This window comes from Pseudomonas sp. WSY_20, assembly GCF_043104335.1.
In the GTDB taxonomy this organism is placed as follows: domain Bacteria; phylum Pseudomonadota; class Gammaproteobacteria; order Pseudomonadales; family Pseudomonadaceae; genus Aquipseudomonas; species Aquipseudomonas parafulva_B.
On the sequence record NZ_JBICKP010000080.1, the window covers coordinates 1 to 56,423 of the forward strand.

At 61.8% G+C, this 56,423-nt stretch carries 48 protein-coding genes, 4 tRNA genes and 2 pseudogenes; 33 read left to right on the forward strand and 21 right to left on the reverse strand.

The features are described 5' to 3' along the window. The first annotated feature begins 160 nt into the window (after positions 1–160). Genes ACF8E5_RS18790 through ACF8E5_RS18800 form a run of 3 tightly spaced genes read left to right on the forward strand, consistent with a single transcriptional unit; the run spans position 161 to position 3,723 of the window. Positions 161–820, forward strand: a complete 660-nt coding sequence (locus ACF8E5_RS18790; protein WP_196125945.1) for a paraquat-inducible protein A — start codon at positions 161–163, stop codon at positions 818–820. Further along, positions 807–1,430 (forward strand): paraquat-inducible protein A, encoded by a 624-nt coding sequence (locus ACF8E5_RS18795; protein WP_058603173.1) that lies wholly within the window; start codon positions 807–809, stop codon positions 1,428–1,430. The genes ACF8E5_RS18790 and ACF8E5_RS18795 overlap by 14 nt, the downstream gene beginning before the upstream one ends. Continuing rightward, positions 1,423–3,723: a PqiB family protein gene (locus ACF8E5_RS18800; RefSeq protein WP_058638658.1), complete on the forward strand. Its 2,301-nt coding sequence runs from the start codon at positions 1,423–1,425 to the stop codon at positions 3,721–3,723. The genes ACF8E5_RS18795 and ACF8E5_RS18800 overlap by 8 nt, the downstream gene beginning before the upstream one ends. Positions 3,724–3,851: 128 nt before the next feature. On the opposite strand, the gene rpsT is transcribed toward ACF8E5_RS18800, so the two are convergent. Further along, complete coding sequence (gene rpsT, locus ACF8E5_RS18805) at positions 3,852–4,130, reverse strand: 30S ribosomal protein S20 (protein WP_023533220.1); 279 nt, start codon at positions 4,128–4,130, stop codon at positions 3,852–3,854. 250 nt (positions 4,131–4,380) lie between these two features. Between rpsT and murJ the strand changes: the two genes are divergently transcribed. The 6 genes from murJ (at position 4,381) to ispH (ending at position 11,716) form a co-directional block, all read left to right on the forward strand. Further along, entirely contained in the window at positions 4,381–5,919 is a 1,539-nt protein-coding gene (gene murJ, locus ACF8E5_RS18810; RefSeq protein WP_196186685.1) for a murein biosynthesis integral membrane protein MurJ, read from the forward strand. Between the two features lie 118 nt (positions 5,920–6,037). After that, complete coding sequence (gene ribF / locus ACF8E5_RS18815) at positions 6,038–6,988, forward strand: bifunctional riboflavin kinase/FAD synthetase (RefSeq protein WP_392475656.1); 951 nt, start codon at positions 6,038–6,040, stop codon at positions 6,986–6,988. Next, entirely contained in the window at positions 6,985–9,816 is a 2,832-nt protein-coding gene (ileS, locus tag ACF8E5_RS18820) for an isoleucine--tRNA ligase (protein ID WP_058603170.1), read from the forward strand. The genes ribF and ileS overlap by 4 nt, the downstream gene beginning before the upstream one ends. Beyond that, complete coding sequence (lspA, locus tag ACF8E5_RS18825; protein WP_058638649.1) at positions 9,809–10,324, forward strand: signal peptidase II; 516 nt, start codon at positions 9,809–9,811, stop codon at positions 10,322–10,324. Before ileS ends, lspA begins: the two co-directional genes overlap by 8 nt. Next, positions 10,317–10,754, forward strand: coding sequence for an FKBP-type peptidyl-prolyl cis-trans isomerase (fkpB, locus tag ACF8E5_RS18830; RefSeq protein WP_058603168.1), 438 nt, complete (start codon positions 10,317–10,319; stop codon positions 10,752–10,754). Before lspA ends, fkpB begins: the two co-directional genes overlap by 8 nt. 14 nt (positions 10,755–10,768) lie before the next feature. Further along, positions 10,769–11,716, forward strand: coding sequence for a 4-hydroxy-3-methylbut-2-enyl diphosphate reductase (ispH, locus tag ACF8E5_RS18835; RefSeq protein ID WP_058603167.1), 948 nt, complete (start codon positions 10,769–10,771; stop codon positions 11,714–11,716). Between the two features lie 36 nt (positions 11,717–11,752). On the opposite strand, the gene ACF8E5_RS18840 is transcribed toward ispH, so the two are convergent. Continuing rightward, positions 11,753–12,250, reverse strand: a complete 498-nt coding sequence (locus tag ACF8E5_RS18840) for a GspH/FimT family pseudopilin (protein WP_078479151.1) — start codon at positions 12,248–12,250, stop codon at positions 11,753–11,755. Between the two features lie 109 nt (positions 12,251–12,359). On the opposite strand from ACF8E5_RS18840, the gene ACF8E5_RS18845 reads away from it, so the two are divergent. From ACF8E5_RS18845 to thiO, 5 genes are read left to right on the forward strand one after another with little or no spacing between them, the layout of a single operon-like run. Next, a complete protein-coding gene (locus ACF8E5_RS18845; RefSeq protein ID WP_058638647.1) occupies positions 12,360–12,542 on the forward strand; it encodes a prepilin-type N-terminal cleavage/methylation domain-containing protein in 183 nt (60 codons plus the stop codon). Continuing rightward, complete coding sequence (locus tag ACF8E5_RS18850) at positions 12,539–13,177, forward strand: PilW family protein (RefSeq protein ID WP_058603164.1); 639 nt, start codon at positions 12,539–12,541, stop codon at positions 13,175–13,177. The genes ACF8E5_RS18845 and ACF8E5_RS18850 overlap by 4 nt, the downstream gene beginning before the upstream one ends. Next, positions 13,174–13,638, forward strand: a complete 465-nt coding sequence (locus ACF8E5_RS18855) for a hypothetical protein (RefSeq protein WP_196186687.1) — start codon at positions 13,174–13,176, stop codon at positions 13,636–13,638. Before ACF8E5_RS18850 ends, ACF8E5_RS18855 begins: the two co-directional genes overlap by 4 nt. A gap of 1 nt (position 13,639) precedes the next feature. Continuing rightward, positions 13,640–14,026 carry a type IV pilin protein gene (locus tag ACF8E5_RS18860; protein ID WP_196186688.1) on the forward strand — a complete coding sequence of 129 codons (387 nt, stop codon included), beginning with the start codon at positions 13,640–13,642 and terminating at the stop codon, positions 14,024–14,026. A 56-nt stretch (positions 14,027–14,082) separates the two neighbouring features. After that, on the forward strand, positions 14,083–15,180 hold the full coding sequence (gene thiO, locus ACF8E5_RS18865; protein ID WP_392475657.1) for a glycine oxidase ThiO: 1,098 nt from the start codon (positions 14,083–14,085) through the stop codon (positions 15,178–15,180). An 8-nt stretch (positions 15,181–15,188) separates the two neighbouring features. Here the strand turns inward: thiO and ACF8E5_RS18870 are convergent, their stop codons facing one another. Together ACF8E5_RS18870 and ACF8E5_RS18875 are read right to left on the reverse strand one after the other, a co-directional pair. Next, entirely contained in the window at positions 15,189–15,419 is a 231-nt protein-coding gene (locus ACF8E5_RS18870) for a PP0621 family protein (protein ID WP_023533255.1), read from the reverse strand. 94 nt (positions 15,420–15,513) lie between these two features. Continuing rightward, positions 15,514–16,533: an outer membrane protein assembly factor BamD gene (locus ACF8E5_RS18875; protein WP_058638642.1), complete on the reverse strand. Its 1,020-nt coding sequence runs from the start codon at positions 16,531–16,533 to the stop codon at positions 15,514–15,516. Positions 16,534–16,680: 147 nt separating this feature from the next. Here ACF8E5_RS18875 and rluD point away from each other — a divergent pair, with 147 nt between their 5' ends. The 7 genes from rluD to ACF8E5_RS18910 all read left to right on the forward strand — a co-directional run bounded on the left by rluD (position 16,681) and on the right by ACF8E5_RS18910 (position 23,006). After that, positions 16,681–17,643 carry a 23S rRNA pseudouridine(1911/1915/1917) synthase RluD gene (rluD, locus tag ACF8E5_RS18880; RefSeq protein ID WP_023533229.1) on the forward strand — a complete coding sequence of 321 codons (963 nt, stop codon included), beginning with the start codon at positions 16,681–16,683 and terminating at the stop codon, positions 17,641–17,643. Then, positions 17,640–18,380, forward strand: coding sequence for a peptidoglycan editing factor PgeF (gene pgeF, locus ACF8E5_RS18885; RefSeq protein WP_058638641.1), 741 nt, complete (start codon positions 17,640–17,642; stop codon positions 18,378–18,380). The genes rluD and pgeF overlap by 4 nt, the downstream gene beginning before the upstream one ends. Positions 18,381–18,553: 173 nt before the next feature. Next, positions 18,554–21,118 (forward strand): ATP-dependent chaperone ClpB, encoded by a 2,565-nt coding sequence (clpB, locus tag ACF8E5_RS18890; RefSeq protein ID WP_392475658.1) that lies wholly within the window; start codon positions 18,554–18,556, stop codon positions 21,116–21,118. 480 nt (positions 21,119–21,598) lie between these two features. Then, positions 21,599–21,674: transfer RNA gene (locus ACF8E5_RS18895), tRNA-Asn, on the forward strand. A gap of 4 nt (positions 21,675–21,678) precedes the next feature. Continuing rightward, a tRNA-Pro gene (locus tag ACF8E5_RS18900) sits at positions 21,679–21,755 on the forward strand. A 6-nt stretch (positions 21,756–21,761) separates the two neighbouring features. Continuing rightward, positions 21,762–21,837: transfer RNA gene (locus ACF8E5_RS18905), tRNA-Lys, on the forward strand. 122 nt (positions 21,838–21,959) lie between these two features. Then, positions 21,960–23,006 (forward strand): FAD-binding oxidoreductase, encoded by a 1,047-nt coding sequence (locus ACF8E5_RS18910; RefSeq protein WP_268977718.1) that lies wholly within the window; start codon positions 21,960–21,962, stop codon positions 23,004–23,006. Between the two features lie 36 nt (positions 23,007–23,042). Here ACF8E5_RS18910 and ACF8E5_RS18915 read toward each other — a convergent pair whose 3' ends face one another. Next, positions 23,043–24,338 (reverse strand): NAD(P)/FAD-dependent oxidoreductase, encoded by a 1,296-nt coding sequence (locus tag ACF8E5_RS18915; RefSeq protein WP_392475659.1) that lies wholly within the window; start codon positions 24,336–24,338, stop codon positions 23,043–23,045. A 350-nt stretch (positions 24,339–24,688) separates the two neighbouring features. Further along, on the reverse strand, positions 24,689–25,318 hold the full coding sequence (locus ACF8E5_RS18920) for a DUF1780 domain-containing protein (protein ID WP_023533234.1): 630 nt from the start codon (positions 25,316–25,318) through the stop codon (positions 24,689–24,691). Positions 25,319–25,468: 150 nt separating this feature from the next. Here ACF8E5_RS18920 and ACF8E5_RS18925 point away from each other — a divergent pair, with 150 nt between their 5' ends. Then, positions 25,469–26,152, forward strand: a complete 684-nt coding sequence (locus ACF8E5_RS18925) for an energy-coupling factor ABC transporter permease (protein ID WP_392475660.1) — start codon at positions 25,469–25,471, stop codon at positions 26,150–26,152. A 49-nt stretch (positions 26,153–26,201) separates the two neighbouring features. Here ACF8E5_RS18925 and yacG read toward each other — a convergent pair whose 3' ends face one another. The 4 genes from yacG to ACF8E5_RS18945 are packed head-to-tail and all read right to left on the reverse strand — an operon-like array spanning position 26,202 to position 29,098. Then, the gene (yacG, locus tag ACF8E5_RS18930) at positions 26,202–26,402 is read right to left on the reverse strand and encodes a DNA gyrase inhibitor YacG (protein WP_392475661.1); all 201 of its coding nucleotides are present in this window, start codon (positions 26,400–26,402) and stop codon (positions 26,202–26,204) included. Then, positions 26,399–27,022 (reverse strand): dephospho-CoA kinase, encoded by a 624-nt coding sequence (gene coaE / locus ACF8E5_RS18935; protein WP_058638637.1) that lies wholly within the window; start codon positions 27,020–27,022, stop codon positions 26,399–26,401. Before coaE ends, yacG begins: the two co-directional genes overlap by 4 nt. After that, on the reverse strand, positions 27,019–27,888 hold the full coding sequence (locus ACF8E5_RS18940; RefSeq protein WP_145256845.1) for an A24 family peptidase: 870 nt from the start codon (positions 27,886–27,888) through the stop codon (positions 27,019–27,021). Before ACF8E5_RS18940 ends, coaE begins: the two co-directional genes overlap by 4 nt. A 1-nt stretch (position 27,889) precedes the next feature. After that, entirely contained in the window at positions 27,890–29,098 is a 1,209-nt protein-coding gene (locus tag ACF8E5_RS18945) for a type II secretion system F family protein (RefSeq protein WP_196125955.1), read from the reverse strand. A 214-nt stretch (positions 29,099–29,312) separates the two neighbouring features. On the opposite strand from ACF8E5_RS18945, the gene ACF8E5_RS18950 reads away from it, so the two are divergent. Further along, positions 29,313–29,723 carry a pilin gene (locus ACF8E5_RS18950; protein ID WP_058638634.1) on the forward strand — a complete coding sequence of 137 codons (411 nt, stop codon included), beginning with the start codon at positions 29,313–29,315 and terminating at the stop codon, positions 29,721–29,723. Positions 29,724–29,793: 70 nt separating this feature from the next. Next, positions 29,794–29,869, forward strand: a tRNA-Thr gene (locus tag ACF8E5_RS18955). Between the two features lie 194 nt (positions 29,870–30,063). Here ACF8E5_RS18955 and ACF8E5_RS18960 read toward each other — a convergent pair. Next, positions 30,064–30,402, reverse strand: a complete 339-nt coding sequence (locus ACF8E5_RS18960) for a hypothetical protein (protein ID WP_392475662.1) — start codon at positions 30,400–30,402, stop codon at positions 30,064–30,066. A gap of 5 nt (positions 30,403–30,407) precedes the next feature. Then, complete coding sequence (locus tag ACF8E5_RS18965; protein ID WP_392475663.1) at positions 30,408–31,265, reverse strand: PD-(D/E)XK nuclease family protein; 858 nt, start codon at positions 31,263–31,265, stop codon at positions 30,408–30,410. Between the two features lie 513 nt (positions 31,266–31,778). Between ACF8E5_RS18965 and ACF8E5_RS18970 the strand changes: the two genes are divergently transcribed. Further along, positions 31,779–32,300, forward strand: a complete 522-nt coding sequence (locus ACF8E5_RS18970) for an AAA family ATPase (protein WP_392475664.1) — start codon at positions 31,779–31,781, stop codon at positions 32,298–32,300. Between the two features lie 27 nt (positions 32,301–32,327). Here ACF8E5_RS18970 and ACF8E5_RS18975 read toward each other — a convergent pair whose 3' ends face one another. Further along, positions 32,328–34,283: an ATP-binding protein gene (locus tag ACF8E5_RS18975; protein ID WP_392475665.1), complete on the reverse strand. Its 1,956-nt coding sequence runs from the start codon at positions 34,281–34,283 to the stop codon at positions 32,328–32,330. A 211-nt stretch (positions 34,284–34,494) separates the two neighbouring features. Here ACF8E5_RS18975 and ACF8E5_RS18980 point away from each other — a divergent pair, with 211 nt between their 5' ends. The 3 genes and pseudogenes from ACF8E5_RS18980 to ACF8E5_RS18990 form a co-directional block, all read left to right on the forward strand. Further along, positions 34,495–36,270 carry an EAL domain-containing protein gene (locus ACF8E5_RS18980; protein WP_392475666.1) on the forward strand — a complete coding sequence of 592 codons (1,776 nt, stop codon included), beginning with the start codon at positions 34,495–34,497 and terminating at the stop codon, positions 36,268–36,270. Positions 36,271–36,446: 176 nt separating this feature from the next. Next, positions 36,447–37,133: pseudogene (locus ACF8E5_RS18985) on the forward strand (PAS domain-containing protein); the annotation flags it as partial. A 102-nt stretch (positions 37,134–37,235) separates the two neighbouring features. Then, positions 37,236–37,685 (forward strand): annotated as a pseudogene (locus ACF8E5_RS18990) (methyl-accepting chemotaxis protein); the annotation flags it as partial. A 70-nt stretch (positions 37,686–37,755) separates the two neighbouring features. On the opposite strand, the gene ACF8E5_RS18995 reads toward ACF8E5_RS18990, so the two are convergent. Then, the gene (locus ACF8E5_RS18995) at positions 37,756–38,577 is read right to left on the reverse strand and encodes an amino acid ABC transporter permease (RefSeq protein ID WP_058638627.1); all 822 of its coding nucleotides are present in this window, start codon (positions 38,575–38,577) and stop codon (positions 37,756–37,758) included. Next, positions 38,574–39,395, reverse strand: a complete 822-nt coding sequence (locus tag ACF8E5_RS19000) for an ABC transporter substrate-binding protein (RefSeq protein ID WP_058638626.1) — start codon at positions 39,393–39,395, stop codon at positions 38,574–38,576. Before ACF8E5_RS19000 ends, ACF8E5_RS18995 begins: the two co-directional genes overlap by 4 nt. A 118-nt stretch (positions 39,396–39,513) precedes the next feature. Here ACF8E5_RS19000 and ACF8E5_RS19005 point away from each other — a divergent pair, with 118 nt between their 5' ends. After that, a complete protein-coding gene (locus ACF8E5_RS19005) occupies positions 39,514–40,398 on the forward strand; it encodes a homocysteine S-methyltransferase family protein (RefSeq protein ID WP_178102749.1) in 885 nt (294 codons plus the stop codon). A gap of 164 nt (positions 40,399–40,562) precedes the next feature. Continuing rightward, on the forward strand, positions 40,563–42,536 hold the full coding sequence (locus tag ACF8E5_RS19010; RefSeq protein WP_058638625.1) for a choline BCCT transporter BetT: 1,974 nt from the start codon (positions 40,563–40,565) through the stop codon (positions 42,534–42,536). 6 nt (positions 42,537–42,542) lie between these two features. Here the strand turns inward: ACF8E5_RS19010 and ACF8E5_RS19015 are convergent, their stop codons facing one another. The 3 genes from ACF8E5_RS19015 to ACF8E5_RS19025 all read right to left on the reverse strand — a co-directional run bounded on the left by ACF8E5_RS19015 (position 42,543) and on the right by ACF8E5_RS19025 (position 49,248). After that, a complete protein-coding gene (locus tag ACF8E5_RS19015) occupies positions 42,543–43,499 on the reverse strand; it encodes an arsenic resistance protein (RefSeq protein ID WP_196186348.1) in 957 nt (318 codons plus the stop codon). A gap of 375 nt (positions 43,500–43,874) precedes the next feature. After that, positions 43,875–45,128, reverse strand: coding sequence for a serine hydroxymethyltransferase (gene glyA, locus ACF8E5_RS19020; RefSeq protein ID WP_326383406.1), 1,254 nt, complete (start codon positions 45,126–45,128; stop codon positions 43,875–43,877). 250 nt (positions 45,129–45,378) lie between these two features. Further along, positions 45,379–49,248, reverse strand: coding sequence for a bifunctional diguanylate cyclase/phosphodiesterase (locus ACF8E5_RS19025; protein WP_196125967.1), 3,870 nt, complete (start codon positions 49,246–49,248; stop codon positions 45,379–45,381). 199 nt (positions 49,249–49,447) lie between these two features. Between ACF8E5_RS19025 and ACF8E5_RS19030 the strand changes: the two genes are divergently transcribed. The 3 genes from ACF8E5_RS19030 to gdhA all read left to right on the forward strand — a co-directional run bounded on the left by ACF8E5_RS19030 (position 49,448) and on the right by gdhA (position 53,404). After that, positions 49,448–49,846, forward strand: a complete 399-nt coding sequence (locus ACF8E5_RS19030; RefSeq protein WP_078479116.1) for a hypothetical protein — start codon at positions 49,448–49,450, stop codon at positions 49,844–49,846. A gap of 252 nt (positions 49,847–50,098) precedes the next feature. Then, on the forward strand, positions 50,099–51,766 hold the full coding sequence (ettA, locus tag ACF8E5_RS19035; protein WP_023533201.1) for an energy-dependent translational throttle protein EttA: 1,668 nt from the start codon (positions 50,099–50,101) through the stop codon (positions 51,764–51,766). A 297-nt stretch (positions 51,767–52,063) separates the two neighbouring features. After that, on the forward strand, positions 52,064–53,404 hold the full coding sequence (gene gdhA / locus ACF8E5_RS19040) for an NADP-specific glutamate dehydrogenase (protein WP_145256796.1): 1,341 nt from the start codon (positions 52,064–52,066) through the stop codon (positions 53,402–53,404). Between the two features lie 72 nt (positions 53,405–53,476). On the opposite strand, the gene ACF8E5_RS19045 is transcribed toward gdhA, so the two are convergent. From ACF8E5_RS19045 to ACF8E5_RS19055, 3 genes are all read right to left on the reverse strand, one after another. Beyond that, positions 53,477–53,977, reverse strand: a complete 501-nt coding sequence (locus ACF8E5_RS19045; RefSeq protein ID WP_058638615.1) for a GreA/GreB family elongation factor — start codon at positions 53,975–53,977, stop codon at positions 53,477–53,479. 70 nt (positions 53,978–54,047) lie between these two features. After that, entirely contained in the window at positions 54,048–54,398 is a 351-nt protein-coding gene (locus ACF8E5_RS19050; protein WP_145256793.1) for a hypothetical protein, read from the reverse strand. A gap of 142 nt (positions 54,399–54,540) precedes the next feature. Then, positions 54,541–56,394 (reverse strand): DUF4105 domain-containing protein, encoded by a 1,854-nt coding sequence (locus ACF8E5_RS19055; protein WP_392475667.1) that lies wholly within the window; start codon positions 56,392–56,394, stop codon positions 54,541–54,543. Positions 56,395–56,423: the final 29 nt, after the last annotated feature.

Sequence of the window (56,423 nt, forward strand, 5' to 3'; positions counted from 1 at the left end):
TCCAAAAAATTTTCCAAGCCTGCCTGTCGCTCAGGCACCCCTCCCTGATCGGCAAGAATCCAAATTTAGATCGCCTGGCCATTCGAAGCTGTATCTCCAGCCTATGCCGTCCTCCATAAGATCACTAGAATAACCCCACGCACTTACTCAGAAGCGTCCTATGTCCAACCCCGTCGAGCCAGAAACGCTGGCTGATCTGTCACTCGAAGACTTGGTCGCATGCCATGAATGCGATCTACTCTTACGCAAACCTGTGATCCACCCCGGTGAAAAAGCGCTTTGCCCACGCTGCGGCTACGAGCTCTATGCGCACCGGCATAATGTGGTCAATCGCAGCCTGGCGTTGGTGCTGACGGCGCTGGCGCTGTTCATCCCAGCCAATTTCCTGCCGATCATGCAGTTGCATCTGCTAGGTCAGACATCGGACGACACCGTCTGGAGTGGCGTACTGGGATTGTACGATTCGGGCATGCAGGGGGTGGCCATCGTGGTTTTCCTGTGCAGCATGGCGATACCGTTGGCAAAACTGATGTGTCAGCTGGTCGTTTTGCTGGCGATTCGGCTTAACACAGGGCGCAGGCTAGGGTTGTTGCTGTACAGGACCTATCACCACTTGCGTGACTGGGGCATGCTCGAGGTCTACTTCATGGGCGTGCTCGTGGCTATCGTCAAATTGGTGGACCTGGCGGAACTTACCGTAGGGGTTGGGCTGTTCTGCTTCATCAGTCTGCTGTTGATTCAGGTCTGGCTGGAGGTCGTAATGTCACCGCATCAGGTCTGGAGTGCATTATCGGGGGAGGACCCGCATGCGGGCGATTGATGCAGGTATCGTTGTCTGCAACGAGTGTCATGAACTGAACAGGCAAGCCACAGGCGACGCATCCCAAACCTGCACGCGGTGCGGTGCCAGGGTGCATCCGCGACGACCGAACAGCATCATGCGCACCTGGGCGCTGCTCATCGCTGCCTCCATTCTTTATATTCCGGCCAACGTGCTGCCGATCATGACCGTCAGCTCATTCGGTCAAGGCACGCCCGACACCATCATGTCGGGCGTCATTGCCCTGCTCAAGCACGGCATGGTACCGATTGCGGCCGTGGTATTTACGGCCAGTATCCTGGTGCCTACGTTCAAGCTGGTGGGGATCGGCCTGCTGTTGTATTCCGTGCAGCGCAGGCAGCCCCTGTCGGCGCGTCAACGGATCTGGATGTACCGTTTCATCGAATTCATAGGACGTTGGTCCATGCTCGACATATTCGTCATCGCCATTCTGGTGGCAGTGGTGAATTTCGGCAGGATAGCCAATGTCGAAGCCAATCTGGGCGCTGTCGCCTTCGCAACTGTGGTGATCCTGACAATGCTTGCTGCTTTGACTTTCGATCCCCGACTGATTTGGGATAACACGGAGTCGGATGACGACCATGAGTGACCTGCCAACGGCTAAAACCCGCCCTGCCTCCAATTGGTCGGCCATCTGGATCCTGCCCCTGATCGCACTGATGATCGGAGGCTGGCTCGCATGGCAGGCCTACCGTGAGGCTGGCGTGCAGATCGAGGTGCGTTTCGAGTCGGGCGAAGGCATCGTCGCCAACAAGACCGAAGTCATCTACAAAGGCATGCCGGTCGGCAAGGTCAAGAGCCTGGTGCTGGATGCAGAGGGCGAGAATCAGGGTGTCATCGCTACCATCGAGATGAACCAGGCGGCCGAAGGGCATCTGAACAAGGGCACGCGTTTCTGGCTGGTCAAGCCGAGCGTCAGCCTGGCAGGTATATCCGGCCTCGAGACGTTGGTGTCTGGTAACTACATTGCCGTCAGCCCTGGAGAAGGGGAGCCCACCAAGCGGTTCACCGCGCTCAAGGTGGCACCCCCACTGTCGGATTCCGAGCCTGGTTTGCACCTTACCCTCAAGGCCGAGCGCCTGGGGTCGCTCAATAAAGACAGCCCGATCTTCTACAAGCAAATCCAGGTCGGCCGCGTGAAGAGTTACCGGCTTTCCGAAGACCAGAGCACGGTCGAGGTGAAGATTTTCATTGAGCCGGCCTATGCGAGTCTGGTGCGCAAGCACACGCGCTTCTGGAACGCCAGCGGCGTCAGCATCGATGCCTCTCTGTCGGGGGTCAAGGTGCGCAGTGAGTCGCTGTCGAGCATCGTCGCCGGCGGTATCGCCTTTGCCACGCCAGAGCACCGCAAGGACAGCCCGCCCACTGACCCAAGCCTGCCATTTCGCCTGTACGAGGACTTCGATGCAGCTCAGGCCGGTATTCGAGTAAAGGTAAAGCTGAGCGACTACGAGGGCTTGCAGGCAGGCCGTACGCCCGTCATGTACAAAGGTATCCAGGTGGGCTCTCTCAAGACCCTGAAAATGGAAGACAACCTATCCAGCGCCACCGCCGAGCTGACGCTGGACCCATTGACCGAAGACTATCTGGTTGATGGCACCCAGTTCTGGGTGGTCAAGCCTTCCATTTCCCTGGCGGGCATCACGGGCCTGGAAGCGCTGGTCAAGGGTAACTACATTGCCATCCGCCCTGGCGAGAAAGGCGCTCGCCCTGAGCGCGAGTTCGAAGCGCGCGCCAAAGCGCCGCCGTTGGACCTGAAGGCGCCGGGCCTGCACATGGTGCTGTTCGCAGATACCCTGGGCTCCCTGGAAGTAGGTAGCCCCGTAACCTTCAAGCAGGTGAAGGTAGGTAGCGTGCAAAGCTATCAGTTCGCCCGTGACAGCAACCGCATTCTGATCGGTGTTCACATCGAGAAAGAATACGAAAAACTAGTAAACGGCTCGACACGGTTCTGGAACGCCAGTGGTATTACCCTCACCGGTGGCCTGTCCGGCATCAAGATCAAGAGTGAATCCCTGCAGACCTTGATGGCAGGCGGCATTGCCTTCGACACGCCACGGCCCAATGTGCCGCTAAAGCGCCATATCCCGCGTTTCCGCTTGCATGAGAGCCAGGAGGCAGCCAATCGTGCCGGTACCCTTATCACCATCCGCGTAGAGCGTGCCGATGGGCTCAAGCCAGGCACCGCCATCCGCTTCCGGGGGCTGGATGTGGGCAGTGTAGAAAGTGTGGACCTTACCAAGGACATGCAGGCAGTGCTGTTGAAGGCGCGTATTACCGAAGCGGCAGAGCGCATAGCTCGTGCCGGCACTCAGTTTTGGGTGGTCAAGCCATCCTTCGGCCTGGTGCGCACCGAAAACCTCGACACGCTGGTAGGCGGGCAGTACCTGGAGGTACAGCCTGCGGTCAAGGACAGGGGTCCTCAGCGTGACTTCATCGCACTGGCCGAAGCGCCCGAGGTTGCGGGGCCCGAAGTGGGTTTGCCAGTGACCCTCAGCGCACCTCGGCTAGGCTCCATCAAGCCCGGTGTGCCCGTGACATTCCGCGAGGTGGCGGTGGGCAAGGTGACCGATGTCGAGCTGGGGCAGAGTGCCGACAGGGTGTTGATCCACATTCTGATCGAGCCACGTTATGCCAGCCTGGTACGTAGCGGCAGCCGCTTCTGGAACAGCAGCGGCTTTGGCTTCGATTGGGGCTTGTTCAAGGGCGCCACCGTGCGCACGGAGTCGCTGGAAACATTGATCGATGGCGGTATCGCCTTCGCGACGCCCGAGGGTGAACGCATGGGCACCCCGGCTCGGCCAAGGCAAACCTTCCCGCTGTTCGAAAAAGCCGAAGACGAATGGCTGCAGTGGGCACCCAAGATCCAGATCGCCAAGTGATACAGGGCAGGGCCGCCATGCGGCCCTGCAACTATTCAGAGCGTGCGTTGAGCCACGAACCGGGAAACTGACAAAACGCAGGCATAAAAAAACCGACCCTGAGGTCGGTTTTTTGACTAGCGCGTCGCTTAGGCAGCTGCAGCTTCTTTCAGCGCCTTGATGTGGCCATTCAGACGGCCTTTGTGACGAGCAGCCTTGTTCTTGTGGATGATACCTTTGTCGGCCATACGGTCGATTACAGGTACAGCCAGAACGTAAGCGGCTTGCGCTTTTTCGGCGTCTTTTGCGTCAATGGCTTTAACTACATTCTTGATGTAGGTGCGGACCATGGAACGCAGGCTGGCGTTGTGGCTGCGACGCTTCTCAGCCTGTTTTGCACGTTTCTTGGCGGAAGGTGAGTTGGCCACCGTCGAGCTCCTCGAAAGACTTTAGGTAAATAGCAAACAAAATAGGCCGCGAATCATGCCGATCAGTCGGACGGATGTCAAGGCCACTTGCAAGGTTCCGCCGAGCGGTGCGCCAACAAGCGGGAAAGATTCCTTTCTGCTGCGCGACCTGTACACTCGGGAATTTTTGGCTCCCCTGCGAAGGCGCGGGAGTATCGCACATTCGGGCGCGCTCTGGCAGCGTCCTCTGTCATTGGCGTGAATCTTTTCGATGAACCTGCTCAAATCCCTGGCTGCGGTAAGCTCGATCACCATGATTTCGCGGGTGCTGGGCTTTGTCCGCGACACCATTCTGGCGCGTATTTTCGGCGCCGGCGTTGCCACCGATGCCTTCTTTATTGCATTCAAGCTACCCAACCTGCTGCGCCGCATCTTTGCCGAAGGGGCGTTCTCCCAAGCATTCGTGCCCATTCTTGCCGAATACAAAAGCCAGCAGGGCGAAGAGGCCACGCGTACTTTCGTGGCCTACGTCAGCGGCTTGCTGACGCTGGTGCTGGCCGTTGTGACCGGCATCGGCATACTGGCCGCACCCTGGGTGGTGTGGGCCACGGCGCCTGGTTTCGTCGACAACGCCGAGAAATACCAGCTCACCACCGATCTGCTGCGGGTCACCTTTCCTTATATATTGCTGATCTCGCTGTCATCGCTGGTGGGCGCCATCCTCAACACCTGGAACCGCTTCAGCGTGCCGGCCTTCACGCCGACCTTGCTCAACGTGGCGATGATCGTGTTCGCCGTATTGCTCACGCCGTATTTCAATCCGCCGATCATGGCGCTGGCCTGGGGCGTGCTGGCCGGTGGCCTGGCGCAACTGCTCTACCAGCTGCCGGCCCTGAAAAGGATCGGCATGCTGGTGTTGCCGCGGCTGAACCTGAAAGATGCAGGCGTGTGGCGGGTGCTCAAGCAGATGATCCCTGCCATCCTCGGCGTCTCGGTGAGCCAGATATCGCTGATCATCAATACTATTTTCGCCTCGTTCCTGGTGGCAGGTTCTGTCTCCTGGATGTATTACGCAGACCGGCTTATGGAACTGCCGTCTGGTGTCCTGGGCGTCGCTTTGGGCACCATCTTGCTACCGACCCTGGCCAAGACCTACGCCAACAAGGACCGGGAAGAGTACTCGCGCATCCTCGACTGGGGCCTGCGCTTGTGCTTTTTGCTGGTGCTGCCGTGTACGCTGGGGCTGGCGATCCTTGCCGAGCCGCTGACCGTGGCCCTGTTCCAGTACGGCAAATTCAGCGCGACCGATGCGGCCATGACCCAGCAGGCGCTGATCGCCTATTCCGTTGGCCTGCTGGCAATCATCATGGTCAAGGTGCTGGCGCCGGGCTTCTATGCGCAGCAGAATATTCGCACGCCAGTGAAGATTGCCGTCTTCACCCTGGTCTGCACGCAACTGTTCAACCTTGTGCTCATCGGCCCGCTGGCGCATGCCGGACTGGCCCTGGCCATCAGCCTTGGCGCCTGTCTCAACGCCGGCCTGCTGTTCTGGAAACTGCGCACCCAGCAGCTGTTCCAGCCGCAACCGGGCTGGGCCGTGTTTCTGCTCAAGCTGGTGTTGGCGGCAGGCCTGATGTCCGGTGTCCTGTTGGCCGGCATGCACTACCTGCCGGCCTGGGTCGAGGGAAACATGCTTGAACGACTGATGCGGTTGATGGCGCTGATCATGGCGGGCGTCGTCACCTACTTTGGTTGCCTGTACCTGTGCGGTTTCCGGCCTCGGCAGTTCGCCCGCAAAGCCTTGCACTGAGGCGGCGGGCGCGTCAGGCGTCGGTTTTTCGCAATCCACGCCGCCCTTGGGCGCTGCTGCCTGTCACCGGCGCCCGGGTGTGGTTATAATCGGCCACTTTATGAGCAAGAAGCGCGTTATGCAGCTGGTTCGAGGTCTTCACAACCTGCGCCCCGAACACCGGGGGTGTGTCGCCACCATTGGCAACTTCGACGGGGTACATCGTGGCCACCAGGCAATCCTGGCGCGCCTGCGCGAGCGCGGCCAGGCCCTGGGCCTGCCGACCTGCGTGGTAATCTTCGAACCGCAGCCGCGTGAGTACTTCACGCCCGACACCGCGCCGGCCCGCCTGGCCCGGCTGCGCGACAAGGTCGCGTTGCTGGCCGGGGAGGGCATCGACCGCGTGTTGTGCCTGGCCTTCAACCAGCGCCTGGGTGAGCTCGACGCCGACGACTTCGTCAGTACCATCCTGGTCGATGGCCTGGGCGTGCAGCATCTTGAAGTGGGTGACGACTTCCGCTTTGGCTGTGACCGCAAAGGCGACTTCGCCTTCCTGGTCCAGGCAGGCGCGCAGTATGGTTTTACCGTAGAAGCCGCCAACACCGTGATCCAGGACGGCCTGCGGGTCAGCAGTACCGAGGTGCGCAAGGCGCTGTCGCAAGGCAACTTCGAGCTGGCCGAGCACCTGCTGGGCCGCCCGTACAGCATCACCGGCCGCGTGTTGCATGGCCAGAAGCTGGCCCGCCAGCTCGGCACACCCACCGCCAACATCCAACTCAAGCGCCGTCGTGTACCGTTGGCCGGGGTCTACCTGGCCAGTATCGAGATCGATGGCAAGGCCTGGGCGGGTGTCGGCAACATTGGCGTGCGTCCTACCGTTGCCGGTGACGGACGCCCGCACCTGGAAATCCATCTTCTGGACTATGCCGGTGACCTTTATGGCCGCCGCCTGACGGTGGTGTTCCACCACAAGCTGCGTGAAGAGCAGCGATTCGCCTCCCTGGAGGCGCTGAAGTCGGCGATCGATGCGGATATCGCCGCCGCACGTGCACATTGGCACGCTCAACCGCTAACCAAGAGCCTGAAATGACCGACTACAAAGCCACGCTAAACCTTCCGGACACCGCCTTCCCCATGAAGGCCGGCCTGCCTCAGCGCGAACCGCAGATTCTGCAGCGCTGGGACAGCATTGGCCTGTACCAGAAGCTGCGCGAGATTGGCAAGGATCGTCCCAAGTTCGTCCTGCACGACGGCCCGCCCTACGCCAACGGCAAGATCCACATCGGTCATGCGCTGAACAAGATCCTCAAGGACATGATCGTCCGTTCCAAGACCCTGGCCGGCTTCGATGCGCCGTACGTGCCGGGCTGGGACTGCCATGGGCTGCCGATCGAACACAAGGTCGAAGTCACCCATGGCAAGCACCTGACCGCCGACCGTACCCGCGAGCTGTGCCGCGAGTACGCTGCCGAACAGATCGAAGGGCAGAAGACCGAGTTCATTCGCCTGGGCGTGCTGGGCGATTGGGACAACCCCTACAAGACCATGAACTTTGCCAACGAGGCCGGTGAAATCCGCGCCCTGGCCGAGATGGTCAAGCAGGGCTACGTGTTCAAGGGCCTCAAGCCGGTGAACTGGTGCTTCGATTGCGGCTCGGCACTGGCCGAGGCCGAAGTCGAATACGCCGACAAGAAGTCGCAGACCATCGACGTGGCGTTCCCTGTCGCCGATGACGCCAAGCTGGCCGCAGCCTTCGGTTTGGCGGCACTCGAAAAGCCGGCCGCCATCGTGATCTGGACCACCACCCCGTGGACCATCCCTGCCAACCAGGCACTGAACGTTCACCCCGAATTCCAGTACGCTTTGGTCGATATCGGCGAGCGCCTGCTGGTCTTGGCCGAAGAGCTGGTCGAGTCCTGCCTCAAGCGCTTTGAGCTGGAAGGTTCGGTAATCGCCACTGCTCCAGGCTCGGCCCTTGAACTGGTCAACTTCCGTCACCCGTTCTACGACCGCCTCTCGCCGGTCTACCTGGCCGAGTACGTCGAACTCGGCGCAGGCACTGGCGTGGTGCATTCCGCGCCGGCCTACGGTGAAGACGACTTCGTGACCTGCAAGCGCTACGGCATGGTCAACGATGACATCCTCACGCCCGTGCAGAGCAACGGGGTGTACGTCGAATCGCTGCCGTTCTTCGGCGGGCAGTTCATCTGGAAGGCCAACCCGGCCATCGTAGAGAAACTGGGCGAAGTCGGTGCGCTGATGCACACCGAGACCATCAGCCACAGCTACATGCACTGCTGGCGTCACAAGTCGCCGCTGATCTACCGTGCCACCGCACAGTGGTTCGTGGGCATGGACAAACAGCCACGCGACGGTGAACCGCTGCGCGAGCGTGCCCTCAAGGCCATCGAGGACACCAAGTTCGTCCCGGCGTGGGGCCAGGCACGCCTGCACTCGATGATCGCCAACCGGCCTGACTGGTGCATCTCGCGCCAGCGCAACTGGGGGGTGCCTATCCCGTTCTTCCTGAACAAGCAGACGGGTGAGCTGCACCCACGCACCGTCGAGTTGATGGAAGAGGTTGCCAAGCGCGTCGAGCAACAGGGCATCGAGGCCTGGTTCAAGCTCGACGCCGCCGAGTTGCTGGGCGCCGAAGCCGAGCAGTACGACAAGATCGCCGACACCCTGGACGTATGGTTCGACTCTGGCACCACGCACTGGCATGTACTGCGCGGCTCCCACGACATCGGCCATGCCACCGGCCCCCGCGCCGATTTGTACCTGGAGGGTTCCGACCAACACCGCGGCTGGTTCCACTCGTCGCTGTTGACCGGCTGCGCCATCGACGGCCACGCCCCGTACCGCGAGCTGCTGACCCACGGCTTCACGGTGGACGAGAACGGCCGCAAGATGTCCAAGTCGCTGGGCAACACCATCGAGCCCGAGAAGGTCAACAACACCCTGGGTGCCGATATCCTGCGCCTGTGGGTAGCTGCCACCGACTACTCCGGCGAAATGGCAGTGTCCGAGCAGATCCTGCAGCGCAGCGCCGATGCCTACCGGCGTATTCGCAACACCGCACGCTTCCTGCTCTCCAACCTGACCGGCTTCGACCCGGCCCGCGACCTGCTCGCGCCGCAGGACATGCTGGCCCTGGACCGTTGGGCGGTGGACCGCACCCTGTTGCTGCAACGCGAGCTGGAAGAGCACTACGGCGAGTACCGCTTCTGGAACGTCTACTCCAAGGTGCACAACTTCTGTGTGCAGGAGCTGGGTGGTTTCTACCTCGACATCATCAAGGATCGCCAGTACACCACCGGTGCCAACAGCGTCGCCCGTCGCTCCTGCCAGACCGCGCTGTACCACATCAGCGAGGCGCTGGTGCGCTGGATCGCGCCGATCCTGGCCTTCACCGCCGACGAAATCTGGCAGTACCTGCCGGGTGAGCGTAACGAGTCGGTCATGCTCAATGGCTGGTATGAGGGCCTGAGCGAGCTGCCGGAAGGCACCGAACTCGATCGCGCCTATTGGGATCGGGTGATGGCGGTCAAGGCTTCGGTCAACAAGGAACTGGAAAACCAGCGGACCGCCAAGGTCATCGGCGGCAACCTGCAGGCCGAAGTCACCTTGTATGCGGACGAGGGCCTGAGCGCCGACCTGAACAAGCTGGGCGACGAGCTGCGCTTCGTGCTCATCACCTCGGCTGCCAGCGTTGTGCCGTTCGCGCAGGCGCCTGCCGAGGCGGTGGCGACCGAAGTGGAAGGCCTCAAGCTGAAAGTGGTCAAGTCCGGCTACACCAAGTGCGGCCGTTGCTGGCACTTCCGTGCAGACGTCGGCAGCCATCCGGAGCACCCGGAAATCTGCGGTCGCTGCGTGGAAAACCTGACCGGCTCCGGCGAGGTGCGCCACTATGCCTAACCTTGCAGGGGGGCGCTTCGGGCGCCTCGCGTGGCTGTGGCTGAGCGTGCTGGTCCTGGTCGTCGACCAGGCCACCAAGCTGTACTTCAACAATGCCCTGACCATGTACCAGCAAATTGTCGTCATCCCCGACTACTTCAGCTGGACCCTGGCCTACAACACTGGCGCTGCGTTCAGTTTCCTGGCCGATGGCGCCGGCTGGCAGCGTTGGTTGTTCGCCCTGATCGCCGTGGTGGTCAGCGCAGTGCTGGTGGTGTGGCTCAAGCGCCTCGGTCGTCATGAAACCTGGCTGGCCGTAGCGCTGGCCCTGGTACTGGGTGGTGCTATCGGGAACCTCTACGATCGCATCGTGCTGGGCCATGTGGTCGATTTCATCCTGGTGCACTGGCAGAACCGCCACTACTTCCCGGCCTTCAACGTGGCTGACAGCGCCATCACCGTCGGCGCAATCATGTTGGCGCTGGATATGTTCAAGAGCAAGAAATCCGAGGAGCCGGTCCATGACTGACATTCGTATCGGCCAGAACACCGAAGTCACCCTGCATTTCGCCCTGCACCTGGAAAACGGTGACACGGTCGACAGCACGTTCGACAAGGCACCTGCCACCTTCAAGGTGGGCGACGGCAACCTGCTGCCGGGCTTCGAGGCCGCGCTGTTCGGTTTCAAGGCTGGCGACAAGCGTACCGTGGAGGTTGCCCCGGAGAACGCCTTCGGCCAGCCTAACCCACAGAATGTGCAGGTTATGCCGAGGTCCCAGTTCGAAGGCATGGAGCTGTCCGATGGCTTGCTGATCATTTTCAAGGACGCCGCCAACGCCGAACTGCCGGGCGTGGTGAAGGCCTTCGACGACGATCAGGTGACCATCGACTTCAATCACCCACTGGCTGGCAAGACCCTGACCTTCGAGGTGGAGATCCTCGAGGTGAAGGCCCTGTAGGCCTGGAGCCGATCATGCAAATCAAACTCGCCAACCCGCGCGGCTTCTGCGCGGGGGTCGACCGGGCAATCGAAATCGTCAACCGCGCGCTGGAAGTGTTCGGCCCGCCCATCTATGTGCGTCACGAAGTGGTGCACAACAAGTTCGTCGTCGAAGACCTGCGCAGCCGTGGCGCCATTTTCGTCGAGGAGCTCGATCAGGTGCCGGACGATGTCATCGTCATCTTCAGCGCCCATGGGGTTTCCCAGGCCGTGCGTCAGGAAGCCGGTGGGCGCGGCCTGAAGGTGTTCGATGCCACCTGCCCGTTGGTCACCAAGGTGCACATCGAGGTGGCCAAGTACAGCCGCGATGGCCGTGAGTGCATCCTGATTGGCCATGCCGGGCACCCGGAAGTCGAAGGCACCATGGGGCAGTATGACGCCAGCAACGGCGGGGCCATCTACCTGGTAGAAGACGAGAACGATGTGGCCAATCTGCAGGTGAAAGACCCTGACCACTTGGCATTCGTGACGCAAACTACCCTGTCGATGGACGACACCAGCCGCGTGATCGACGCGCTGCGTGCGCGCTTTCCCAACATCGGCGGGCCGCGCAAGGACGATATCTGCTACGCCACGCAAAACCGCCAGGATGCCGTGAAGCAACTGGCCGACGAGTGTGATGTGGTCCTAGTGGTCGGCAGCCCCAACAGTTCCAACTCCAACCGGCTGCGTGAACTTGCCGAGCGCATGGGCACCCCGGCCCATCTGATCGACGGTGCTGAAGACCTGCAGCGGGCCTGGTTCGACCAGGTTGGCCGCATCGGCATCACCGCAGGCGCGTCCGCGCCGGAAGTGCTGGTGCGCGGCGTCATCGAACAGCTCAAGGCATGGGGCGCTACGGGCGCCGAAGAGCTGGACGGGCGTGAAGAGAACGTCACCTTCTCGATGCCCAAAGAGCTGCGTGTGCGCTCATTGATCTGATCGCCTGCGCGGGCCTGAGCGTTTATCCATAAACGCTCAGGCCCCAGCATCTGTGCACCTTCGACTATCGCGGATTTCATTCGATACCCGGACCCTGCCGCTGGACGCCATCACCACTTGATGCTGGCTGGTGCCGGCCGAGCGCGTGCATACCTCGAAAGTCGCCGCCAGCCAGTTGCCGGCAGGGTTGACTGGCAGGCCCATGGCCGTGAACGTCATCGTCGTACCCAGGTTCGCGGCGATCTGCAGAGGCCGGCGCAGGCGTTGTTCACGCAGCACCCGCGAATCCTGCACCAGCATCACTCGCCATCCGTTGCCCCACGCATCGTCGAGCGCCTGCACCCGCACATCCTCACCCAACAGCATGGCGTGCCCGCGTGCGCTACGCAGCGTTTGCGCCAAGTCCCGCGTGACGGCAGCACGGTGTAGGTCATCGCTGAGCTTGACGTAGGCAGGCGCCCCAAGCTGCGTCAGGACAGCGAGCACCGCCAGCGCCGACACCGTTTGTATCAGTGTTACTCCCTGTTGCTTCACCGTGCATTTCTCCTTGGGCGTGCTTGGCTTTAGCTTCACGCACGCGGGGTCACCCTTCCAGTGGCAGGCGTACATCGACAACGCATGAAAAGTCGCAGGAGCTGCAGGGATGCAGGTAACGCAACGGGGCATGACGCTCTTGGAAACGCTGTTGGCCATGGTGGTGATTGCCGTGGGCATGTTTGCCGCAGCGGCGCTGCACATGCAGGCTTTGCAGGCCACGCATGACGCTCGGCAGCAGGTGCAGGCGGTGCTGGCATCTGCCAGTGCACATGAGCAGGCGCTGCCATGAGGCTTCGGCAAAACGGGGTCGGATTGCTCGAACTGCTGCTGGCGCTGGCACTCGGGTTGATGCTGTTGGCCGGCGCCAGCCAGTTGTTCACCTCTGCCCACCGGGCGTGGCAGTTGCAAGGGGCTGCGCTGCGCATGCAGGAAGATGCACGGCTGGCCCTATTGCGCATGGCCCAGGACGTCCGCATGGCTGGCATGTTCGGCTGCCTGCGCTTAGAGCCCGCTGATCTGCCGGACGGCGACACCCTTGCCGCCTTTAGCCGACCGCTGGAAGTCGAGGAATCAAGCCTTACGGTGGTAGTGGCCGACCTTCCGGGCCATTCGCTCAAGCCCCAATGGACCCTGCTCACTGACTGCGTCGGTTACGCCAAAGTACATCGTGGACATGTCCACGCCGCCGCGCCGCTGATGGCCATCCCCATCACCCGGCATCGTTACGCCGTCAGGGACGATACCCTGTACTTCACCCGTGGCAGCAGCACCCAGCCCCTGCTTGAGCATGTGCGCCGTCTGCACGTGGTGGCTGCGGATGATGGCCAGCGTATCGACCTGCACTTGAATCTGTTCGACCCTTTGTTGGCGCTGGAGCAGCAGTACGTTGTCAGTGTGGCCCGCCGCAACGGGGGCGAGCCATGACACGTGAGCGGGGGGTGGGGCTGCTGTTGGCGTTGGTGCTGAGCCTTTTGTTGGGGGTGCTGAGCACTTCGGCGCTACGTGCAGCCGCCGTTGAAACGCAAATGGTAGGCCTGTTCAAAGATGGTCAGCTGGCCTTCGAGCAGGCCGAAGCCACATTGGCGGTTGGCAAGCAATCGATCGTGCAGGCGCCGCCACCGCCGTGTGAAGTGTGTCTGCCGCCGGAGCAGCCTCATCGCCTGGCTGGGGCCTGGCAAGCCGGGCCGGAAGGTTTTTTTCAGGTGCAGAACCTAGGCACTACGCAACGCGCCGTGGCTATCCCGATGGGGCGACCAGTGACCGTGTTCCGGGTCACCGCGGTCAGCCAGCGAAGTCATCCGCGGCAGGCAGTGGAAGCGGTGTATGCCAACGATGGCGGTGAGCTTGTCCGCATGGCGTGGCGACAAAGATTCAGAGGAGACTGACATGCAGCAAGGCATTAGTCTGATCGAGCTGTTGATTGTGCTGGCCGTCACCGGCATTCTGGCAGCCATTGCCTACCCCCGTTACAACGACCACCTGCGGCAGGCAGCGCGCCACGAGGTGGTCGCCCTGTTGCAAGATGCCGCATTGCGCCTGGAACGCCATCGCTTGCTTACTGGCCGGTATGCCGAAGGCGACCCGAGTCTGCCTTCGGGCAACCGCTACTACAGCCTGCAAGCGCTGCGCGAGGACCAGACCTTCACCCTGCGTGCCCGACGTTTGCCCACAGGGCTCATGGCCGAAGACCGCTGTGGCGATTTCGAGCTTGATCAAGCTGGGGTAGGGCGCAACCACGGCGCCAGCGACAGCGCGCGCTGCTGGGGAGGCTGAACGGTCACAGGTGCCCGGTGCATCGCGGTTTTTTACTTCAGGTGTTGAATCGACAGATGAGCAAGCAAGTAGTGGTGGTCGGTGGCGGGGTCATTGGCCTGCTGACGGCATTCAACCTGGCGGCGAGCGTTGACCAGGTGGTGATATGCGACCAGGGCGAGGTAGGCCGCGAGTCATCCTGGGCCGGGGGCGGTATCGTCTCACCCCTGTATCCGTGGCGCTACAGCCCGGCAGTGACCGCCCTGGCACATTGGTCGCAGGACTTTTATCCACAGCTGGGCGAGCGCTTGTTCGCCAGCACAGGCCTGGACCCTGAAGTGCATACCACCGGGCTTTACTGGCTCGACCTGGATGATCAAGCCCAGGCCTTGGCGTGGGCGGGCCGTGAGCAGCGCCCGCTGAGCGCCGTGGACATTTCGGCGGTGTACGACGCAGTCCCTGTGCTGGGGCCAGGCTTTGAGCGGGCCCTCTACATGGAAGGCGTGGCCAATGTGCGCAACCCGCGCCTGGTCAAATCGCTGAAGGCAGCGTTGCTGGCATTACCCAATGTGAGTGTGCGTGAGCACTGCCAGATCACGGGTTTTGTGCAGCAGAATGGTCGTATCGTTGGGGTGAGCACCGCTGAAGGCGAGCTGGCCGCCGACGAAGTCGTACTCAGTGCCGGCGCCTGGAGCGGCGAACTGCTACGCCACCTGGGTCTTGAGCTTCCGGTCGAGCCGGTGAAAGGGCAGATGATCCTGTTCAAATGCGCTGAAGATTTTCTGCCAAGCATGGTGCTTGCCAAAGGCCGTTATGCAATTCCGCGCCGGGATGGGCACATTCTGGTAGGCAGCACGCTGGAGCATGCCGGCTACGACAAGACCCCCACCGATCAGGCGCTGGCAAGCCTCAAGGCATCGGCGGTGGATCTGCTCCCCGGCCTGGATGGCGCGTCCGTGGTGGCCCACTGGGCCGGGCTACGGCCAGGTTCGCCTGAAGGCGTTCCGTTTATCGGGCCGGTGCCAGGTTTTGATGGGTTATGGCTGAACTGCGGCCATTATCGAAACGGGCTGGTGCTGGCGCCAGCCTCGTGCCAACTGCTGGCCGATTTGCTCAGTGGCGCCGAGCCCATCATCGACCCGGCACCCTACGCCCCCCATGGGCGTCTTGGCTAACCGCCCGATCAACCCTGGCGGCCAGGCCCCTGCTGCAAGTGCGCCTGGCTGCAATACCAGGTGTTGCCCTGCGCCAGTGCTTGATCGGTGGGCAGGTGCACGCCGCAATGCGCGCAGCGAACCATTTTTAGAGGCGCGTCGAGCTTGGCCTCTTGACGCGGTTGCTGGCTGAGTTTGAATTTGCGCCACAGCCAGAACGCGGCGGCGATCAGAACGATCCAGAAAAGTAGGCGAACCATGGTGTTCAGCTTGTCGAATGAAAGAGGATGACAGTCTAGGGCGCAGGCAATAAAAAAGGGAGGTCCAGGACCTCCCTTTCATGCAACGCCCGAATCAGTCGAACAGACCAAAGGTCATGTAGCTGAACCAGGAGCGGTTGCTATTGGCTTCCTTGGGCCCTGGTGGCTCGATCGGGTCGCCGTTTTCGTCCTTGGGCAGCAGCTCCTTGGGCATTTCGTCACGCGCATCCTGGAACTGCTTGATCACGTCCTGGTTGGCGCGGGTCTGGCCCGGTGGCAGCGGGGTGTCGGTTTCGATCAGGCCCAGCGTAGCCTTGGACAGCCAGCCGCGACCGTCAGACTCGGTCTGCTTGGGCTGGAACTCGCCATCGGCCAGGCTCGGGTGGTCCGGGTAGTTGAGCTTCAGGGTCTCGAGGCTAGTGGCAGCCAGGTCGTCCAGGTGCATCTTCTGGTACGCCTCGACCATCACCGCCAGGCCGTCGCCAACCGAAGGCGTTTCCTGGAAGTTCTCCACCACGTAGCGGCCACGGTTGGCGGCAGCCACGTATGCCTGACGGCTGAGGTAGTAGTCGGCCACGTGGATTTCATAGGAGGCCAGCAGGTTGCGCAGGTAGATCATGCGCTGCTTGGCGTCCGGGGCGTAACGGCTGTTGGGGAAACGGCTGGTGAGCTGCGCGAACTCGTTGTACGAGTCGCGTGCCGCGCCCGGGTCGCGTTTGGTCATGTCCAGCGGCAGGAAGCGCGCCAGCAGGCCACGGTCCTGGTCGAAGGAGGTCAGGCCTTTGAGGTAGTAGGCGTAGTCGACGTTCGGGTGCTGCGGGTGCAGGCGGATGAAGCGCTCGGCAGCCGACTTGGCAGCCTCCGGCTCCGAGTTCTTGTAGTTGGCGTAGATCAGCTCCAGCTGCGCCTGGTCGGCATAGCGGCCGAACGGGTAACGCGACTCCAGGGCCTTGAGCTTGTTCACGGCGCTGGTGTAGCTGGAATTGTCCAGGTCAGCCTGGGCCTGCTGATACAGCTCGGCCTCGCTGAGGTTCTCGTCGATGACTTCCTTATTAGAGGAACAGGCCGCGGTGAGCCCGAGGATGGCGATCAGCAGCAGGTGTTTCACTTGCATGGCGGCTTGCGTCCCTTTGACGGCCGCTGTCTTGGGCGGGGCCGTCCTGTTATGATGAGCGCCCCGGCCAACCCCGGGACAAAAGAAGCCGTATTTAACCACAAGCTCGCAGCTGAAACCAAAGGCTGTGCGCCCACTGAATCGAGCATGTCCGAGATCATTCAACTTAGCGCAGAGGTCCCGTCCGAACTGGGCGGTCAACGCCTCGACCAGGTCGCCGCCCAATTGTTCGACGAGTATTCGCGCTCGCGGCTGACGGCCTGGATCAAAGATGGCCGTCTGACGGTCGACGGTGCTGTACTGCGCCCGCGTGACACCGTGCATGGCGGTGCCGTGCTGGCCCTGGAAGCCGAGCAGGAAGCCCAGGGCGAATGGGAGGCCGAGGACATTGCGCTGGACATCGTCTATGAAGACGACCAGATCCTGGTCATCAACAAGCCTGCGGGCCTGGTGGTGCACCCGGCTGCCGGCCATGCCAGCGGTACCTTGCTCAACGCCTTGCTGCATCACGTGCCCGACATCATCAACGTGCCACGTGCCGGCATCGTCCACCGCCTGGACAAGGACACCACCGGCCTGATGGTCGTGGCCAAGACCTTGCAGGCGCAAACCCACCTGGTGGACCAGTTGCAGAAGCGCTCGGTCAGCCGTATCTACGAATGCATCGTGGTGGGCGTGGTCACTGCCGGTGGCAAGATCGACGCCCCCATCGGTCGCCACGGCGGCATGCGCCAGCGCATGGCTGTCACAGACGGTGGCAAGCCAGCGGTCAGCCACTACCGTGTGCTCAAGCGTTTCCGGTCGCACACTCACGTGCGGGTCAAGCTCGAAACCGGCCGTACCCACCAGATTCGCGTGCACATGGCCCACGTCGGCTTCCCCCTGGTCGGTGACCAGACCTACGGCGGGCGCTTCCGCATCCCGCCTGCGGCAAGCCCGACCATGGTCGAGGCGGTCAAGACCTTCCCGCGTCAGGCCCTGCACGCACGCTTCCTGGCACTGGTGCACCCGGCGACGGGCGAGCGCATGGAATGGGAATCGCCACTGCCCGATGATTTCGTCTGGCTGCTGTCGCTGCTCAACCAGGATCGCGAGAGTTTCATCGGATGAGTGGCCTGACGCAGTCGCTGCTGACACCGGACTGGCCTGCGCCAGCCTCGGTTCGCGCCTGCGTCACCACCCGCCAGGGCGGCGTCAGCCTGCCGCCTTTCGATACCTTCAACCTGGGTGACCATGTGGGGGACGACCCTGCGGCCGTTGCCCAGAACCGTCTGCGCCTGAGCGGCGAGTTCGACATCCAGCCCGCCTGGCTCAAGCAGGTGCACGGCTTGGCCGTCGTCGATGCCGACCCCTCCCGCGTGGTCGAAGCCGATGCCAGCTGGACCGACCGGCCAGGCATCGCCTGCACGGTGATGACCGCCGATTGCCTGCCTGTACTTTTCTGTGACCAGGCCGGTACGCAGGTGGCGGCAGCCCATGCGGGCTGGCGCGGGCTTGCCGGGGGCGTGTTGGAAGCCACCCTGGATCGCTTGGACGTACCACCGGCTCAGGTGCTGGTATGGCTGGGCCCGGCGATTGGGCCCCAGGCATTCGAAGTGGGCCTGGAAGTGCGTGATGCCTTCACTGCGGTGCACCCGGAGGCCGCGCGGGCATTCGTCGACGGTGAGCGACCCGGCAAGCTGATGGCCGATATCTACGCCCTGGCCCGTATTCGCCTGGCAGCCCGTGGGGTCACGGCTGTTTACGGTGGCGGCTTATGCACGGTGAGCGACGAGCGGTTCTTCTCCTATCGGCGTACCCCGCAAGGTGGGCGTTTCGCTTCCTTGGTGTGGCTGGCGCCGCGCTAGCAATGGGCCGCACCTGCCTTTACACCGGTGCAAATCCAACAGCTTGACCTCCGTCAACCCCGCTACGCTTGAATCTTCCAGAATCAGCCTTATCTATAAGACATCTCAGGCAGGTTTCTTCATAAACAGGCGCTGTCCATCGCTCCGACCTGCCCTTTACAGGAAGGTACATCATGCGAATAGACCGTTTGACCAGCAAGCTCCAGCTTGCAATATCCGATGCGCAATCCTTGGCCGTTGGCATGGATCACCCCGCCATCGAGCCTGTCCACTTGCTCCAGGCCTTGCTCGAACAGCAAGGTGGCTCTATCAAGCCACTGCTGATGCAGGTCGGCTTCGACATCAATAGCCTGCGTCAGGCGATGGTCAAGGAACTTGACCAACTGCCGAAAATCCAGAACCCCACGGGCGATGTGAACATGTCGCAGGATCTGGCACGCCTGCTCAACCAGGCAGACCGCCTGGCCCAGCAAAAGGGTGATCAGTTCATTTCCAGCGAGCTGGTCGTGCTGGCGGCCATGGACGAGAACAGCAAGCTGGGCAAGTTGCTGCTCAGCCAGGGCGTGAGCAAGAAAGCCTTGGAGAACGCCATCAACAACCTGCGCGGTGGTGCGGCCGTGAACGATGCCAACGCCGAGGAATCGCGTCAGGCACTGGACAAGTACACCGTCGACCTGACCAAGCGTGCCGAAGAAGGCAAGCTTGACCCTGTGATCGGCCGTGACGACGAAATCCGCCGCACCGTTCAGGTGTTGCAACGCCGTACCAAGAACAACCCCGTGCTGATCGGTGAGCCCGGCGTGGGCAAGACCGCCATTGCCGAAGGCCTCGCCCAGCGCATCATCAACGGTGAAGTGCCAGATGGCCTGAAAGGCAAGCGTTTGCTCGCCCTGGACATGGGGGCCCTGATTGCCGGCGCCAAGTACCGGGGTGAATTCGAAGAGCGCCTCAAAGGCCTGCTCAACGAACTGTCGAAGCAGGAAGGGCAGGTGATCCTGTTCATCGACGAACTGCACACCATGGTCGGCGCCGGTAAAGGCGAGGGTGCCATGGATGCGGGCAACATGCTCAAGCCGGCCCTGGCCCGTGGTGAACTGCATTGCGTAGGCGCCACCACCTTGAACGAGTACCGCCAGTTCATCGAGAAGGATGCGGCCCTGGAGCGTCGCTTCCAGAAGGTGCTGGTGGAGGAGCCTAGCGAAGAGGACACCATCGCTATTCTGCGTGGCCTGAAAGAACGCTATGAAGTGCACCACAAGGTGGCTATCACCGACGGCGCCATCATCGCGGCGGCCAAGCTCAGCCACCGCTACATCACCGATCGCCAGTTGCCTGACAAGGCCATCGACCTGATCGACGAGGCTGCCAGCCGTATTCGGATGGAAATCGACTCCAAGCCTGAGGTCCTCGACCGTCTCGACCGCCGTCTGATCCAGCTCAAGGTCGAGTCCCAGGCGCTCAAGAAAGAAGAGGATGAGGCTGCCAAGAAGCGCTTGGAGAAGCTGACCGAGGAAATCGAGCGCCTTGAGCGTGAATATTCCGACCTCGAGGAGATCTGGGCGTCGGAAAAAGCTGAAGTGCAGGGTTCGGCCCAGATTCAGCAAAAGATCGAGCAAGCGCGTCAGGAACTTGAGGCCGCCCGCCGCAAAGGCGACCTGAGCCGCATGGCTGAGCTGCAGTACGGGGTAATCCCGGACCTGGAGCGCAGCCTGCAGATGGTCGACCAGCACGGCAAGACCGATAACCAATTGCTGCGCAACAAGGTGACCGAGGAAGAAATCGCCGAAGTGGTTTCCAAGTGGACGGGCATCCCTGTGTCCAAGATGCTGGAAGGCGAGCGCGAGAAGCTGCTGAAAATGGAAGCGCTGCTGCACCAGCGTGTGATTGGCCAGAGCGAGGCCGTTACCGCCGTGGCCAACGCGGTGCGCCGGTCCCGGGCAGGCTTGTCCGATCCTAACCGGCCCAGCGGCTCGTTCATGTTCCTCGGCCCGACCGGCGTGGGCAAGACTGAACTGTGCAAGGCGCTGGCCGAATTCCTGTTCGATACCGAGGAGGCCATGGTGCGTATCGATATGTCCGAGTTCATGGAGAAACACTCCGTGGCGCGGCTGATCGGTGCACCACCAGGCTATGTGGGGTACGAGGAGGGCGGTTACCTGACCGAGGCCGTGCGCCGCAAGCCGTACTCGGTGGTGCTGCTCGACGAGGTAGAGAAGGCTCACCCCGACGTGTTCAACGTATTGTTGCAGGTACTGGAAGACGGACGCCTTACCGATAGCCACGGGCGTACCGTGGACTTCCGCAATACGGTCATCGTGATGACGTCCAACCTCGGCTCTGCACAGATCCAGGAGTTGGTGGGCGATCGCGAGGCGCAGCGTGCTGCCGTGATGGATGCGGTGGGCGCGCACTTCCGTCCCGAATTCATCAACCGGATCGACGAAGTGGTGGTGTTCGAACCGCTGGGCCGCGAGCAGATCGCCGGCATTACCGAGATCCAGCTGGGACGGCTGCGCAGCCGCCTCATGGAGCGTGAGCTCTCCCTGAGCTTGAGCCCGCAAGCCCTGGACAAGCTGATCGCCGTGGGTTACGACCCGGTGTATGGTGCGCGGCCGCTCAAGCGCGCGATTCAGCGCTGGATCGAAAACCCGCTGGCGCAGTTGATCCTGTCGGGCAAGTTCGTGCCAGGTACGGCGATCACTGCCACGGTGGAAGACGACGAGATCGTCTTTGCGTGACGTTAAGTTGTTAGGGCCGTCTCGCGGCCCATCGCGGCTGGTCCGGCGCCCCGGCAATGTCGCTCCAAATCCTAATGCATCAGGCATCATGCGGTCAGGGTAGGAGCGGCGTGCCGCGATGGGCCGCAAAGCGGCCCCGACAACCCTTATGCTCTCATCGACGAGCCCAGCCAACCCCCGTAAATCCGGGCCTTTGCGCTAATCCAAGATAACTTGCTGAAATTTTTGAAATTTATGCTTGCATGATCAATCGAGTGGCCCTAATATACGCCGCGTTGTCAGGCACTAAGCGAATCACCAGCAACACCGGTGACCGCAAAACAACTTAGAAATCAGTAAGTTGAATGAAAAAAAGTGGTTGACAAGCAAAACGAAGAATGTAGAATAGCCGGCCTCAGCAGCGATAACGCGAAAGCGGATAGCCAAAGAGACCGAAGTTAACACAAGCTTCGAAGATGTAAGGTTGTACCGAAGTTCAGTTCCGCGATAGCTCAGTCGGTAGAGCAAATGACTGTTAATCATTGGGTCCCTGGTTCGAGTCCAGGTCGCGGAGCCAATCTCGGGGTGTAGCGCAGTCCGGTAGCGCGCCTGCTTTGGGAGCAGGATGTCAGGAGTTCGAATCCCCTCACCCCGACCATTTTCCGGGTCGTTAGCTCAGTTGGTAGAGCAGTTGGCTTTTAACCAATTGGTCGTAGGTTCGAATCCTACACGACCCACCATGTAAGAAGGGCATCTCGAATGAGATGCCCTTTTTCTTTTGCCTCGGTTTTTCTAAGCCCTGTATTTTCCCGCAAATCCGCTATTCTGGCCTGTGTCTTTCGCAGTCTGGGGACCTATTGGCATGGGAGCCAACACATCAAGTGTCGTGGTCGTGGGTGGAGGCATCATGGGTGCTTCCATTGCGTGGCACCTTGCAAGGCTCGGTGCTCGGGTCACTGTTCTGGAGCAAGGGTCTCGAGCCGCCAGTGGCGTTACCCGTTGGTCATATGGCTGGGTAGGCACTGCCAGCGCCAGTGCATCGGACAACCCGGCGGCATTTTCCTCCACATTGCAGGCCATCGCCGACTTCAACCGGCTGGCGCTTGACCTCGGGCCTTTGCCGATTGCCGCCCGTGGCGCCATGGTGTGGTTGGACAACGATGCGCAAACGGCCGCCCTCATCGACCAGCAACGTTCTGCCGGCGTAAACCTTCAACCACTGGACGCCCAGCAGATAAGCGCCCTTGAGCCGTGCATGATCACGCCACCCGCACTGGCCGCTTGGGCGCCGGACGATTTTGCCGTGGAACCTGTTGCCTTGGCGAAAATGCTGTTGAGCGGCGCCGAGCAAGCCGGGGCAGAGGTTCTCTACGGTCGGCGGGTCGATGGCATAGAGACGCACAACGGACGCGTGACGGCCGCCAGGTGCGCAACGCAAACCTACGCCGCCGATACCGTGGTGCTGGCCAATGCCGGTGCCGCAATCGGCCTTGCAGCAGGTGTCGGTCTGCCCTTGCCCTTGCTTACCCGGCCTGCTGTACTGATGCGCTTCGCGGCGCCAGCCGGTGTAGTGCGGCATCTGGTCTACGGTAATGGCTTGGAGTTACGTCCGGCATTGGAAGGGGGCGTGGCCTGCGCCGAAGAAGCGCCTGCCGAGGGTGAGGCAGGGTTGCCAGCCTTGGTCGAGCGCACCACAAAAGCCATCCGGCAGATGTTCATCGGCGCCACGGCGCTTTCGCTGCGCGCGGTCAGTATCGGGCACCGACCGATGAGCCCGGAAGGCAAGCCTGTGATGGGTTACCTTCCTGGCGTCGAGGGGGTGTACGCCTTGGTGGCACATCCTGGAATCGTGCTAGCGCCCCACCTCGGCCGTCTGGCAGCCGAGGAAATCGTTCGGACGCGACGCTAGCCGGGCGCCTGCGAGTGCACCCAGCCAGCAGCCAGGTCAGTGCAACTTCAGCCGTGGTTCTGTGCCGCGACCAATCTTGCTGCCCAGCATCATCAGGGCCGTGCGGAAGAAACCGTACAACGCCATCTGGTGCATACGATACAGCGACACGTAGAACATCCTTGCGAGCCAGCCTTCGAGCTTCACACTGCCCATCAAGTTACCCATCAGGTTACCCACGGCCGAGAAGCGCGAGAGCGACACCAGCGAGCCATAATCCTTGTACTGGTAGGTCGGCAGCAGCTTGTTCTCAAGGCGCGCCTTGATGCTCTGCGCCAGCATCGACGCCTGCTGGTGGGCCGCCTGCGCCCGGGGCGGTACGTTGCGATCGCTGTCTGGCTGCGGGCAGGCGGCGCAGTCACCGAAGGCGAAAATAGCGTCATCACGGGTGGTTTGCAGGGTGGGCCGTACGACCAGTTGGTTGATGCGGTTGGTCTCCAGGCCATCGATCTCCTTCAGGAAACCCGGCGCCCGGATGCCCGCTGCCCAGACCTTCAGGCTGGCCTGGATCACTTCGCCGTCTTTGGTCTTGAGACCTTCGGCGGTCACTTCGCTGACGGCCGCGTTGGTCATTACCTTCACCCCCAGCTTCTCAAGGGTCTGATGCACGGGCACGCTGATGCGCTCCGGCAGTGCCGGCAGCACGCGCGGGCCTGCCTCGATCAAGGTGATGTGCATGTCTTTCGGTTGGATGCGGTCCAGGCCGTAGGCCGCCAGTTCATGGGCCGCGTGATGCAGCTCGGCAGCCAGCTCCACGCCCGTGGCACCGGCACCGACGATGGCTACGCTGATCTTTTCACTGGCCACATCGCCTGCGTGGGCGCGCAGGTAATGGTTGAGTAGTTGCTGGTGGAAGCGTTCAGCCTGCTTGCGCGTGTCCAGGAACAGGCAATGCTGCGCCGCACCCAAGGTGCCGAAGTCGTTGGTGTTCGAGCCCACGGCAATGACCAGGGTGTCGTAGGCAAGGGTGCGCGCGGGCAGCAGTTCGCGGCCGTCTTCATCGAGCGTGGCAGCCAACTGGATCCGCTTGCTCTCACGCTCCAGGCCGCTCATGCGCCCCAGTTGGAAGTTGAAGTGGTTCCACTTGGCTTGCGCCACGTAGTTCAGTTCGTCTTCGGAGGAGTTCAAGGAGCCGGCGGCCACCTCGTGCAGCAGCGGTTTCCAGATATGGGTGAGGTTGGTGTCCACCAGGGTGATGTCAGCCTGCTTGCGCTTGCCCAGGGTCTTGCCCAGGCGGGTCGCCAATTCCAAGCCGCCGGCGCCGCCGCCGACAATCACGATGCGATGAGTCATGGGAATATCTCATAAGGTTTACGGAATTCTTGGCCCAACGGGCCGGCCGCACGGGGTATGAGGGGAGGGCGAGCGCAAGGCAGCTCATAGCTCCGGTCCACTCAACGGGCGCCAGACCCAAGACAGCGGGGGTGGCGAGATGCTCGACCCCGGTGTATGCAGGGCTTGCAGGTCATCATCGACACTGGCTGACACGCAGGGTTCAGGCAGTAGGTCATGCTGGGCCTCTACGGATAGACGTTCGTGCAGGGGCAAACGCTACAGTGGTCGCTCACGCGGCTGTAACAAATGATAATGCTTTCTATCCGCGCCGCCGAGTGTACGTCATCGCAAACGATCGCTGCACTGGATCAAAGACTGATCCCCACATCGAAGACGATGCTGCGCCCCAGGTTGCCGCGAAGAAAGTCCGGGGCATCCGGGTGAGCGAACAACACCCGGGCAAAGGTTGGCCCGACCAACGACAGCGAGCGCCAGCCCTGGCGCAAATACTCGGTGGGCGGCGGGAAGTGGGTGTTGAGGTCCAGCACCTCGCGCTTGAGGCTGGCGAAGGCAATGATGTCCAACTCGTTCAGGTCCAGCCCGCGCTCACGGTAGTTGTGCGCTTTCTTGCGCAGGGTAGGTGCCAGCCTGCCCAGCAACTCGGTGGCACTGATGCGGCGAGGGCGCGCTTCGCGTCGCACCAGTTGCGCCAGTGAAAAGGCGCTGCGCCTGCGTTGCAGCTCTTCTCGCCATTCATCGTTAAGCCGGCGACCCTCGTCCAGCACGAAGAACACCTCGAAGGCCGCATCGCGGAACAATACGTCAGGCGGCTCCTGGCCGGCGGGCGTGAAGTCGTCGTTGCGATACGCGATGTTCAGGCCTTGTAGCAGGCGCTGGCAGACCCAACGCTCACGCTCCCATTTGCGGGCATTGGACAGGAACGCGTTGGCTTGTTCGGCCTGGATGGTAAGCAGGCGCAGGTAATCGGAATCATCCATGAAGCAAGCTTAGCTGTAATTTGATGACGATCAGGTGTTGATCGCGGCTTGAATCAATGAATTGCATGCTTGTGGAGTAGGGACCCGCTGATACTTGGGCAATACGTGTAGACTCGCCTTTGTCCATACATTGATTGAGGCTATTCCTACATGATCAGCGCGCAGGTGCTGTCGGGAACAACGCTGACCGTTGGCTGGCTCGGCTACGTGCCGCTGCTCGCCTGGGCCGCCAGTCAGGCCCGCTGGGTCGAGCTGGTCACCGACCGACGGCGCCAGCACTTGCTGTTCGGCACCGTGGTCGGGTTGTTCGCGCTGTGGTTGGTTCGGCGTGATTTCGACACGGGCGTGTCCTACCACTTCATCGGCATGACCGCCGTCACCCTGCTGCTGGACTGGCCGCTGGCAGTTCTGGGTGGCTTCATGGCGCAAGTGGGGCTGCTGCTGCTCGGGCGTCAGGAGTTGACTGCGTTAGGGGTCAACGGCCTGCTGTTGGTCGGCCTGCCGGTCCTGGTCACCGAAGTCTGTGCCATCGCGGTGGAACGCGCGCAGCCGCGAAACCTTTTCGTTTACATCTTTTGCTCAGGGTTTTTCCCGGCGGCACTGACGGTGGTCGTCTGCCTTAGTGCCGCGCTGGGATTGCTCTGGCTCGATGGGTTGTTCGCCATGCCGGAGTGGCTGAGTGATTTCGTGGGCTACCTGTGGCTGATGATGTTTCCCGAAGCGTTTATCAACGGAACCGTCATCAGCGCACTGGTGGTCTTCTGCCCCGAATGGCTGGAGACGTTCAACCGTACTCGATACCTGCAGGCTCCCTGGAAGGAAGGCGGTGGCTGACAGCCATGCCTCGCTGCACAGCATCTAGCTGGTGTATCTCCCAAAGTGATCAGTGACGAGGCTCCAGATCCCCTGAATACAATTCGTCTTCCGAGTCCTCGCCCCCGGGAATCTTGTGCTCCTCGGACGCCCAGGCGCCCAGGTCGATCAGTTTGCAGCGGTCGGAGCAGAACGGCCGAAAGGTGTTCTTCTCGTTCCATTCCACAGGTGCGCCACAGGTCGGGCAATCGACGGTCAATGGCTGGCTCATGGCTGGCCTCCTCGTAAAGTCAGATAAAAGTGGTGCAGTCGGTCGATCTGCGCATGCAAGTGACCCAGGTCGCCGTCATTGACCACCACGTCATCGGCATGGCGCAGGCGTTCTTCACGCGGCAGCTGGGCCTGAACAATGGCCTGCACCTGTTCGGCGCTGGTGTGGTCGCGGGCGAGGGTGCGTGCTACCTGCAGGGTCTGCGGGGCGTCGATGACCAGTACGCGCTGGGTTTTCTTATACTGCCCCGACTCGATCAGCAGGGGCGAGACATACACCGCATAGGGCGATTGCCCTTTGGCCAGGTAACTGAAAATCTCCTGGCCGATCAGCGGGTGCAACAATTGCTCCAACCATTTGCGCTGCGCCGGGTCGGTGAAGATCAACTGGCGCAGCGCGGCACGGTCAAGCTGCCCATCCGCCTGCAGCACGGCAGGGCCGAAGTGCTCGACGATGCTCGCCAGGGCTGGGCGGCCGGGCTCGACCACCCACCGCGCAGCCTGATCGGCATCGACCAGGTGCACGCCAAGCTCGACGAAGCGCTCGGCTGCGGCGCTCTTGCCGCTGCCGATGCCGCCGGTAAGGCCGAGAATCCAGGGTGTTGTGGCCGCTGTGGTCATTGGAATCCAAGCAGTTGCATGTAGGAGGGGGGTATTTCATCACCCCAGAGCACGGCAATCCACCCCGCAATAGCCAGATAAGGCCCAAAGGGCATTGCCGCCCCCATGGCATGCCGGCGCAGCCCGATCAGGCACAACCCTATGAATGTGCCCGCCACCGAGGACAGCAATAGGGTCAGGGGCAGCACCTGCCAGCCACCCCAGGCACCGATGAGCGCCATCAATTTGAAGTCACCGTACCCAAGGCCTTCCTTGCCGGTCAGCAACTTGAATGCCCAGTAGACGGTCCAGAGGCTTAGATAACCCAGCACGGCGCCCCACAGCGCATCGCCAAGTGGCGCGAACACATTGCCAGCATTGACGATCAGCCCCAGCCACACTGCCGGCAACACCAGTACGTCGGGCAACAGCTGTTGATCCGCATCGATCAGGCTCAGCGTCAGCAGGCACCATGTCAGCAGCAGCGCAAAAAGCGCTTGCTCCGACGGGCCGAAGCGCCAGGCAATGGCCATCGACAACAGGGTACTGGCCACCTCGACCAAGGGATAACGCACGCTGATCCGTCCCTTGCACCCCCGGCAACGGCCATTGAGTGCCAGGTAACTGAGCACGGGGATGTTCTCCCACGCACGGATGACGTGCTTGCACAAAGGGCAATGGGAGCCGGGTAACCATAAATCGAACCGCGCAGACGAGGTTGGGGGTAGCTCCAGTATCTCTTGCGCAGTGCGTCGCCATTGCCGCTTGAGCATGATCGGCAAACGATGCGCTACAACATTGATGAAGCTGCCTGCCAGCAAACCGAGCAGCGCGGCCCAGGCGATGAAGTGCGCAGGCTCCATGCCCTGCAGTGTCCAGACCGTCATATCAGATCAGGCTACCCAGTTGGAAAATCGGCAGGTACATCGCCACCACCAGCCCACCGACAAGCACTCCCAGCACCAGCACGATGGCCGGTTCCAGCAGACTGGCCAGCTGGTCCAGGGCCTGGCTGACTTGGTCCTCATAATGGATCGCAGCCTTGTCCAGCATCTGGTCCAAGGTCCCGCTGGCCTCGCCGATTGCCGTCATTTGCACCAGCAGGGGGGGGAACACGTGCTCCTCAGCCATCGCTTGATTGAGGGCCCGACCGTTCGCCAGTGCTTGACGCAACCGCATCACCGCCTGCTCGTGAAGCTCACTCCCACACCCCCTGGCCACCGTGCCCAGCGCGTCCAGCAACGGCACCCCAGCCGCATAACTGGTCGCCAGGCTGCGGGCGAACCGCGCCAGCGCAGCCTGCCCCAACAACGCTCCGAACACCGGCATGCTTAGCAGTTGCTGCGCGCACCACAGGCGTGCCGGTGCATGCTGGCGATACAGCTGGCGCCCACCGACGCCCAACAGCACCCCCACCAGCGCCACCCAGGGCGCCACCTGCCCGAACCCCGCCGACAGGTCTATCACCCACTGGGTGAGGGCTGGCAATGCCGTACCCATGCCGATGAACATCGATTCGAACTGCGGAATCACTTCCAGCAACAAGATGGTCGAAACCCCCAACCCCGTGAGCAACAGCAGGATGGGATAGGCCATCGCCTTTCGTACCTTCTTCTCAAGCGTGCGCCGCTGCTCCAGCATGCACGCCAACTGTTCGAGCTGCCGATCCAGCGTCCCCGACTGCTCACCCACCCGTACCAGGTTGCAGTACAGCCCATCGAACCAGCGAGGATGGCGTTGCAAGGCATCCGCCAGCCCCAGCCCTGCGCCTAGGTCTTTTTTCAGCGCCAGCAGCACTGCCGCCTGCCCCTCAGGGCAGCCGCTACGGCTCATCACCTCGAACGCCTGCAACAACGGCACACCCGCTCGCAGCAAGGTCGCCAGCTGCCGACTGAAACCCGCCGTGTCCGGCCTGGCCTGCCAACGCGGCCAGGTCAGTGCCAGCCCTCCCGCTGGCCGCACCCGCGCCACCGTGATGCCTTGGCGAATCAGCGCAGCCTGTACATAGGCCGGGCTGCGCCCCGTGGTCTGGCCGCTGACGGGGGCGCCGCTGGCGTCCGTGCCCTGCCAGGTATAGAGATGCGTAGATGACGTCATGCACATGTCCTTTTTCGTCCCTGTGACAAGCCTGGAAACAGCTTGCCCCGTCCTTGGAAAGGCGCGCCTTTCCGATGGTCACTAGAGTAGTGCAGCGAGGGCAAAGCCCAAGCGGGTAGGGGTGACAAAAGGTGTCTGTTCAGGCCTACTGCGCCGCTGCCGGTCGAGGCAAGCCTGACCTCACTGAGTCTGCGTATCGAAAAGGAAATTGTTCATGAAAGGGCAACGCGGCATCACCCTGATCGAACTGATGATCGTCGTCGCGATCATCGGCATTCTGGCGACCATCGCCTTACCGATGTACACCAACCACCAAGCCCGCTCCAAGGCCGCCGCCGGCCTGCTGGAGATCAGCGCCCTGAAAACCGCGATGGACCTGCGCTTGAACGAAGGCCGCGACGTCACCGACGTCGCCAGCCTCGGCGGCCAGCCCAGCACCGCCCATTGCGCGATCACCGCCACCGGCAAGGCCAGCGACGCCAGTGGCCGCATCGTCTGCACCCTGGTCGACGCCCCTGCGACCGTGCTGGGCAAGGCCCTGACCCTGACCCGCTCAGCCACCGGTTGGGCCTGCACCACCGACATCGAAACCGACCTCGCCCCCAACGGCTGCGCCGCGCCGTAAGGGTGACGCAATAAACGAATGGAAACAGAGGTTTGCGTAACGGGTGCAGCAGTGGTACGTTGCGCTACACGCCGGTGTAGCTCAGTCGGTAGAGCAGCGCACTCGTAACGCGAAGGTCGCAGGTTCGATTCCTGTCTCCGGCACCACTTCAGATTCCAGCGAAGGCCACTAAAATCTCTGGAACCCCCGCAAAAGCCGCCTTAGGGCACCACGCTGTTCACTCAGAACGGCCTAGCAGCCTATCCCGTCCCCCTGGCATCACCCGACCACCGGAGCGGCCTTGCCAGGGCGTCGGACCGCCCCCAACGATCTAACGGGTCTACCAAACTCCGACAGCGATTCAGCTCAATGCACCTTTAAGCTGCAATCCAGACCGGTCCACCCCGCCCGATCTGATCAACTCAACCACACGCAGAACCTCCCTGACCAACCGCCCAGCATCAGACAAACCCTCCATGCCGCTAGCAACATTGTCCTGATACAGGCAGGAATACCATTTAAACGCATTCCAATTCCTCCACATCAACGATGAAGGCAATGAAAGCGTCTGCTCAGATAACTCACCCTCGCTCGCCATCTTCCCGCCCGTGATCCGCACCACCCCGTAGTGCAGCGCCTCAGACGCAACCTCAATTCTAAGCCGCATGCCATCGACGCCAATGTCGAAAAACTGCCCCACGTGCTTCAATCTCGAAGCCTTGGGATAGAACCATTTGCGGCAGTTCTCCTCGCTGCAGTCATGCCCGGAAAAGCCAGGCGGCGCTGACACCGGTGTGCATTGTGCCGACAACCCATGTCGTACTGCATTGAAGAAGCCAAACAATACCGTCCCTTCGCATGGGGCAGTGCCTGGGCAATGGCTTCGGCGGCCTGCAAATTGTCGCCGGCAATGAGAAGTTCGATCAGTGCATGTCGTGTTGCATGCGTCATGGTTTGCCCGGTGATTTTCTGAACCAGATGCTTGTACTGGATTAACGCGTGCTGAAGCGCCGGCGTTGCGCTCGAGATGCTGATGCACTGCTCAAGCCAGCCGAGGATGTGCTCCTGGTAGGACAGTTGGCGGTAGCTCACGCCGCAGTGACTGTTTGCGTGCGCTTGCGTGCCTTTTTTTGTCAGGTACCACAACTGCCACGGCTTGCGTGAGGCCTTGCCAATGTCGTTATACCGCTTGAGTTGCTGTTTGCCGTCAGGGGCGTCGATCTTGTTTTCTATCAGGATGAGGTGGTCCCGCAGGTGGATCACTACGTCGACACGGCCGTAGCCCGCAAAAAACTGCTCTTTATTGACTTTGGCGTCGCTGATGCTGCCTTCGTAGTCGAAGCCCATTGTCGCCAGGAACAGTTCGAGAAAGCATTCACCCTGACCGTGGCGGCCCTTGGGGTTCAAGAGTTCTGCAATCATCGCAGAGTGGGTATTGACTTCGGCCCGCTCGATTCGGGTGATGGAGAAGATATTGAAAAGCTCACCGCTTGCTGCGAGCTTGGCTTCTGTCTCCCTCACCAGGCTGCCTGCCTGATTCAACAACAGTTGCGCTTTGTCCATGCTCGTTATTTGTCCAGAATCAGATTCAGCATTGTCCCGTGGTTCGGGTTCGAGTTAGATATCAACGGCGTGCTGTAGCGATCAGAAATTCGCACATCAACCATCACGTTGGATCGTACTCGGGGCCGATGATATAGGCCGCGAGCTACGTATTCATTGATCCAGACGGTCACCGATTCGCGCTTTCCTAGATCAGATGTAATCGGCTTGCCTGCTCTACAGCTAACAGGGCGCGATGCCAGGCCTCTTTCGACGCGATACGCGCTCTCTCGTAACGTCCGCCCCAGCAGGCATCACCGTACTAATCACCTGAAAGTCCAATCTCGCCCCAACACCACCTCACAAAACGCCCCCTCAAGCGTCGTATTGTGATGCACCACAATCTGCTCAGCGCTCAGCGCTCAGCGCTCAGCGCTCAGCGCCCAGCGGGCTGCGCGCAATTGGCACGCAGCTTGGAGACTTCTTTACAACCCCGGCCTCCTGTACAAAATGGCGGGTTGAAAAGGAGTCCCCATGAAACGCGTCATGATCGTTGGTCAACCGGGCGCCGGCAAGAGTACGCTGGCTCGCCACCTGGGCGAGCGAACCGGCTTGCCGGTCGTGCATATCGATACCATTCACTGGCTACCCGGCTGGGTCGAGCGCAGCCGGGACGAAAAGACGCGCCTGTGCCATGAAGTGGAGGCGCGCGAACGGTGGATTTTCGAGGGCGGGCATTCGGCGACCTGGGACAACCGTCTTGCCAGGGCCCAAATGCTTATCTGGATTGACCGTTCCCTGACGGTCCGATTGTGGCGTGTGCTGGTCAGGACCCTGACCCAGTTGGGCCACACACGCCCGGACCTGCCAGGCGACTGCCCCGAATCGCTGCGCAATTTGCCTGGCTTCATCCGGTTCATCTGGTCCACGCGGCATTCTTCACAGGACAAGATCAAGCACCTGATGGCGACGGCGCCTGCGGGGTGCCGGGTCGTGCACCTGCGCTCCAACCGGCAGACGCGCCAGTTTCTGGCGTCGATCGATTCGCAGCCCTGAGGTATGTGACGCTTGTCGGCCATGGCGCTAGCGGCGTTTGGCCTGATCCAGCAGCGGGGGTGCATCCTGGTCACTGAACATCCCTTCGACGCACGCCTTGAACTGACCGAGCGTGAAGGGCTTGGACAGCAAGCGTGTATGTGGCTGCTGCTCGGTAAGGCTGGCGGGCGCCTCGATCAACCCTGAAATGAACAGCACCCGCATCGCCGGCACCCGCGCCCGCACCCCGTGGGCGATGTTGTCCCCCGTCAGGCCGCCGGGCAGGACCAGGTCGGTCACCACAAGCTGCAGGTCTTGGCACTGCTCGATCAGGTGCAGCGCATCGGCAGGATGAGTGACTTCGATTACCTCAAAGCCCAGCTCCTTCAAGGCTTCGCCGACCAGCTCCCGGATCGCGCCCTCGTCTTCGATCACCAGTGCACTGCCGCGTTTGTCGGTGCGGGACGCTAGGGTGGCGTGCGTGATCGCTGTGACGCTCGACCGGACGGGCTCCAGGTGAACGGGCAACAGCAGACTGACCGTGGTGCCGCTGCCCATGACCGATTCGATCACTGCCGTACCGCCCGCCTGGCGAGCGAAGTCCTTGACCATCGACAGCCCTAGACCCGTGCCCGACCCTAGCGGTTTGGTGGTGAAGAACGGTTCGAAGGCCCGCTCGGCAACGCTGGCTGGCATCCCCAGGCCCGTATCGGTGACGCTTACCTGAATGTATTCGCCCGCGCGTAGCCCAAGCTGCTCCAGCTCAGCCGTGCCGCTTGTCACCTTGCTGACCCGCACCTGCAAACGGCCCCCTTGGGGCATGGCGTCACGTGCGTTGATGCACAAGTTGAGCAGCGCATTTTCCAGTTGGTGGGCGTCGCAGTAGCACAAGGCTGGCGAAGGCAATGGGGTGAATTGAAACTCGATCTTGGGTGTAAGGGTTCTGGCCAGCAGCTCTTTCATGTCGTCCACCAGCAGCACCACATCGACCGTGGTGCTGGCCAGCGGTTGCCGCCTGGCGAAGGTCAGCAGGCGGTGGGTGAGGGTGCTGGCCTTGCGAGTGGCAGCTCTGGCCAACGCCAGGTAACGGCCCAGTTCGTCGTGCCGGCCCTGCGCCAGGCGTTGCTCGATCATGTCCTGCGTGCCGGTGATCACGGTCAGCAGGTTGTTGAAGTCATGGGCCAGGCCGCCGGTGAGCTGCCCGAGCGCTTCCATCTTCTGGCTTTGCTGCAATTGCTGGCTGACTTGCTCGAACGCCTGCTGCCGCTCGCGGTACTGGGTGACATCACGTGCCACGGCGAAGTAACGGCCCTCGAACCCGGCAATGCGCCAGTTGAGCAGCAAGGGTTGGCCATCGCTGCGCACGCTCTGGGTGTCGAGCTCGACGATGGGCTTGTGGTTGAGCTCGCGCAACGCGTTCGCCAATTGTGCGGGGGAGATGAAACTGTAGAACGTCCCAGTCTTGAGCTGTTCTTCAGTGAAGCCCGTTTCTACCTGCCACGCCGGGTTCACCGACAACACCTGGCCGTTTTCGGACAACGTGCAGATCAGGTCGGGGGACACGTTCCACAGGCTGTCGCGCTCCCCCGTTCGGTGTTGCACTTGTTGCTCGAGCGTTTCGTTGAGCTGCTCCACGGCGCTCAGGTTACGCCTGAGCGAAGCACACACCACCGCCATGGCGAAAGTCACCACGCCAAAACTCAGGCTGTTGGCCCACGTGGCCCAGTCAGCATCGAAACCCAGCGGCCCGATGAAAAAATACTGGGCGATCAGCACGGCCATGATGCACCCCAGCAGGGACGGACCTGCGCCGAACCAGAACCCGATCAGCATCAGGCCAGGAATGAAAAACAGGTAGGGGAGCGCGGCAGGCGACATCTGCGCGCGCGCCAGGGAGCACGCAGCGATGATCAACGCGGCGCCCACGTAGCGGCTGGCCGTGCTCGGTTCGGCACGTCGCAGGCGTTGCAGGATGGCGGTAATCCTTTCTTTGAACCAGGCCAAGGCTGACTCCGTAACAGGCTGAGCATCATCTACGCGATCTGCCGTGCCAAGCGCGGCTGACAGCCTTTTAGGCTAGCTGACCGCAGGCGTCCAATAGATTTTTTGGCCGACCGCCGGTGGGGGTGCTCAATTGTCGAGAGAAACCGATCACAGCTAAGCTGGCAATGTGCCTTCTGGGCTAGAATTTGCTGTTACCGCGACCGGAGCTTTCATGGACAACTTGACGACCCTTCGAGACGAGCGCTTGCGCCTGGTTGAAGTGGACCGCCTTACATCGGACCTGGCAAATGGAGAGGATCCGGTGCTCAATGGCGTCGTCAACATGCTCTGTGCGCACTTCGACGTCCCTACCGCGCTGGTCAGCATCGTCGACCGCGATTACCAGGTATTCAAGGCCAAGATCGGCATGGCCGACGACCGCACGCCGCGCGAAATGTCCATCTGCGCCCTTGGTTTGCGCCAGGAAACGGTGCTCGAGATCTGCGACACGCTGCAGGACCCGCGCACGGTGGATAACCCCCTCGTGCAATCGGCCCCCCACATCCGTTACTACGCCGGCGCACCGCTAATCGTTCGGCCAGGCGTCAGCCTGGGTGGGCTGTGCATCATCGACCATGCCTCACGCGAAGCCTTGTCGGAGCGCGACCGTAATCTGCTGACCAACGCCGCCAAAGTGGTGGTGGCTCGTCTGCAGTCGATCCACCGGCAAAACTTCTACGATCCGATGACCGGGCTGCCCAATCGGCGGCGGTTCGAGACGGACTTCAAGGAAGGTGCCATCACGGCCGGCCAGGTGGCTGTGTTCATCGAGCCGGTGTCGGCCGCGGGTATGGACCGACTGTTCAAGGCGCTGGGCATCGAGTTTTTCACCGATTTCATGCGGGCAGTCAAAGAAGTGCTGCTCACAACACTTCCGCCCGGCTGCCGCCTTTATCGGGCCAGTACCCTGGGCTTCATGACGGTGATTGAGGCGTGCGATACCAGCTTTCTCGCTGGTTGGCTTCAGACGCTGGTGGCTTCGCTCGGTGGGCCACTGCGCAGCGGTCACGTACCGGTCACGCCGGATGTCGGCATCAGCGTCCTGACGCTGGGCGTGGACGCCAGCGCCTCGCCAGACATCCTGCGCCTGATGGCCAGCATGACCGACACCGCTCGCAAGAGCGATCAGCGCTGGTTGGCGTACGACCCGGTGGTGGACGCCAACCTGCGGCGCAACACCGCCATACTCAATGCCCTGGAAGCCGCACTGCTGGCACCCGACCAGTTGAGCCTGGCCTACCAGCCCAGGATCGACCTTGGCAGCAACCGCTGCGTGGCGGTCGAGGCGCTCTTGCGCTGGACGCACCCGCAACTGGGCGTGATCAGCCCGGCCGAGTTTATTCCGCTGGCGGAAACCACCGCGTCCATACGCGGCATTACTCGCTGGGTGGTGGAACAGGTGTGCCGTCAAATTGCCCAGTGGCAGGCCAGCGGCCTGATGTTGCAGGTCTCGTTGAACATCTCGGCCCTCGATCTGGGTGATGGTCAGCTGTACGAAGATGTCACGCGAGCGCTGGCCCGACATCAGGTGCACCCGAGCCTGGTGGAGCTCGAGTTCACCGAAAGCGCCCTGGTAGCCGACTTCGATGCCGTGCAGGAACAGCTCCAGCGCTTCCGCGCCCTGGGCATCTCGATCGGCATCGACGATTTTGGCAGCGGCTACAGCAACTGGATCTACCTGCGCAAAATCCCCGCCACCAGCGTGAAGCTCGACCGTTCCCTGCTGGCCGAACTGCAGCCTGGCGGCAATGACTGGCACATCGTGCGCGGGCTGGTCAGCCTGCTGCGCGACCTGCGCCTGACGGTGGTGGCCGAGGGTGTGGAGACGGACCTGCACCATCATGTGCTACGGGGGTGGGGCTGTGATCAAGGGCAAGGCTATTATTACGCAAGGCCCCTCCCGGCAGATGACCTGGCTGCATGGTTGCTTCAGCCGCGGCAAGCCTGACGTTAGGTGAAGTAGCACTCGGTGTGCGCTGCCTGTCAGCGCCTGTTCAATCCCAACAGTTGTCATCCGCAATGACGAGGATCGCCATGTTCAACAAAGCGCTTAGGGATGAGGTCGAGGCACTCAAACGGGAGCTGCATGGGCTCAGGGCTGCGCAACAGAGCAGGTCCAGCGAGATGCTTGAAATCACCGTGGACCGCGACCTGCTGATCACGGCCGTCAACCCGCGGTTTTCCAGCTTCGTGGGGATCGACGCTTCGAAGCTTGTCGGCACATCGATGGGCGCGCTCACGCCCGACTATGTGAAGGACTTGCCGTGCTACAAGGATTTCCAGACCGCGATGAGCCAGGGCACTGGGGTGAGCGACGACTACCGCTACATCGCGGCTGATGGGCGTCTGGTGTGGATGCGCGCGGCGTGGTGCCCGGTCAAGGCCCCCAGCGGCGAGGTGACCCATATGACGGCCTACGGCACCGAGGTCACCGCCGCCATCGACAAGGCCCGTGAAAACGACGAGCTGATCAAGGCGCTTTCCCGGTCCACGGCGGTGATCGAGTTCGCACTGGACGGCACCATACTCACCGCCAACCAGAACTTCCTGAATACGGTGAACTACACGCTCCCGGAAATCGTTGGCAAGCATCACAGTATTTTCTGCGATCCGGCCTACACCCGGTCGCCGGATTATCAGCGACTGTGGGCCAGCCTCAACGACGGTCGCTTCGTTGCTGAGCGCTTTTTGCGGTTTGACAAAGGCGGCCGCGAGCTGTGGCTCGAAGCTTCCTACAACCCGGTGCGCGACACCCGCGGGCGGCTGTACAAGGTCGTGAAGTTCGCGGTGGATATCACCGCTCAGGTCGAAAGCGAGAAACAGGTCAGCTCGGCAGCGGACGTTGCCTATGAGATCTCCATGAAGACCGACAGCTCCGCCCAGCGCGGCGCGGAGGCGGTCAGGGACACGGTGGAGACCATGAACCGCATCGTCGAGCAGGTCTCGAACGTGTCCACGGGTGTCGAGGCGCTGGGGCATCAGTCGCACCTGATCACGTCCATCGTGTCGACCATCGGCGGCATCGCCCAGCAGACCAACCTGTTGGCGCTGAACGCGGCCATCGAAGCCGCGCGTGCCGGTGATCAAGGCCGGGGCTTTGCCGTGGTGGCGGACGAGGTTCGCAAGTTGGCCGGGCGAACCAGTGCCGCCACCCAGGAAATCGTCGAGGTGGTGCAGAAGAACAACGCCTTGGTGGAGGAGGCGGTACACAGCATGGGCGAGAGCAGAAAGCAGGCTGAACTGGGCCTGAGCCTGGCCCAGCAGGCGGGTACCGTGATCACGGAAATCCAGTCAGGTGCGCAGGAAGTGGTCACCGCCGTGGGCCAGTTCTCTTCAAAACTGGTGGCGGAGGCGGGGCGTTAGTCCGATCCGGCAGCACGGCTGCCGATGAACGCAACGCCTGCCCCTGGCCAGGGGCAGGCGCTAGGCACCGTCAGCGCTGATAGGCCTTGCCGTAATGCCGCTCAAGGCGCGCCTGCACCAGCTCCAGCGCGATCGACAACACCCAGTAGATCACGGCCGCAGTGGTCAGCATTTCCAGGTAGCGGTAGCTCGACCGTCCGTAGGACTGGGCCAGGAACATGATTTCCCACACCCCCATCACCGAGATCAACGACGAATCCTTGAGCATGGAGATGAACTGGTTGGCGGTTGGCGGGATGATCACCCGCATGGCCTGCGGCAGGACGATGTGGCAGAAAATCTGCGGCGGGCGCATGCCCAGCGCCAGCGCCGCTTCGCGTTGGCCTCGGGCAACACCCAGGATGCCCGCGCGGAAGATTTCACTGAGGTAAGCGCCGTAGTTCAGCGACAGGGCGATGATACCGGCGCTGATCGCGCCGGGCACCAGGCCTATCTGGGGCAAGCCCAGGTAGATGAGCAGAATCTGGATCAGCAGCGGTGTACCGCGGAAAAACGACGTGTAGAAACTGGCAACACCCACCAGCACTGCGCTGCCGGACAAGCGTGCCAGCGCAGCGGCAAAGCCCAGCGCCACCGACACCACCATCGAGCATATGCACAAAAACAGCGTCAGCGCTGCGCCCTGCAGAAAACCGTTGGGCCCCAGTTTGAAACCGGCCAGGTTGGGAAACTTCTCCAGGATGATCGAGAACTTGAGGTCGAAGCTCAGGAAGAACCCGACGAACAGGGCGAACATCACCAGCCAGGTGAGCATCAACCGTGTGCGAAAGCCCAGCAGGCGTGTGCCCGTGGTACTGGCCACGGGCTTGGGGGAGGGCGGAAACGTGCTCATTTGCTGATATCGGCGCCGATCCACTTCTGCGACAGCTTGCCCAGGGTGCCGTCTGCCTTGAGCTCGGCGAACACCTGGCGAACCTTCGCATCCCACTCTGGGTCGCCCTTCTCGATGGCGACCGAGTTGGGTTCTTCATACAACGGCGCACCGGCGAGCTTGAAACGCTTGTCCTGGTCCAGGCGCGGCTTGGCCGTGACCAGGTTGGTCAGGATTGCATCCAGGCGCACGCCCGCGCCCAGCCCTAGGTCCTGGAACGCCACATTGTCGGTGTCATACGGGGCGATCTGCACGAAGTCGAAGGGGTAGTCGAGGGTTCGGCCCTCGTCACCCTCGATGACCAGATTCTTGTTCAGGTAGCTTTCGTAGCTCGACGCGCTGGTCAGGCCGACCTTGCGCCCGTCCAGATCTTTTGCACCGTGGATGCGGTCATCCTTGGCATTGACCACGATGACCGCCGGGGAGGCGTAGTACTCCACAGGGAAGTCGAACACCTGGGCGCGGGCCTTGCTGGGGGTCATCGAGCAAATGCAGATGTCGTAGCGCCCACTCCAGCGACCGGCGGCGATCACATCCCAGGAAGGCGTCTCCAGGCGCAATTTCACACCCAGCTTGTCCGCCACTGCCTTGGCCACATCCACGTCGAAGCCGTCGAGCTGGTTCTGGTCATTGAGAAAAGAGAACGGGGGATAGCTCTCCATCAGCACATTGACCAGTTCCTTGCGTGATTCGACCCGCTCCAGCGTGGCGCCGGCAAAGGCCTGGGTGGCGGTCGCAAGCAGCGCAAGGCTTGCACCGAGCAATGTGGAAAAACGCATGTTCATACCTGAAATGTTGGCCAAATGAGTATTAGGGTATTAAATAGTTATATATCTAACCCACATAATGAATTTTATTCATAAGCACCTTCAGAGTAGTTATATGACAGAGCGAGCGATGGTGATTCTCGACGGTGGCATGGGCCGCGAACTGCAGCGCAGCGGTGCGCCGTTCCGCCAGCCAGAATGGTCTGCACTGGCGTTGACCGAGGCGCCGGAAGCGGTGGTGGGGGTGCATGCGGCGTTCATTGCCGCAGGTGCTCAGGTCATTACCAGCAACAGCTATGCGGTCGTCCCCTTCCACATTGGTGAAGCGCGCTTTGCCGAAGAAGGCCGGCAGTTGGCCAATGTTGCCGGTCAATTGGCCCGCCACGCAGCCGATACCGGCCCGCACCCGGTGAGGGTGGCCGGTTCGCTGCCGCCGTTGTTCGGGTCCTATCGTCCCGACCTGTTCCAGCCTGAGCGCGTCGAGGAAGTCCTGCGGCCGCTGCTTGAGGGCCTGGCGCCACACGTTGACCTGTGGCTTGCCGAAACCCAGAGCGCGATCGCTGAAGTCCGCGCCATACGTGCCCACCTGCCCGAGGACGGTCGCCCGTTCTGGGTGTCCTTCACCTTGCAGGATGAAGACGTCGATACGGTGCCGCGCCTGCGCTCCGGTGAGCCGGTGGCCGATGCCGTGCAGGCGGTGATCGAACTGGGCGCAGCAGCGGTGCTGTTCAACTGCAGCCAGCCGGAAGTGATCGGCGCGGCCATCGATGTCGCCCGTTCGGTCATCGATCAGCAAGGTGGCGAAGTCGCCATCGGTGCCTATGCCAACGCCTTCCCACCCCAGCCCAAGGAAGCCACCGCCAACGACGGGCTGGACGAACTGCGCGAAGACCTGGACCCACCGGGCTACCTGGCCTGGGCAAAAGACTGGCGCGCACGCGGCGCCAGCATGGTGGGTGGCTGCTGCGGCATTGGCCCTGAGCACATTGCCGAGCTCAAACAGCGCCTCGGCTGACGGGTTCAAGGGCATCTGAAAAGCAAGCGAAGCGTTTAAGTTTGGGAAATGCTGGAACTGACGGTAAGGTTTCAGCATCTTCCATTCATCATGCGCCACGGGCAGTCGTGTTCTGACTGCCCAACCATGGAGCGCAGCGCTGAACGTCAGAAGGAGCAATGCCTATGCCTGAAGAACAACAACGCAGGAGCACCATCAACCCACCTGTCTTTTTCACCAGTGCGATACTGGTGCTGTTGCTGGTTTTATACGCCACCCTTTTCCAGGAGCATGCCCAAAGCGTCTTCGAGCATGTTCAGCAATGGATCGTCACCAATGCGGCCTGGTTCTACATTCTTACCGTTGCGCTGGTGCTGATCAGCGTCGTCTTCCTGGCCGTCAGCCGCTACGGCGATATCAAGCTGGGCCCGGACCACAGCGAGCCCGATTACCCCAACAAGAGCTGGTTCGCCATGCTGTTCTCGGCGGGCATGGGCATTGGTCTGATGTTCTTCGGCGTGGCCGAGCCTGTGATGCACTTCATCAACCCGCCTGTGGGTGACCCCAATACGGTGGCTGCGGCCCGCGAAGCGATGAACATCACATTCTTCCACTGGGGCCTGCATGCCTGGGCGATCTACGCCATCGTGGCGCTGATCCTGGCCTACTTCAGTTTTCGCAACGGGCTGCCGCTTACCTTGCGCTCGGCGCTGTACCCGCTGATCGGGGAGCGTATCTACGGGCCCATTGGCCATGCGGTTGATATCTTCGCCATCCTGGGCACCGTGTTCGGCGTGGCGACCTCGCTTGGGTACGGCGTGCTGCAGATCAATAGCGGCTTGCATCAGCTGTTCGGTCTTCCGATCAGCACCACGATCCAGGTCATCCTGATCGCCGTCACCTGTGCGCTGGCCACGCTGTCGGTAGCCAGCGGCCTGGACAAGGGTATCCGGATTCTTTCGGAGCTCAACCTGGGCCTTGCTGTGGTACTGATGCTCTTCGTCCTGGCAGTCGGGCCTACGGTCTTCCTGCTCCAGGCCTATGTGCAGAACACAGGTGCGTACCTGTCCGATATCGTCAACAAGACGTTCAACCTATTCGCCTATGAACCCACCGACTGGATTGGTGGCTGGACCTTGCTCTACTGGGGCTGGTGGTTGTCCTGGTCGCCCTTCGTCGGGCTGTTCATTGCACGGATTTCCCGTGGTCGCACCATTCGCGAGTTCGTCTGTGGCGTGCTGTTCGTACCGGCAGGTTTCACCTTGCTGTGGATGACCGTATTTGGCGATTCGGCCATTCACATGATCCTGCACGGGGGTATCAAAGACCTGGCCACGGTGGTCGATCAGGACAGTTCGTTAGCCTTGTTCGCGTTTCTCGAGCATTTCCCCTGGTCCACAGCCATTTCGATGCTGGCGGTGCTGATGGTCGTCGTGTTCTTCGTCACCTCAGCCGACTCGGGCGCCTTGGTGGTGGACATGCTGGCTTCGTCCGGCAGGGGACATTCACCGCTCTGGCAACGTGTGTTCTGGTCGGTCAGCATGGGCGCAGTGGCCATTGCCCTGCTGTTGGCCAACGGTTTGAAGGCCTTGCAGGCCGCCACCATCGCCAGTGCGCTGCCGTTCGCGATCATCCTGCTGTTTTCCATCTGGGGGCTGTTCAAAGCACTGGGGCTGGACGCCACGCGGCGTGGTCTGCGAACCCAGGCGTTGCCGGGCCAGCGGCAGGGCCGTCAGAACCACGGCGGCTGGCAGCGTCGGTTGCGCAATATCGCGATGATGCCGCGCAGGGCCCATGTCACTCGCTTCATTGGAGAGGTGGTAAAGCCCGCGTGCGAGGAAGTGGCTCAGGAGCTGCGCAAGCAGGGCTACGAAGTGACGGTGGAGGAGCGCGAAGACGGCCGCATCACGCTGGAGCTTTCTCATGCCGGTGAGGGCCGCTTCAAATACGAGGTTCGCCCCCGCGCCTTCAATACGCCGAGCTTCGTCATGCGCGATGCCGATGACAACAGCGATGCACGCAAGTACTTCCGTGCCGAGGTGTACCTGCGCGAAGGCGGGCAGGACTACGATGTCATGGGCTGGAGCCGTGAAGATGTGATCGGCGACATCCTCGACCAGTACGAGCGCCACCTGCACTACCTGCACGTGGTCAGCTGAACCCGCCTACGTGCGGGCGACCACTGGAAACGCCCGCACGTACACCAGCTCGCAGATCAGCTCGACCACTGTCTGCGTGATCACCGCCGCCGCTGCCAGCGTTCGTATCTGCTCTGGCAAGGCGAGCGCCAACGGCAACACCACCAACGAATTGCGCGTCGAGGCACTGAACATCACGGCGCGCGTTTGTTGTACAGGCAAGCCCATCAGCCGTGCCGTCGCCCAGCCAATCACCGGTGCCAAAAGCGCAAAGCCCAGAAACACCGGCACCACGGGCAGCAGTTGATCCAGCGCCTGCAACACGATGCCGATCTGCGAAGCGATCACCACGAACAACACGAGTGCCATCGCCGGCACCGGCATCCAGGCCCAGGCGTCGTTCCAGCGGCTGACCCGCTTTGATTTGGCCACGTGTGCACTGGTCAGCACCGCCAAGGCCAACGGCACGACGATCATCAGCACGAACGCCTGCACGAAAGGCCCGAGCGCCAGGCTTATGTGGTCGCCGTCTTCAAGCATGAGCGCCAGGTAAAGCGGCAGCAGCACCAGCTGTAGCAGCAACAGCACGGGTGTGGCGGCCAGCATGAGCCGTGCATCGCCCTTGCCCATGTGCGTGAACACCACCACGTAGTCGATACAGGGCGCCAGCAGGACCAGCAGGGTGCCGATCAGCAAGGCCGGGTGGCCTGTCAGCCCACGGGTCAACGCCCACGCCAGGACGGGCACCAGCACGAAGTTAGCCAGGAGCAAGGCAGTCATGAACCGCCGATTGGCCAGGCTCGCGCGCAGGTGCAGAAAGGGTATCTGCAGGAACATGGCGTACATCAGCACGGCGATGGCTGGCGTGATCAGTGCTTCCAGGACAGAGGCACAGGCATCGGCTACAAGGCCGAAGGCGATGGCTGCCAGCACGGTGGCGAAATAAAGGGGTGTCTGCCGGGTTTCGAGTTGGTCTCTGGTCAAGAACGTACCTGTTTGGAAAAGGCGCAGCGCTGCAGTGCGATGCGGCATTCGTCTACTGCCTTGTTAGCATCGCAGTCAGGGTCGAGCAGTGGTCTGAACGCTACGTTGCAATTGTTCCCGGCCCATGCACCAGTAAGCGTACAGACAAAGAGTGCGCTTTGTGATTCATCGCCGACGTTCAGGGACGAGCCCAGAGGCTATGCCGATGTGCGCTAGGGGACTAACCGGAATGGGTCCAAACGCAGGATACAAAAAAGCCCGGCACCTAGCTGTAATGCTTTTACTTGAAATTCTTGGGGCCGCACAGCGGCCCCAACGATCTTAAGTGAACAGCATTACGGCACCTGGCCGGGCTTTCCAGTTAGCGATCAGCGATCAGTTGCCGTACACCGGCAGCTTTTTGCAGATGGCTTTGACCTTCTCGCGCACGGCGTCGATCACCGCTTCGTTGTTCAGGTCGGCGAGGATGTCGCAGATCCAGCCAGCCAGCTCACGGCACTCGGCTTCCTTGAAACCGCGAGTGGTCACGGCCGGGGTGCCGAAACGCAGGCCCGAGGTGACGAACGGGGAGCGTGGGTCGTTCGGCACCGAGTTCTTGTTGACGGTGATGAACGCCTTGCCCAAGGCCGCGTCAGCGTCCTTGCCCGAGATGTCCTGCTTGATCAGCGACAGCAGGAACAGGTGGTTTTCGGTACCACCGGATACCACGTCGAAGCCACGCTCGATAAAGACGCTGGCCATGGCCTGGGCGTTTTTCACCACTTGCTGCTGATAGGCCTTGAACTCTGGCTGCAAAGCTTCCTTGAAGCAGATGGCCTTGGCTGCAATCACGTGCTCCAGCGGGCCACCCTGGGCGCCTGGGAAGACCGCGGAATTGAGCTTTTTCTCGATCTCTTCGTTCTTGCGAGCCAGGATCAGGCCGCCGCGCGGGCCGCGCAGGGTCTTGTGCGTGGTGGTGGTGACGACGTCGGCGAAGGGCACCGGGTTAGGGTAGACGCCGGCGGCGACCAGGCCCGCCACGTGCGCCATGTCGACGAACAGGTAGGCACCGACCTTGTCGGCGATGGCGCGGAAGCGGGCGAAGTCCAGGACCTGGGAGTAGGCCGAGAAACCGGCAACGATCATCTTCGGCTTGTGCTCGATCGCCAGGCGCTCGACTTCGTCGTAGTCGATCAGGCCGTTGCCGTCGATGCCGTATTGTACGGCGTTGTACAGCTTGCCCGACGAGCTGACCGAAGCACCGTGGGTCAGGTGACCACCATGGGCCAGGCTCATGCCCAGGATGGTGTCACCGGCCGACAGCAGGGCCAGGTAGACAGCGGCGTTTGCCTGGGAGCCGGCGTGCGGCTGGACGTTGGCGTAGTCGGCACCGAACAGTTGCTTGGCGCGGTCGATGGCCAGTTGCTCGACCACGTCGACGTATTCGCAGCCACCATAGTAGCGCTTGCCTGGATAGCCTTCGGCGTACTTGTTGGTCAGTACCGAACCCTGGGCTTCCATGACGGCCGGGCTGGTGTAGTTTTCCGAGGCGATCAGCTCGATATGCTCTTCCTGGCGCAGGGCTTCTTGCTGCATGGCTTCGAAGAGCTCGGCGTCGTACTTGGCAATGGTCAAATCACGGCTGAACATGGCGGTCCTCAAGGATCGGGGGTGAAGTGGGTGGGCATTCTACCCCATTGACCCGCCGCTGGCATATGAAGTGGCATCAAGTCGCGGACCAGTGGGGCTCATGTTGCATCCCGCGTCGTTGCTGGGCTGGGCGGGCATTCGAGTTGACTTTCAGGTCCGGTTTTGGCGTTGCCTGCGTGTGGTGCGCGACCAGGCGTGAGGGACCTCGCTGCCGTTTCAACCGCAGCGCGAAGGCAGGGTCAAGGGCGGCTCAATTGAACATGAACAACGTCTCATTGGCGAACTGTGCCTCGAACTGATGCGCCGGCATCGGTCGTCCGAACAGATAGCCCTGTACTTCGTCGCAGCCGTGCTCACGCAGGAACTCAAGTTGCTCATGAGTCTCGACGCCTTCGGCGATGACCGCCAGGTTCAGGCTGTGGGCCATGGCGATGATCGCCCTGGCGATCTGCGCATCCTGCTCACCTTCGGGCAAGCCGTCGACGAAGGTACGGTCGATCTTCAACACATCGATCGGGAACTGCTTGAGGTAGTTGAGCGAAGAATAGCCGGTCCCGAAATCGTCCACTGCAATGCTCAGGCCCAGGTTCTTGAGGCTGGCCAGAATCTGCAGCGCTTCGTTCACTTCGCGCATCAGGATGCTTTCGGTCAGCTCAAGCTCAAGGCACGCCGGTGGCAGGCCGCTTTCTTCCAGGATGTTGGCGATCCGCGTACCCAGCTGACCATCGGAAAACTGGCGCGCGGAGATGTTGACCGACACTTTCGGCACACGCACCTTGGCCTTGTGCCAGGCCTTCAGCTGACGGCTGGCTTCGCGCAGCACCCAATCACCGACGTCCACCACCAGGCCCAGTTCTTCGATGACGGGAATGAAGTCGCCCGGTGGCACCAGGCCGCGGGTGGGGTGCCGCCAGCGCAGCAGTGCCTCGGCACCGGTCAGGCGCTTGCCGTCGCCGCTGAATTGCGGCTGGTAATACAGAATGAATTCGTTCTGCTCCATGGCATGGCGCAGGTCACTTTCCAGTTCCAGACGCTCCAGGGCGCTGGCGTTCATCTCGGCCTGGTAGAACTGGAAGTTGTTTTTGCCGCGCTCTTTGGCGTGATACATGGCGGTGTCGGCGTTCTTCATCAATTGGCTCAACTCGCCGCCATCCTGCGGGCTGAGTGCGATGCCGATGCTGGCCGTGACGAAGAACTCGCGGTTCTCCAGCACGAACGGCTTGACCAGGCTGCCGAGGATGTTTTCGGCCACGTGAATGGCGCGGTTCAACGCCAGCTCGCGGGTAGGCCGGGGCTGTAGCAGCAGCGTGAATTCATCGCCGCCCATGCGCGCGACCGTATCGTCCTCGTCTACGCAAGCCAGCAAGCGCAGCGCCATGTCCTTGAGCATGCGATCGCCCGCGGCATGGCCAAGGGAGTCGTTGATAGGCTTGAAACGGTCCAGGTCCAGGAACATCAACACCACCCAGGCCTTCTGCCGCTCGGCCTGCTGCAGGGCATTGTACAGCCGGTCCTGGAACAACGTACGGTTGGGCAGGTGCGTGAGTGCGTCGTAGTAGGCCAGGCGGTGAATGCGCTGTTCGCTGGCCTTGCGCTCGCTGATGTCGGTAAAGAAGCACACGTAGCTGGCCAGGTCGCCTTCATCGTCCAGCACGGCAGTGATGCCTACCCAGGCCGGGTAGTGATCGCCATCGCGGCGCTTGAGCCACACCTCGCCCTCCCAGCTGCCACGCTGGTTGAGCTGCTTGAGGATGTAGCGCAGGTGCGCCTGCTGCTGGTCGTTCATGACCAGCATGCTCGGCAATTGGTCCAGCACCTCGCTGACCGCGTAGCCGCTGACCCGGCTGAATGCCTCGTTGGCCTGCACGATGTAGCCGGCAGGGTCGGTGATCAGTATGGCCGAGGTCGAGTGCTCGAAAACCGTCGCGGCCATGCGCAAGTCTTTCTCTGCACGGCGCTGCTGGCTGATATCGCGACCTACTCCCAGTACACCCTCGAAACGCTGGTCGTCATCCCAGACCAGTACCAGGCGCAACTCGATGGGGATCTTGCGGCCGTCGGCGCGCAGGCAGTCGAACAGGAACAGCTGGGTCGGCAACTGGCCACGCAGTTCGGCCAGTTGAGCCGGGTCGTCCATCGCCTTGCTTACCCGCTCCATCAACCCGTAGATGCCCGTGAGCTGGGCGGGGTTGGCGATGATCGAATGCCAACCGTTGGCGAAGATCCAGTCGGCGTGATAGCCCAGCACGCTTTGCACCGAGGGGCTTACGTAGTCGAGCTTGAGCTGGCTGTCGGTGGAGAAGATCACGTCACTGATGCTTTCGGCCAGCATCCGATAGCGCTGTTCGCTGTCGCGCAGCGACTGGCTCGCCTCGATCTGTACGGTCACGTCCTTGCCTACACCGATGATGCGCGTCACCCGGCCGTCGGCGTCACGAGCCAGCACTTGCTCACGTATGTCGTAGCAGCGCCAGTTGCCATCATGGTGCCGGAAACGCAGCTGGCAGTGCAGCGGCAAGTCATGGCCGTTGTCGAGCTGCTGTTGGCGCAGGTCCTGGTAATGCGCGGCGTCTTCGGGGTGCAGCAGCAGCTCCCAGAAGCGGTCGCCCATGCGGGCCAGTTCCGTGCGGTCATACCCCAGCGTCTGGCCCAGGTGGCGGTTGCTGAAGATCATCCGCTGGCTGTGGATATCCTGGACGTAGAGCTGATCCGGTACGGTACGCACCACGTCCGACCAGAACCGCTCGCGCTCAAGCAACGACAGCTCCACCTTCTTGCGGCTGGTGATGTCGCTGATGCTGAGGATCACGGCCTGGTAGTTGCGGCGCAATTGCGGCAGGCGCGCTGTGAGCCACAAGTGCAGTGCGTCGCCATGCGGAGCAGGCAGGCGCACCTCGAGCTCCAGGGACGGGCGTTGGTCGATCAAGGCCTCGAGCAGTTGCATGCCAACGCTGTCCTGGCCGTCACCGCTGTCGTCGATCAGGCGCTGCCAGGCCTGCTGGTGGTCTTCGATTTGAAGCAACTGGCGCGCTACCTGGTTGATTTCGGTGATCTTCAGTTGCGCCAGGAGCGAGCGGCGCAGGTGAGGGTCCAGCATCAGGCTGTGCTTGAGCGCGGCGCGGTTGCGCACGTGATAGCGGTCCAGTTGGCCGGGCAAACTGGACAGGTCCAGCACGCACAGGGCCACACCTGTGCCTTCGAAGATCTCCTGATAACGCCTGCGGTCTTCCTGCAAGGCCCGCTGCCGGCGGCGCATGTTGACCAGCGCCAGCACTGGGAGCAGGGCGCAGAACAGCACCAGCAGGCATTTGCCTATCAAGGCAGGCAGCAGGTCATTGCGCGCCCGGTCAGCGTCGAACAGGCCGCGCAGTTGCCAGGCACTGTTGTCGATGAACGCCAGCATGACGCTCTGCAAGGGCGCGTCGGGGCGCTCGGCGGCCAGGTCGCGTTGCAGCACCTCGCCTGTACGGCTGTTTTCCAGCAGCCATAGCAGATGGTCAGCTTCGTGCAGGTGGCCGGTAAGCGCGCGGTAATAATCAGGCGACAAGCGCAGTAGCCAATGGCCTTGGCCTGGTGATTGGCTCAGCAACAGGTACACGTTGGCGTTGCTGGGCGCATTGGTAAAGAAATACGGCCGCTCCTGGTTGAGCCTCAGCACCTCACCGATGACTGCGTGGTCGTCGCTGGCAGGTGCACTGTCGGCAACGATCTGCCCGGCATCGTCTATCCAGACCACGCTGCGCAGCGCAGGCACTCGCTCGCGCAGCGTGACCACCAGGGGCCCAGCTGCCGATGCCGCCACGGTTGGGTAGGGCTGGAGCAGGTTGATGGCCTGCTGCGCCTTGAGCGCCATGTTCAGACCCAGGTGGTCCGCCAGCTCGGTCGTGTCTTCCAGGCGCTTGTTGCGCAGTTCGGCCTGGGTCAGGCTGAACTGCGCGAACAGCTGCCATAGCAGCAGCCCGAGCAGAATCAGGGCGAGCAATGCCAGCGCACCCTTGATCGACCCGCGCAGGCTGGCAGCGGGCGCCTTGGACACGCTACGCGATGACGGCGGTGGAGTGAGTGTGATCAAGCGTCGATCCTGCGATGGGCCTGGCGATGGCAGGGAGGGGGCGGGCATGGCGTATGCTTTTTTTATGAGGTAACCGATGCGCGGTGGCGCACTATAAGCCGACCACTCGAAACCGGCTAGCATGCCTCGCATTATGGCAAAGTGCCAGTGCCATTCATGCTTCTGACCGCCCCTATTCGGCAAGCGCATGCCTGCTGTGCGAGAATACCGCCCGCTTTACATGACAATGCTTGGGAGATGTTCGGTTTTGGTTACTCATTTTTCCATCAATGGCCTCGATTCCGCCTGTGGGCGCAGCAGTCAGACCCTTGTCAGCTCTGCCGTGACCGAGGACGTGTCCTGCAAATCGTGCCAGCGCTCACTGGCCAAGCCCGAGGCAGCCACTTCTACCAAAAGCAAGGCGCCGTCGCTGGCCGAGCTGCGCAAGTCTGCCAAGGCTCCCGTCCCAGCTGCAGTGGTTGGCGCCGCCCCACATGCGCCGACGGCGGCATCGGTCACGTCCGGCACCTCTGATAACCGTGTCGGCGCTGCGCAGCCTGCGCGCTCGGGCGGGTTCTGCGTCAAGTCCGCCTGGGCGGCGCGCCTGGCCGAGCAAGGCGACCGTTGCCGACTGCCACGGGGCAAGGTGCGCCAGCGTCACGTCTGAGCAAGGGCTGCTCACCAGGCGCGGCCGCAGGGCATGATCGCTGCTGCTCGACGACCGTTCCAAGCCTGCACCGCCGGCAGATCCAGGCGTGTACAGCGCCGTGATGCCGGCGCGTTGTTGCGCTCGGCGCCTCCTATCAAATACTGCGCGTTGGCGTAGAATGGTCCACTTTGTTCAACGACACCCGACCCCTGGCAGACCCGCTGGGGCGATCGTCGATGTCTTTACCTATCTGAATTAGAGGGCTTGGTTTTGGCTCAATACGTCTACACCATGCATCGGCTGAGCAAGGTCGTGCCGCCGAAGCGGGAAATCCTGAAGAACATTTCCCTGTCGTTCTTCCCTGGCGCCAAGATCGGCGTGCTGGGCCTCAACGGCGCGGGTAAATCGACGCTGCTGCGGATCATGGCGGGCGTCGACAAGGAATTCGACGGCGAAGCCCGTCCGATGCCTGACATCAACGTGGGCTACCTGCCCCAGGAGCCTCAGCTGGACCCGAGCAAATCGGTCCGTGAGGTGGTCGAGGAAGCCGTCAGCGTCATCAAGGACGCCCAGGCGCGCCTTGACGAGGTCTACGCGGCCTACGCCGAGCCGGACGCCGACTTCGACAAGCTGGCTGCCGAGCAGGCCAAGCTCGAATCCATCCTGCAGGCCGCCGACGGGCACAACCTGGAACGCCAGCTGGACGTGGCCGCCGACGCGCTGCGCCTGCCGGCTTGGGATGCACGCATCGAGCACCTTTCCGGTGGCGAAAAGCGCCGTGTCGCCCTGTGCCGTCTGCTGCTGTCGGCGCCCGACATGCTGCTGCTCGACGAACCGACCAACCACCTGGACGCTGACTCGGTCGCCTGGCTCGAGCGCTTCCTGCACGACTTCCCCGGTACCGTGGTGGCCATCACCCACGACCGTTACTTCCTCGACAACGTCGCAGGCTGGATCCTGGAACTCGACCGCGGCGCTGGTATTCCTTATGAAGGTAACTATTCGGGCTGGCTGGAAGCCAAGTCCGACCGTCTGGCCCAGGAATCCAAACAGCAAAGCGCCCATGAAAAGGCCATGAAGGAAGAACTGGAGTGGGTGCGCAAAGGCGCCAAGGCTCGCCAGTCCAAATCCAAGGCACGTCTGCAGCGTTTCGAAGAACTGCAGTCGCAGGAATTCCAGAAGCGCAGCGAAACCAACGAGATCTACATCCCGGCCGGTCCGCGCCTGGGCGACAAGGTCATCGAATTCAAGAACGTGACCAAGGGTTATGGCGACCGCGTCCTGATCGACAACCTGTCCTTCGCCATGCCCAAGGGTGCAATCGTGGGCGTGATCGGGGGTAACGGTGCCGGTAAATCCACCCTGTTCCGCATGCTCATGGGCAAGGAACAGCCGGATTCGGGCAGCATCGAGATCGGTGAAACCGTGCAACTGGCCTGTGTCGACCAGAGCCGCGAGGACCTGGACGGTGCCAAGACCGTGTTCCAGCAGATTTCCGACGGCTCGGACATGATCCGTATCGGCAACTACGAAATCCCGTCGCGTACCTACGTGGGCCGCTTCAACTTCAAAGGTGGCGACCAGCAGAAGTTCGTCAAGGACCTCTCGGGCGGTGAACGTGGCCGTCTGCACCTGGCGCTGACCTTGAAAGAGGGCGGCAACGTCCTGCTGCTCGACGAACCGTCCAACGACCTGGACGTCGAAACCTTGCGTTCCCTGGAAGAGGCACTGTTGGACTTCCCCGGCGCCGCTATCGTGATTTCCCACGACCGTTGGTTCCTGGACCGCGTCGCGACTCACATCCTGGCGTACGAGGACGACTCGAACGTGGTGTTCTTCGAAGGCAACTACACCGAGTACGAAGCCGATCGCAAGAAGCGCCTGGGCGACGCCGCTGCACAGCCGCACCGTGTGCGGCACAAGAAGCTGGCGCAATAAGCCAGATTTTGCTGCACAGAAATGGGGCCCTCAGAGGCCCCATTTTCGTGCGTGTAGCACAACTGGCGCGATTCTTTCGGTAGGTCGTGAGAGCCTACGCCAGACCTTCAGGCGCCTGGGATCTGGCGTGTGATGGTTGAACGATCGCCCCCATTTTTCCCGAGGGTTTGTATACATTTACATAAAACGCACCAAATTATTTCAATAAAACGACATTTCGCCCTGTTGCAGGGCAATTGCTTCTTGGTACATTCGGGAAAAACCAATAAGTCCAATCCTCTTGGTGAGATGTCTACCATGATCGAATCCGTCGACAATTTCCTTGCACGCCTGCAACAGCGGGACCCTGGCCAACCGGAGTTTCACCAGGCTGTCGAAGAGGTGCTGCGCACCTTGTGGCCCTTTCTGGAAGCCAACCCGCACTACCTGCAAGCGGGCATTCTCGAACGCATGGTCGAGCCTGAGCGTGCAGTGCTGTTCCGGGTGTCGTGGGTGGACGATCAGGGCAAGGTCCAGGTCAATCGCGGTTACCGTATCCAGATGAACAGCGCCATTGGCCCTTACAAGGGCGGCCTGCGCTTTCATCCTTCGGTGAACCTCAGTGTTCTGAAATTCCTGGCATTCGAGCAGGTCTTCAAGAATTCCCTGACCTCACTGCCCATGGGCGGTGGCAAGGGTGGGTCTGACTTCGATCCCAAGGGCAAGAGCGACGCCGAAGTGATGCGCTTCTGCCAGGCCTTCATGAGCGAGTTGTACCGTCACATCGGCGCCGACTGCGATGTACCGGCCGGGGATATCGGGGTAGGCGCCCGTGAGATTGGGTACATGTTCGGTCAGTACAAGCGTCTGGCCAACCAGTTCACCTCCGTGCTGACCGGTAAGGGCATGACCTATGGCGGCAGCCTGATTCGTCCGGAGGCCACGGGCTATGGCTGTGTGTATTTTGCCGAGGAGATGCTCAAGCGCCAGGGCCAGCGCATCGACGGTCGTCGCGTGGCGATCTCGGGTTCGGGCAACGTCGCGCAGTATGCGGCGCGCAAGGTCATGGACCTGGGGGGCAAGGTGATCTCGCTGTCCGATTCCGAAGGCACGTTGTACGCCGAAGCGGGCCTCACCGACGCGCAGTGGGAAGCGGTGATGACCCTCAAGAACGTCAAGCGCGGCCGCATCAGCGAGCTGGCCGAGGAGTTCGGCCTGGAGTTCCGCAAGGGCCAGACGCCGTGGAGCCTGGCCTGCGACATCGCGCTGCCATGCGCGACGCAGAACGAACTGGACATCGAGGATGCCAAGGCGCTGTTGGCCAACGGCTGTATCTGCGTTGCAGAAGGCGCCAACATGCCGACGACCCTGGCGGCTGTGGACATCTTCCTCGAGGCGGGCATCCTCTATGCGCCCGGCAAGGCGTCCAATGCCGGTGGCGTTGCGGTGTCGGGCCTGGAAATGTCGCAGAACGCCATGCGCTTGCTGTGGACTGCCGGCGAAGTTGACAGCAAGCTGCATGGCATCATGCAGTCGATTCACCACGCCTGCGTTCACTTTGGTGAGCAGGACGATGGCCGGGTCAACTATGTGAAAGGGGCCAACATTGCGGGCTTCGTGAAGGTGGCTGATGCAATGCTGGCCCAGGGGGTCGTCTGATTGGGTGAGGCTTCGCAGCCCATCGCCGGCTACTCGGGTATTGAGCGGCCTCGGCGGGCCGGCTGCGGTGGGCTATTGGCCCGCCGCTTCGATCTCGATGATCTCGATGGCCTGTTCACCGACAGGCCGGCGCCATGTCACTTCATCTCCCGGGGCTGCGCCCAGCAAGGCCCTGCCCAGAGGTGATCCCCAGTTGATCAGGCCACGTGCCGCGTCAGCCTCATCTTCCCCAACCAGGCACACCAAGTGTTCCTGGTCCTGATCGTCGATGAACCTGACGCGGCTGCCTATCTGCACTTTTTCGGTGGACAGAGCTGCCGGCACCACCTGGGCACTTTGCACCCTGGCGGCGAAATACCGCAGATCCCGCTCGACTTCGGCTAACCGCTGTTTGTCGGCACGCTCGCCCTGAGCCTGCAATTCACTGCGCAACGTATTGAGTTCGGTCAGGCGCCGTTGCAGCTGGCGCAGGCCGTTGGCGGTGACGTAATTACGCTGGTCGCTGACACGCCGCTCGACCGGTTGGTCGGCCTGGGCGGCGGCTTGGTCTTCGTTGACGAATGCTCGGCTCATGAGTGCCTCCTTGTGCAGAAGACCATCATGGCAGGGGCAGGGTTTCAAGCGATGTCCAGCTGCGACACCTTCAGCGCCAGGCGCGGGCGGCGCCGCGGTCTTTCTCCTGCTGCCACTGACGGTCCCGTTCGTCCCAGAAACGCTCGTGGTAGCGCTGCTGTTCGGCGCGCTCCTGCATGGCCTGGCATTGGCGAAAGCCATCGTCCCAGCCAGCCTCGTACTGCCGGTCTTGAAGATAGCGCGGCACATTCTTGCGGAAATCACCCGCCGGCACGCCCGCGGCCTGACGGCCGCTGCTGCACCCGTCCTCGAAGCCATCGGCGTAGGCAGGGGGAAACCCTTGGCCAAGCATCTGCTCGTGAGTCGTTTCGCACCCCGACAGCAGCATCACCACGCACAGACCCCACCAGAACCGCCCCATAGACCTTGCCCTCATGCCATCGAGGTAAAGTCTAGAAGGCCACTTGTGGGCGTGCTGTCAAAACCGTGTCAAAGAAGGGTTGAGGAGGCCGCAGGCCGCAATATCGCCGTAAACATGAACGCTTTCGCAACAGACCAGCCCATCAATAGTGATACCACTTCACTTCCAGCATCACCTCGTTCTGCGCCGTGGACAGGTGGCTGAACTGGCGCGAGGCACTCAGGCGCAGCCCCAGGTTCTGGCTGATTTCCCACTGCTGGTTCAGGCTGACGCTTCGGCGCACCTCGCCATTGGCGAAGTAATCGCCCTTGGCCTCCAGCGTCATGTTGCCAAGCCCATTGCGCCACAGCAGCCCGCCATTGAAACCTGCGGCAGGCGCGATGAATTGCGCGAAGTCGTTGTGGTGTTCTACACGGACCGTGCCCAGTGCAAAGCCCAGCAGGTCATCACCCAGCTGCCAGGTGCCACCGGCGCCACCATTGACGTGGCTCACCAGCACCTCGTCATCGTGTTTGCCCGGCACTCGCTCAAGGCCCCCGGCCACTTGCCACGACCAAGGCTTGAGCAGTTCGTTGCGCGGTGTCAGCGAACGGATGGTTGCCAGGTCCAGGCGTTGCACTTGCCAGTCATTGCCTTCGTACTGACGCACTTTCAGTTGCAGGATCTCGATCTGCGCCCCCAATGGGAAGCCGTAGGCGTTGTCGTTGAGATCATGGTAGGCCATGCGCAGGCCATACTCGGCATAGGCGCGGTCTTGGCGAGTGCCCACACCCAATTGCCAGGTCCGCGAATCATGGCCGTCCTCGGGCAAGCCCGGGCGCTCGATGGCCAACGGCGGCGGCGGGTTGGTGTTGATCGCGCGTAGCAATTCGAAGCTGCGCTTGGCTTGGCCGGGGTCACGTTCCTGGCCATTGGCTCGGTAGCGCTCAAGGCGGTAGGCGGCGTCTTGTACCAAGGCCTGCCGCTCACGGGGCAGTGCCTTGAATGCGGGGCTTTGCAATTGCGCCGTGTTGGCGCTTACAGCCAGCACCTGGCGTTTCTCGTCATGGTCCAGTGGCTCAGCACGCGCCAGCAGTTCGCGTTCGCGTGATGGCCGGTAGATTTCACTGGCGACCAAGCCCGATTGCTTCACCGCCTTCACGGTGTCGGTCGGTATGGCGGTCAGCGGGAACTGCGAGGTCAGGTCCAGGCCTGGCCGAGCCACCTGCAGCAACTCCAGCAGGCGATAGGAGCAGTTCTCGTCGAAGAAGAAGTAGTCGAACTGAATCTGTTTCAGTTCCCAGACGTGCTCGACCATGCGGCCAGTTTCTTCTGGCGTGAGGTCCAGCTGGTATTCCCACAGGTCGCGGTTTTCCAGGCTGCGGTATTCCGACAGTTTCTCCTGGTAGGGCATCAGCGCGAACAGCCCGGGATAGCCACCGGCCAACCCTTTCCAGGCATACAGAATGCTGTTGTCGCTGCCTTCGATGTACGCGCCGAAGTTGATCGCATAGCTGAGCAGCGTGGTGTCGTCGCTGCGGGTAGTGGACTGGTCGATGCGCAGCAGCGTGTGCCCGAACATCGACGAGGGGCTGTTCAGGTAGGCAGCCGGGAAGATCAACGCGGCGCTGTGCGGGTCGATCGACTGGTACCAGGTCTTGAATTCCTGGCACTGGGGTTGCGGCAAATCCTGTAGGCCAAGTTGCTCTTTGAGCCAGCGTGTACGGGCCGGGAATACACATTGGGCGTGCTTGTCGCCCAGGCTTGCCGGGGCATACAGCGCCTGTACAGTCGCTTTCAGCTCTCGGTCCGGATGGTGTGCGCCATCCTGGGCAAGGAAGAAGGCGTCATCATCCACGTAGCTGCGCCAGCCACCGAGCTTGCCGGTTTCGTAATGGCCCAAAGCAATCCAGTAGGGGGTACTGGCCAACTGCTGGAGACGGCTTTGATCCAGCATCGGCGCAGCATGAACAGGGGCGCAGAGCAACAGCGCCAGAGAGGCAAGGCGTTTGAGCATATCGGGCAACTACTTCCAGACGATGCCGA

Bases quoted from the DNA above. Each gene is read 5' to 3' on its own strand.
- ileS (WP_058603170.1), top strand. From the start codon at position 6,985: ATGACCGACTACAAAGCCACGCTAAACCTTCCGGACACCGCCTTCCCC.
- ACF8E5_RS18925 (WP_392475660.1), top strand. From the start codon at position 25,469: ATGATCAGCGCGCAGGTGCTGTCGGGAACAACGCTGACCGTTGGCTGG.
- murJ (WP_196186685.1), top strand. From the start codon at position 4,381: ATGAACCTGCTCAAATCCCTGGCTGCGGTAAGCTCGATCACCATGATT.
- ACF8E5_RS19010 (WP_058638625.1), top strand. From the start codon at position 40,563: ATGCCTGAAGAACAACAACGCAGGAGCACCATCAACCCACCTGTCTTT.
- ACF8E5_RS18860 (WP_196186688.1), top strand. From the start codon at position 13,640: ATGCAGCAAGGCATTAGTCTGATCGAGCTGTTGATTGTGCTGGCCGTC.
- rluD (WP_023533229.1), top strand. From the start codon at position 16,681: ATGTCCGAGATCATTCAACTTAGCGCAGAGGTCCCGTCCGAACTGGGC.
- ispH (WP_058603167.1), top strand. From the start codon at position 10,769: ATGCAAATCAAACTCGCCAACCCGCGCGGCTTCTGCGCGGGGGTCGAC.
- ACF8E5_RS18940 (WP_145256845.1), bottom strand. From the start codon at position 27,888: ATGACGGTCTGGACACTGCAGGGCATGGAGCCTGCGCACTTCATCGCC.
- ribF (WP_392475656.1), top strand. From the start codon at position 6,038: ATGCAGCTGGTTCGAGGTCTTCACAACCTGCGCCCCGAACACCGGGGG.
- ACF8E5_RS18980 (WP_392475666.1), top strand. From the start codon at position 34,495: ATGGACAACTTGACGACCCTTCGAGACGAGCGCTTGCGCCTGGTTGAA.
- ACF8E5_RS18790 (WP_196125945.1), top strand. From the start codon at position 161: ATGTCCAACCCCGTCGAGCCAGAAACGCTGGCTGATCTGTCACTCGAA.
- ACF8E5_RS19000 (WP_058638626.1), bottom strand. From the start codon at position 39,395: ATGCGTTTTTCCACATTGCTCGGTGCAAGCCTTGCGCTGCTTGCGACC.
- glyA (WP_326383406.1), bottom strand. From the start codon at position 45,128: ATGTTCAGCCGTGATTTGACCATTGCCAAGTACGACGCCGAGCTCTTC.
- ACF8E5_RS18945 (WP_196125955.1), bottom strand. From the start codon at position 29,098: ATGACGTCATCTACGCATCTCTATACCTGGCAGGGCACGGACGCCAGC.
- lspA (WP_058638649.1), top strand. From the start codon at position 9,809: ATGCCTAACCTTGCAGGGGGGCGCTTCGGGCGCCTCGCGTGGCTGTGG.
- ACF8E5_RS18795 (WP_058603173.1), top strand. From the start codon at position 807: ATGCGGGCGATTGATGCAGGTATCGTTGTCTGCAACGAGTGTCATGAA.
- ACF8E5_RS19025 (WP_196125967.1), bottom strand. From the start codon at position 49,248: ATGCCCGCCCCCTCCCTGCCATCGCCAGGCCCATCGCAGGATCGACGC.
- ACF8E5_RS18920 (WP_023533234.1), bottom strand. From the start codon at position 25,318: ATGGATGATTCCGATTACCTGCGCCTGCTTACCATCCAGGCCGAACAA.
- ACF8E5_RS18855 (WP_196186687.1), top strand. From the start codon at position 13,174: ATGACACGTGAGCGGGGGGTGGGGCTGCTGTTGGCGTTGGTGCTGAGC.
- ACF8E5_RS18875 (WP_058638642.1), bottom strand. From the start codon at position 16,533: ATGCAAGTGAAACACCTGCTGCTGATCGCCATCCTCGGGCTCACCGCG.
- ACF8E5_RS18850 (WP_058603164.1), top strand. From the start codon at position 12,539: ATGAGGCTTCGGCAAAACGGGGTCGGATTGCTCGAACTGCTGCTGGCG.
- ACF8E5_RS18870 (WP_023533255.1), bottom strand. From the start codon at position 15,419: ATGGTTCGCCTACTTTTCTGGATCGTTCTGATCGCCGCCGCGTTCTGG.
- pgeF (WP_058638641.1), top strand. From the start codon at position 17,640: ATGAGTGGCCTGACGCAGTCGCTGCTGACACCGGACTGGCCTGCGCCA.
- clpB (WP_392475658.1), top strand. From the start codon at position 18,554: ATGCGAATAGACCGTTTGACCAGCAAGCTCCAGCTTGCAATATCCGAT.
- ACF8E5_RS18950 (WP_058638634.1), top strand. From the start codon at position 29,313: ATGAAAGGGCAACGCGGCATCACCCTGATCGAACTGATGATCGTCGTC.
- ACF8E5_RS18965 (WP_392475663.1), bottom strand. From the start codon at position 31,265: ATGGACAAAGCGCAACTGTTGTTGAATCAGGCAGGCAGCCTGGTGAGG.
- ACF8E5_RS19045 (WP_058638615.1), bottom strand. From the start codon at position 53,977: ATGAGCCGAGCATTCGTCAACGAAGACCAAGCCGCCGCCCAGGCCGAC.
- gdhA (WP_145256796.1), top strand. From the start codon at position 52,064: ATGATCGAATCCGTCGACAATTTCCTTGCACGCCTGCAACAGCGGGAC.
- thiO (WP_392475657.1), top strand. From the start codon at position 14,083: ATGAGCAAGCAAGTAGTGGTGGTCGGTGGCGGGGTCATTGGCCTGCTG.
- fkpB (WP_058603168.1), top strand. From the start codon at position 10,317: ATGACTGACATTCGTATCGGCCAGAACACCGAAGTCACCCTGCATTTC.
- ACF8E5_RS19005 (WP_178102749.1), top strand. From the start codon at position 39,514: ATGGTGATTCTCGACGGTGGCATGGGCCGCGAACTGCAGCGCAGCGGT.
- ACF8E5_RS19050 (WP_145256793.1), bottom strand. From the start codon at position 54,398: ATGGGGCGGTTCTGGTGGGGTCTGTGCGTGGTGATGCTGCTGTCGGGG.
- ACF8E5_RS18800 (WP_058638658.1), top strand. From the start codon at position 1,423: ATGAGTGACCTGCCAACGGCTAAAACCCGCCCTGCCTCCAATTGGTCG.
- ACF8E5_RS18915 (WP_392475659.1), bottom strand. From the start codon at position 24,338: ATGACTCATCGCATCGTGATTGTCGGCGGCGGCGCCGGCGGCTTGGAA.
- ACF8E5_RS18995 (WP_058638627.1), bottom strand. From the start codon at position 38,577: ATGAGCACGTTTCCGCCCTCCCCCAAGCCCGTGGCCAGTACCACGGGC.
- yacG (WP_392475661.1), bottom strand. From the start codon at position 26,402: ATGAGCCAGCCATTGACCGTCGATTGCCCGACCTGTGGCGCACCTGTG.
- ACF8E5_RS18910 (WP_268977718.1), top strand. From the start codon at position 21,960: ATGGGAGCCAACACATCAAGTGTCGTGGTCGTGGGTGGAGGCATCATG.
- coaE (WP_058638637.1), bottom strand. From the start codon at position 27,022: ATGACCACAGCGGCCACAACACCCTGGATTCTCGGCCTTACCGGCGGC.
- ACF8E5_RS18845 (WP_058638647.1), top strand. From the start codon at position 12,360: ATGCAGGTAACGCAACGGGGCATGACGCTCTTGGAAACGCTGTTGGCC.
- ACF8E5_RS18970 (WP_392475664.1), top strand. From the start codon at position 31,779: ATGAAACGCGTCATGATCGTTGGTCAACCGGGCGCCGGCAAGAGTACG.
- ACF8E5_RS19055 (WP_392475667.1), bottom strand. From the start codon at position 56,394: ATGCTCAAACGCCTTGCCTCTCTGGCGCTGTTGCTCTGCGCCCCTGTT.